At 57.9% G+C, this 57,671-nt stretch carries 27 protein-coding genes and 8 pseudogenes (1 of these 35 running past the window's edge); 20 read left to right on the top strand and 15 right to left on the bottom strand.

What is annotated here, in order from left to right:
• The 5 genes from BCCGELA001_RS30015 to BCCGELA001_RS29995 form a co-directional block, all read left to right on the top strand.
• Window positions 1-1,410, top strand: partial view of a hypothetical protein gene (locus BCCGELA001_RS30015; protein WP_008545100.1) — the 3' portion only. 54 nt of this gene lie to the left of the window's left edge; the window shows 1,410 of its 1,464 coding nt (coding positions 55-1,464); the start codon falls outside the window, past its left edge; its stop codon occupies window positions 1,408-1,410.
• A gap of 15 nt (window positions 1,411-1,425) precedes the next feature.
• The gene (locus BCCGELA001_RS30010; RefSeq protein ID WP_008545099.1) at window positions 1,426-3,186 is read left to right on the top strand and encodes a metallophosphoesterase; all 1,761 of its coding nucleotides are present in this window, start codon (window positions 1,426-1,428) and stop codon (window positions 3,184-3,186) included.
• A 2,356-nt stretch (window positions 3,187-5,542) separates the two neighbouring features.
• Window positions 5,543-7,111, top strand: a complete 1,569-nt coding sequence (locus BCCGELA001_RS30005) for a S10 family peptidase (RefSeq protein WP_083543448.1) — start codon at window positions 5,543-5,545, stop codon at window positions 7,109-7,111.
• A gap of 1,966 nt (window positions 7,112-9,077) precedes the next feature.
• Window positions 9,078-9,902 carry a Crp/Fnr family transcriptional regulator gene (locus BCCGELA001_RS30000; RefSeq protein WP_008545098.1) on the top strand — a complete coding sequence of 275 codons (825 nt, stop codon included), beginning with the start codon at window positions 9,078-9,080 and terminating at the stop codon, window positions 9,900-9,902.
• 897 nt (window positions 9,903-10,799) lie between these two features.
• Window positions 10,800-12,338, top strand: coding sequence for a porin (locus tag BCCGELA001_RS29995; RefSeq protein WP_008545097.1), 1,539 nt, complete (start codon window positions 10,800-10,802; stop codon window positions 12,336-12,338).
• 619 nt (window positions 12,339-12,957) lie between these two features.
• Here the strand turns inward: BCCGELA001_RS29995 and BCCGELA001_RS38195 are convergent.
• Both BCCGELA001_RS38195 and BCCGELA001_RS39550 read right to left on the bottom strand, forming a co-directional pair.
• Window positions 12,958-13,126 (bottom strand): annotated as a pseudogene (locus tag BCCGELA001_RS38195) (IS630 family transposase); the annotation flags it as partial.
• A 50-nt stretch (window positions 13,127-13,176) separates the two neighbouring features.
• A pseudogene (locus BCCGELA001_RS39550) lies at window positions 13,177-14,097 on the bottom strand (ATP-binding protein); the annotation flags it as partial.
• 271 nt (window positions 14,098-14,368) lie between these two features.
• On the opposite strand from BCCGELA001_RS39550, the gene BCCGELA001_RS39045 reads away from it, so the two are divergent.
• Window positions 14,369-14,824: a hypothetical protein gene (locus tag BCCGELA001_RS39045; RefSeq protein ID WP_236840777.1), complete on the top strand. Its 456-nt coding sequence runs from the start codon at window positions 14,369-14,371 to the stop codon at window positions 14,822-14,824.
• A gap of 223 nt (window positions 14,825-15,047) precedes the next feature.
• Here BCCGELA001_RS39045 and BCCGELA001_RS38625 read toward each other — a convergent pair whose 3' ends face one another.
• Window positions 15,048-15,575 carry a DDE-type integrase/transposase/recombinase gene (locus BCCGELA001_RS38625; protein WP_202815395.1) on the bottom strand — a complete coding sequence of 176 codons (528 nt, stop codon included), beginning with the start codon at window positions 15,573-15,575 and terminating at the stop codon, window positions 15,048-15,050.
• Window positions 15,576-17,365: 1,790 nt separating this feature from the next.
• Between BCCGELA001_RS38625 and BCCGELA001_RS29970 the strand changes: the two genes are divergently transcribed.
• Window positions 17,366-19,279: a UbiA family prenyltransferase gene (locus BCCGELA001_RS29970; protein WP_236840776.1), complete on the top strand. Its 1,914-nt coding sequence runs from the start codon at window positions 17,366-17,368 to the stop codon at window positions 19,277-19,279.
• Window positions 19,280-19,950: 671 nt separating this feature from the next.
• The gene (locus BCCGELA001_RS39545) at window positions 19,951-20,121 is read left to right on the top strand and encodes a hypothetical protein (RefSeq protein ID WP_008545091.1); all 171 of its coding nucleotides are present in this window, start codon (window positions 19,951-19,953) and stop codon (window positions 20,119-20,121) included.
• Here the strand turns inward: BCCGELA001_RS39545 and tnpC are convergent.
• The 3 genes and pseudogenes from tnpC to tnpA all read right to left on the bottom strand — a co-directional run.
• Window positions 20,092-21,459: pseudogene (tnpC, locus tag BCCGELA001_RS39540) on the bottom strand (IS66 family transposase); the annotation flags it as partial. The gene BCCGELA001_RS39545 and the pseudogene tnpC sit on opposite strands and share 30 nt — an antisense overlap.
• A 73-nt stretch (window positions 21,460-21,532) precedes the next feature.
• A complete protein-coding gene (gene tnpB / locus BCCGELA001_RS29960) occupies window positions 21,533-21,880 on the bottom strand; it encodes an IS66 family insertion sequence element accessory protein TnpB (protein ID WP_008545089.1) in 348 nt (115 codons plus the stop codon).
• Entirely contained in the window at window positions 21,877-22,287 is a 411-nt protein-coding gene (gene tnpA, locus BCCGELA001_RS29955) for an IS66-like element accessory protein TnpA (RefSeq protein ID WP_060736953.1), read from the bottom strand. The genes tnpB and tnpA overlap by 4 nt, the downstream gene beginning before the upstream one ends.
• 3,201 nt (window positions 22,288-25,488) lie before the next feature.
• On the opposite strand from tnpA, the gene BCCGELA001_RS36415 reads away from it, so the two are divergent.
• The 3 genes from BCCGELA001_RS36415 (at window position 25,489) to BCCGELA001_RS29940 (ending at window position 29,738) form a co-directional block, all read left to right on the top strand.
• Entirely contained in the window at window positions 25,489-26,490 is a 1,002-nt protein-coding gene (locus BCCGELA001_RS36415; RefSeq protein ID WP_008545087.1) for an NAD-dependent epimerase/dehydratase family protein, read from the top strand.
• A 640-nt stretch (window positions 26,491-27,130) separates the two neighbouring features.
• Entirely contained in the window at window positions 27,131-28,663 is a 1,533-nt protein-coding gene (locus BCCGELA001_RS29945) for an FAD-dependent oxidoreductase (RefSeq protein ID WP_008545086.1), read from the top strand.
• Window positions 28,664-28,667: 4 nt separating this feature from the next.
• Window positions 28,668-29,738, top strand: a complete 1,071-nt coding sequence (locus BCCGELA001_RS29940; RefSeq protein WP_083543444.1) for an NAD-dependent epimerase/dehydratase family protein — start codon at window positions 28,668-28,670, stop codon at window positions 29,736-29,738.
• A gap of 500 nt (window positions 29,739-30,238) precedes the next feature.
• Here the strand turns inward: BCCGELA001_RS29940 and BCCGELA001_RS29935 are convergent, their stop codons facing one another.
• Window positions 30,239-31,000 (bottom strand): class I SAM-dependent methyltransferase, encoded by a 762-nt coding sequence (locus tag BCCGELA001_RS29935; protein ID WP_008545084.1) that lies wholly within the window; start codon window positions 30,998-31,000, stop codon window positions 30,239-30,241.
• 906 nt (window positions 31,001-31,906) lie between these two features.
• On the opposite strand from BCCGELA001_RS29935, the gene BCCGELA001_RS39535 reads away from it, so the two are divergent.
• Window positions 31,907-32,368: an EamA family transporter gene (locus tag BCCGELA001_RS39535; protein WP_008545083.1), complete on the top strand. Its 462-nt coding sequence runs from the start codon at window positions 31,907-31,909 to the stop codon at window positions 32,366-32,368.
• Between the two features lie 287 nt (window positions 32,369-32,655).
• Here BCCGELA001_RS39535 and BCCGELA001_RS29925 read toward each other — a convergent pair whose 3' ends face one another.
• Window positions 32,656-32,925: a hypothetical protein gene (locus BCCGELA001_RS29925; protein WP_008545082.1), complete on the bottom strand. Its 270-nt coding sequence runs from the start codon at window positions 32,923-32,925 to the stop codon at window positions 32,656-32,658.
• Window positions 32,926-33,062: 137 nt separating this feature from the next.
• Here BCCGELA001_RS29925 and BCCGELA001_RS38530 point away from each other — a divergent pair.
• A pseudogene (locus BCCGELA001_RS38530) lies at window positions 33,063-33,971 on the top strand (transposase).
• A gap of 306 nt (window positions 33,972-34,277) precedes the next feature.
• Here BCCGELA001_RS38530 and BCCGELA001_RS29920 read toward each other — a convergent pair.
• The 3 genes and pseudogenes from BCCGELA001_RS29920 to BCCGELA001_RS36400 form a co-directional block, all read right to left on the bottom strand.
• Window positions 34,278-36,080, bottom strand: a complete 1,803-nt coding sequence (locus BCCGELA001_RS29920) for a hypothetical protein (RefSeq protein ID WP_060736952.1) — start codon at window positions 36,078-36,080, stop codon at window positions 34,278-34,280.
• 745 nt (window positions 36,081-36,825) lie between these two features.
• Window positions 36,826-37,111, bottom strand: a pseudogene (locus BCCGELA001_RS29915) (transposase); the annotation flags it as partial.
• A 1,184-nt stretch (window positions 37,112-38,295) separates the two neighbouring features.
• Window positions 38,296-38,576, bottom strand: a pseudogene (locus BCCGELA001_RS36400) (transposase); the annotation flags it as partial.
• Window positions 38,577-39,152: 576 nt separating this feature from the next.
• On the opposite strand from BCCGELA001_RS36400, the gene BCCGELA001_RS29905 reads away from it, so the two are divergent.
• A complete protein-coding gene (locus BCCGELA001_RS29905; RefSeq protein WP_060736950.1) occupies window positions 39,153-40,127 on the top strand; it encodes a D-2-hydroxyacid dehydrogenase in 975 nt (324 codons plus the stop codon).
• Window positions 40,128-40,473: 346 nt separating this feature from the next.
• Here BCCGELA001_RS29905 and BCCGELA001_RS36395 read toward each other — a convergent pair.
• Together BCCGELA001_RS36395 and BCCGELA001_RS37540 are read right to left on the bottom strand one after the other, a co-directional pair.
• Window positions 40,474-41,385, bottom strand: a pseudogene (locus BCCGELA001_RS36395) (IS630 family transposase).
• A 134-nt stretch (window positions 41,386-41,519) separates the two neighbouring features.
• Window positions 41,520-41,939 carry a hypothetical protein gene (locus BCCGELA001_RS37540; RefSeq protein ID WP_144441559.1) on the bottom strand — a complete coding sequence of 140 codons (420 nt, stop codon included), beginning with the start codon at window positions 41,937-41,939 and terminating at the stop codon, window positions 41,520-41,522.
• Window positions 41,940-43,719: 1,780 nt separating this feature from the next.
• Between BCCGELA001_RS37540 and BCCGELA001_RS29890 the strand changes: the two genes are divergently transcribed.
• Together BCCGELA001_RS29890 and BCCGELA001_RS37535 are read left to right on the top strand one after the other, a co-directional pair.
• Entirely contained in the window at window positions 43,720-44,106 is a 387-nt protein-coding gene (locus BCCGELA001_RS29890) for a hypothetical protein (RefSeq protein WP_060736949.1), read from the top strand.
• A 535-nt stretch (window positions 44,107-44,641) separates the two neighbouring features.
• Window positions 44,642-44,902 carry a hypothetical protein gene (locus BCCGELA001_RS37535; protein WP_144441558.1) on the top strand — a complete coding sequence of 87 codons (261 nt, stop codon included), beginning with the start codon at window positions 44,642-44,644 and terminating at the stop codon, window positions 44,900-44,902.
• A gap of 2,403 nt (window positions 44,903-47,305) precedes the next feature.
• Here the strand turns inward: BCCGELA001_RS37535 and BCCGELA001_RS29875 are convergent.
• Both BCCGELA001_RS29875 and BCCGELA001_RS29870 read right to left on the bottom strand, forming a co-directional pair.
• Window positions 47,306-48,996: pseudogene (locus tag BCCGELA001_RS29875) on the bottom strand (MFS transporter).
• A gap of 639 nt (window positions 48,997-49,635) precedes the next feature.
• Complete coding sequence (locus BCCGELA001_RS29870; RefSeq protein WP_008545071.1) at window positions 49,636-50,112, bottom strand: Lrp/AsnC family transcriptional regulator; 477 nt, start codon at window positions 50,110-50,112, stop codon at window positions 49,636-49,638.
• A 155-nt stretch (window positions 50,113-50,267) separates the two neighbouring features.
• Between BCCGELA001_RS29870 and BCCGELA001_RS29865 the strand changes: the two genes are divergently transcribed.
• The 4 genes from BCCGELA001_RS29865 (at window position 50,268) to BCCGELA001_RS29850 (ending at window position 56,918) form a co-directional block, all read left to right on the top strand.
• Complete coding sequence (locus BCCGELA001_RS29865) at window positions 50,268-51,782, top strand: NAD-dependent succinate-semialdehyde dehydrogenase (protein ID WP_008545070.1); 1,515 nt, start codon at window positions 50,268-50,270, stop codon at window positions 51,780-51,782.
• 11 nt (window positions 51,783-51,793) lie between these two features.
• Window positions 51,794-53,194, top strand: a complete 1,401-nt coding sequence (locus tag BCCGELA001_RS29860) for an aminotransferase (protein WP_060736946.1) — start codon at window positions 51,794-51,796, stop codon at window positions 53,192-53,194.
• Window positions 53,195-53,906: 712 nt separating this feature from the next.
• The gene (locus BCCGELA001_RS29855) at window positions 53,907-55,076 is read left to right on the top strand and encodes a M24 family metallopeptidase (protein WP_008545068.1); all 1,170 of its coding nucleotides are present in this window, start codon (window positions 53,907-53,909) and stop codon (window positions 55,074-55,076) included.
• 639 nt (window positions 55,077-55,715) lie between these two features.
• Window positions 55,716-56,918 (top strand): M20 family metallopeptidase, encoded by a 1,203-nt coding sequence (locus tag BCCGELA001_RS29850; protein WP_144441557.1) that lies wholly within the window; start codon window positions 55,716-55,718, stop codon window positions 56,916-56,918.
• Window positions 56,919-57,671: the final 753 nt, after the last annotated feature.

The following is a 57,671-nucleotide window of genomic DNA, read 5'->3' as shown; positions in this document are numbered from 1 at the left end:
TCGGCCATGCCGTCCAAGGCTCAGCAATCGAACACTCCCAGCAAGGATCCGGCTCCTCAAGCTCCGGGGGCGACGGCGGGACGAGGCGGGGAGGTGCCGCAAAAGCCCGAAGCACCCTCCGCCAGACCAGACGTGGAGGCCATCGCCCCCAGCGATCCGCAGAAGCAGTGCGTGCAGCTAGGGGAGTTTGCGGTGGAGCTGCGATCTGGCCGAAATCCGGTAGGTGCCCCCATCGTACTTGCCACGAACTTTCTACCGACCAACCAACGTGTCGACATTGGTGTGCGCGCGCCATTCGTAGATGGAGTGCGATACTTCGCCGGGATCGACTACGGCGATGAGACTTACCTCTTCAAGCGCCAGGACGCCGTCACTCATCGCGCGACGGAGTCAGATCCGCTGGTGCAGAAACACCTGCTCGAGCCCAATCAGACGATTGTCACGCTGAACATGAGCGACGACTTGGCTTGGTTTTGGAGCAGGGTCAATCTGTATCTCTACACGTGCAACAATCCAGCCGGGCAATCCCCTTGGCGTGTCTCATCAGTGAGTGTCCGTCTTAGCCCTTATTGGCTTAGCATAATCGCTGTGGCGGCTGAGATCCTGGTCTTATACCTTTGGATCGCATTTGCCCTTCGCAAGCAAGACCACACGCTCGCGTCTTTTCTCCGCGCTCTGAACCCCGCCCAAGTCTCCGCTGGACCAGACGGAAAGGGCAGCCTGTCAACCTTCCAGACCTTGGCCTTCTCACTTGCAGTCGCAGCGCTGATTACTCTTCTGCTGTTGCAGACAGGGACCCTGGTGGACCTCTCGGGCTCAATTTTGACTCTGCTCGGCATCAGCGGCATTGGGGCGACTATCGCGAGAGGCACGGATAGTCAGCGCAATTCGTTGTCGGCCGAAAATCGAGCATGGCTTCTCCGGCACGGATGGATTCCGGTGGCGAAGACCGTGGTCGACCCGTCAACTGCGACCTGGCGGGATTTCTTCAGTACGGACGGAGTATTCGACGTCTATCGGTACCAGAGCTTTATCTTTGGTCTGGTGGTGATCGGCGGATTGATCGCGGCCGGTGTCAATCAACTTTCGACCTTTGTTGTCCCAAACACGATTCTAGGCATCGTGGGGCTCAGCCAGGTCGTCTACATCGGCGGAAAGCTTGTGACGCCGACCAACATCTCCGATCTCAACGCCGCGATCGCGGGCCTTCGCACAGACGAACAAAAGCTCAAGGCTGCCGCCGTGGCGAAAAAGCAAGGGCAAGTGGCGAGTTTGGGGGAGGCCATTCCACTGGTAGGTCAGGACATTTACGAGGCATACCGGCAGAAGGCCCGAGATGTCGCGGCGATTTTCACGGACGCGACCGGCATTGTCGTTGCCGACGCATCGCTTGAACCTATCGTTATCTAGGAAGAGTGGGGTAAAATGGCCGAAAAGCCGTTAGACGATACGAAGACCTATCCGCATATGGCGCACTGGTTCGATCCGGTGCTGCTGCTCAAGCTCTTGAATAATGTCGTCGTATCGTCATTGTTCGGTCAATATGCGGACCGGCGGTTGATCATCGCTGCTCTCGATACTGTTTCGCCGGAAGAGCACACCAAAAGAGCGAAGGACTTCCGATCCCGTCTGACTACAGACAAGGACGGCGCCGTCTGGATCGACTGGGTCGCCGATCTCGGCGATGGCTTCGACAGCACGTATGCCGTGGCGAGCCTGCTCGCGCGCAAAGAGCTGAAGATAGGCGAGGTTGCGCTGCCCCGAGGCGAGGCGCTGATCATGGGCGGTGATGAGGTCTATCCGAAGGCGAGCCGAGAGGCCTACATGAACCAGCTTCGCCAGCCCTACGCCTGGGCTGCGCCCGACCACGACAGGAAAGACGACAATGGCCGGCCAGTGCTCGCGATCCCCGGCAACCATGACTGGTACGACGGACTGGTTCTTTTCCTTGCTTATTTCTGCAAGGAAAAGCCGTGGCATCTCGGGGCGTGGCGTTCCTATCAGCGCCGAAGCTACTTCGCGGTCCAGATTACCGAGACCTGGTGGCTGTGGGCGACTGACATCCAACTCGCCGACGATATGGATCAGCCACAGGCCGACTACTTCAAGCAAATCGCCAGAAGTATGCCGGAGAACTCGAAGATTATCCTGTGCAGCGCCGAGCCCGGCTGGCTGTACACCGACAGCAACCGTAAATCATGGGAAATCATGGAGTACGCGGCGGGCATTGCGCTGAACGCCGGGCGCGGTCACACGATTCCGGTGCTGCTGTCCGGCGACACCCACCATTACAGCCGCTACGTCGGCAAGGACGACCGGCAGTACGTCACGTCGGGTGGAGGAGGGGCCTTCCTGCATCCGACGCACCAGCTCGAACAGGACGTTGCGGTGGGCTTCGTTGATCACCGTGAGGCGCTGAAGCTTGGGGCGATATCAGATCATACGGATGCCAAGAAGAGCACCGCGGCGGCATACCCTTCGTTCTCGACAAGTAAATGGCTGACGCTGAAAAACGTCTTGTTCGCTTTTACGAATTGGGACTTCTCGCTCCTGATGGGCGCGATCTACTTCCTGCTCTCCGTCCTAGTCTCGCTGCGTGACCGCCCCGACGTCTACGCGTTGATAGCTGCGGTTTTTGGAGCGTCCCTGATCGGGTACACGATCAAGCAGGAGGTCTCGACCAGGTTCAAGATCTGGTTCTCAAGTGCCATCCATGCGGCTGCGCATGTCGTCGTCCTCATCGGCGCTGCGCGATATGCGATCGCATTCAACAACGAGAATTTTGCTTGGAGTGGAGAGTGGTGGGAGGTGTGGAAGTGGTTCGGCCTTCTCGCCACCGAGATGGTACCGGTCGGTTTTCTGATCGGGAGCACGCTGTTCGGTTTGAATATGCTCATCACCTGCCTATTGTTTAGGATGAACAGGAATGATGCATTCAGTTCGCTTCGTATCGGCGCGTACAATAACTTCCTGCGCTTCCGGCTGACGGAAGACGGTTTTGACATGTTTGTTGTTGGGCTTGAGAGCGTCCCGCGTCGGGACGACTGGGTCGCCAATCCCAAACACGACAAAAGCAAGCCGAATCCAGAGGTCCCGGTGTTTATTCCGAAGGTTGAACTCAAACCGCACCTCATCGAAAAGGTTCAGGTCAGATTTCCGCCAAGGCAGCCTGCCTCGGCCGTCTAGCACAGGCTGTTGAAGAACTCAGCCGCGTTCACGAACAGAGGCTGAATCGCCCCCATTGTGACTGTAGAACTGGCCAACGGGCCCGCCCGCAGTGCCGATCATAGCCGTGACGCCCCTCGTATTCGGGATGACGGATCATGCAGTCGCAAAAAAGACTGGCATATGCCGGCTCTCTTAACTCATGATCGTGGTCGATGATGCCGTAGATAAGTTAGAGCCGTCTCAATCCGCTCGATTCAGATCTTAGGCTACTTTTTCATACCGGAGGAACATTCACTGTTTGTGCGACAAGATCGTGTTTGAGAGGAATTCGATACGCACGAAGACCTGTCAATAATCGAAGGTGCGGCCTCTTAAAAAGCCCTTCGAACGGTGGCGAAGTCGACGACGTACGTCCATTGCGTCGGAGGAGTAAACTTAATCCTGAAGCGCAATCGTATCAGCTGATTGCTTCCGGCGACGGAAGCGGCGGAAAAAAGTACAAAGTGGGCGATTGGCCTCACTGACTGCGGGATGCGTCGGCGCCCACTCTGGCTGCGCCGGAACGGTGATTGCGGCGAGTGGCACCCACGCTCGCTCGAGCGTCACGGGGTCGCGCAACTGGGCGACTGTGTCGGTGCGGACATCCAGCCACTCGAACGATCGACCATGGACGGCGACAAGCTGAGCGGGCCGGAGTATGGCAAAATGATCTTGACAGGAAACCCTTATCACTCGACAGCCTCACTCCCGTGTTCTTGAGCGAGTTCAAGATGATGTTGCCAAACCGTTCAACTATGGGAAGTAGTGGCTTGACGGTCCTGGTCCGGAAGATAGAAGGGTATCCCCATGCAAGCCGTTCCGTCGCTTGAACAGAAACGCCGGAAATGGAGCGCTTCTTCGCTCAGATGGCTTGGTCGGCGTTAGCTGCAACGGCGCTCCTGGGCTCGGGGCAGCATTGGTTGCAGCTCCGACTATCCTTTCGGGTACTTCTAACATCGGACAAGCTTGATGCGTGCCATCTCATCTTCAGAGGGGCGATTAGTGCGCGTCGAAAGTCATTGCGGCACTTCGCGCCAACCCCGAGATGATCAACCCACTCACTCGAGAGTGCGCCGCAGTTCGTGAAGCGGCATTCCGCGTCAAAGCGGCTACCACCTACCTGAATCAAAGAGAAGATGACTATGCCTGCCGGCTTCCTACGCCGGCAGAAAGCCTGGATCAGAACTCGTCTTTTTCTCCAGAATTTGGGGGCGAAGCTCTCCTGCGTGCGATTGTGCGTCAGTTTCTCGCCAGGCGCTGCGGTGCGAGTCTGGCGGAGCAATGTCGGAGGATGAGAGAGGATAGGCAAGACACGGCAAATCAGCGTGACCTCGCACCTGATCGCGCTGCGACGAACCCAATGAACGGCAAACGAATGTCAACGGCGGCGGAAAAGACTTGTGTGTGCAGTGCGGTCGTGTATTGTTGCAGTGCGGTAGCGCCTCGCGCTGCCGCCGTCCTCCTTGGGCGTTTCCTCCCTAGACTTGGGCCGCTAGTCATTCAAGCGGCCCCTTTTTTTTATCGCCGAGAATATGTCGGATTGGCCTTCGCATTTGAGGCGGCTCTAACGATATAGGCCGGGATCAAGGACTGAAGGCCGAGTTGCCTGAGTTTGGGCATTCCTAACGAACGCCTCCTCTGTGCTTTGCTGGGCGCATTATCCTTTTGCGCTGGGAGCTTTTGGATCGGAGCGACTTGTGTTCATTGCGATTGGAACGCCAATCGTCTGGGACACAGCGTGCCGCGTCAGACCACCGTAGCAGGCGACCGAACTCCTCGCGCATCTCACATTGAAGATCATCCCGCGGGAGAGATCCAGGCAGGTTTCCAATCTGCCCTCAAGCGGGCGTCAAGTTGGGTAGCAGAATGCGCGCTCAGGAATGCGTCGCCCGCTTGGATCCCGCCTTCGAGAGCCCGCCTCGCATTTACCGCAAGGGCCAAAAAGGATTTTCGTCATGAGGATAGTAGCGTTGGGTTTGTCTGCTTGCCGGGCGCGCCGGTGACTCGCTCCAGGTTTGCCCGAACCCAGCGCCCGACAGGCGAGGAGAGCATGCGCAACGCGCATTTATGCGGCGAGCATTTGGGTTCTTCAATGACGCCTGCGCCCCCAGGCGCTCATAAGTCATTCATTTTACTCGACGAAAACCTGGCTGCCTTCTGGAAGCACCACCACCTGAACCGGCGTGCCGACGATAGCAGCGAGATGGTTGCTACCAGACTTGATAGGTTTGGTGCTCCTCGGCTGTCAGCTAAGTGCGTTACACCTTTGGGAGACACGCCTCATGCGCACTAAGTGTGGCCGGGACGAAAGTGCGACCGGCGCGGAAGAGACTCAATGCACTTCGTTAGGACCACGCCGCGCCGCACTGCTTTTGCACTGGCCCCGTTTGCCTCTGGCGTGATGGCGAGCGCTTGGGCCGACAATCCGCCGTCGCACCCCGGGGCCGCGACGCTGGCCCACGAGAAGGGCGGTCCCGCCGCGCGCGCAAGTCAAACACTTAGCACGCCGTCAGCGGCCGAGCAGCATCAACTTCCGCCGGACTCTACCACCACGCAAACGCTCGGTTTGCCCGGTCGGACGCTCGCATTTGCGGCGACCGCAGGCTCCATCCGCCTGTTCAGCGACACGGGCGAGCCGCAGGCCGACATCGCATACACCGCCTATCAACTCGGCGGCAGCGACCGCGTCAGGCGCCCGGTGACGTTCTTCTTCAACGGCGGCCCCGGTGCATCGTCAGCCTGGTTACAGCTCGGCAATGCCGGTCCCTGGCGGCTGCGGATCAATGCTGACGAGGTCACACCATCGACCTCTCCGGAGGTGAGGCCGAATGCGGAGACCTGGCTCGATTTCACCGACCTCGTCTTTATCGATCCGCTCGGAACCGGCTATAGCCGCTTCGTCGCGACCGGCGAGGATGTCCGCAAACGGTTCTTTTCGGTGGACGGTGATGTCAGCGCGCTCGCCGTCGTAATCCGCCGCTGGCTCGAAAAGCACGAACGCCTGTTGTCGCCAAAATATGTCGCGGGCGAAAGCTATGGCGGCATTCGGGGACCAAAGATGGTGCGCCAGTTACAGATGCAGCAAGGCGTCGGCGTCAAGGGTCTGATCATGATCTCACCGGTGTTCGACTATCGTGAGACCGGCGACACGAGCCTTCTTCAATACGTCGCAACCTTGCCGAGCTATGTCGCAACCGCACGCGAAGCCAAGCGACCGGTGAATAGGGAAGATCTCGCTGAAGTCGAAGCTTACGCGCGCGGCGAGTTCTTGACAGACCTCATCAAAGGCAGGGCGGACGAGGAAGCGACCACGCGGCTAGCCGACAAGGTCGCCACGCTAACCGGCATCGACCAGGCGATAAGCCGCAGGCTCGCGGGCCGCTTCGATGTCGACGACTTCCGCCGCGAGCTCGACCGCAATAACGGCAGGGTGGCCGGTCGCTTCGACGCTTCCGTCCGTGGGCTCCATCCATATCCGGATTTCGGCAGCCTCGGATTCGGCGATCCCTCCCGTGACACGCTTCTGGCGCCCCTGACCAGCGCCGCCGTCGATCTCCTCACGCGCCAGCTGAATTGGCGGCCTGATGGCTCCTATGAGCTGAGCAACGCCGGGGTTGGGCGAGCCTGGGATTTCGGCGTCAGCCCGCCGCACTCTTTGTTTGAGTTGCGCCAGATCCTTGCGACGGACGCGAAGATGACAGTGTTGGTGGGACACGGCCTGTTCGACCTCGCAACGCCTTATTTCGCCTCGCAGCTTGTGCTCGATCAGTTGCCCGCCTTTGCTGCGGCGCCGCGCATCAAGCTCGCTGTCTATCCGGGCGGCCACATGTTCTACTCGCGCAATGCGTCGCGCCAGGCATTTCGCGCAGAAGTCGAAGCGATGATGAAGGAGGGGGTGAATTGAGTCACGAGCAAGCGCTCCGGGTAGAATGTCGACGTTTTCTTAGCGCGAAACCTCCACTGAAATGCCAGCGCCAGCTTGCGATTGTTTTGGAGATCCCGCATCACCGATCTGCTCGAGGACCAGCGGCCTTTTTAATCTGCGTTACCGGCAAAAATAGCCTGCTGGCAGGTGTCCATTGCGCTGCGCTCTTGGTCGGAGGGAGTTATCGGCTAACCTGAGCGCCTCCTGATAGAAGCGCTGATAGCGAGTTCGATCGGAACACGAGCATGTTGACCTGGCACGAGCGTCTCTTCGAGCTCTCGAGCAAGAGAAAGAATCGTCTGCCTGCGTCGCAGTCGAAGTGCCGGGACATAACACAAAATCACAACGACGATCGTTGTTTTACGACCTCGGACAGAAAGTTATTTGGTGGCTGCCATTCTACGCCGAAAGAGGTTGACTGGCCATACCATTAATCGGGGTGCAGAACCTTGTCGTATTCGTTACGCGAAACTCGCAGTTTGAGCTGATGCTCGCTTGCGTTCTCGACGAGAAGGGCCGCGAATGCTGCACACTGGTTGAGAGTCCTGGATATAGCGATGATCTATTCAGGAGGCTGCACGCGTGAGCGGCCCAGCGTGAACAAGGAGCCCTAAGCCGCGCCGTCGCGGCTGATATCGTTTTGCGGCCGTCTCAATGTCGCTGCAGACCTTGTCGACGCGGGTCAGACCATGGTTGAACAAACTACGTACTGCTTCATGGAGCGTAGCGCGCGAATATTTTGCGATGCCGTGCGACGTGTATGTAGAAGAGATTGGTGTCGGCCCGCCAGCGATAGTGACCCTGGCTCCGGTCAAAATAGATTCGATACTGATCAACTTTGCATCCTTCATGGTGAGCTGACCTCACTCAAGCGCTAGGTGATGTTCCAACCTCCGAGTCATCCAGTGCCGCAGCACGTCCTACCAGGGCGCGCGTGCTGGAGAAAGTGGTGTTTCGAGGCCCGGGGAGACTCATGCTGCAGCCGCTGGGCATCGGCCCGAACTGCGCCAGCCGGCACCTTGAGTCGCATTCCGGTCTATACGGTCGCCAATCCTCCGTAGCAGGTTGCTACGCTGGCGCCGACAGGAACGTCCTTTTCATTATTCCGCAAAGCATCGATGTGGCGGTTGTACTTTCTGAGCACGTCCGCGCCCGTGACATCGTGGCGATCGGCGCGCGGAGGCGGCTACCCAGCAACCACAAGCGAGCGGAAAGCTTAACTTCACACTGGCGCCTTGTTGATATTGACACGAGGCTCGGTCGATCGAGGTGAATACTGCGCGGCAACTCGCAATGCGCTAGCTATGGATGCGTCGTGGCGTGAAACAATAGGCATCGAAACACATTGATGCACCTACATTACGTGAGCTCGGCCATCAGGCGAACTAGTCTGCTTGGCAGCGCGCGCCTATTGAGGCACGTACGTTGAGTGGGCGGTCCCCTGTATGATATCCAAACCACATTCGACGTCGGGTCGCTGCTGGATCAGCGTGACGCGTAGATCGCTCGCTAGCCGATCCAGCATAGCGCTCGGTAGGTCAGCGGGACGCTGGTGGCACGGCCGCAGCCGCTCTCGCTTGTGCTTGATCGTCTCCCTTCGACTCGTCGCAGTCCTGCATCGCAACGGATGCTGCGGCCGGATGTGAAGTCATGAATGGGAGTTCCTGGTTAAGCGCGATTGGAGTTGCGGGCCTGCGTGTACCGCACATTGCGGCACTTCGCCGTCCCTTTTGTCCGGCTCCCAATCGCTGCGCGACACTCCGGTATGCACAAATGTCCGACATCGAAATCCGTCGAACATTACCAGCGCGGCGCTGGATTTATTCCCTGAGGGGCCCCGCCTTGCATAAATCAAGCGCGTGCGTGACTCTATATTTGGAACTCAATATTTTGTGAACTTCACCGGAGTTGACTCGCTGGAGTCCGTTAGCAGGAGGCGAACCGCATGACGACCGAGCACGGAGCTGCCGAAGTACATAGCCCGGGAGATGCAGCTCCTAGGCGGACCGGCGCACATTTCGGCCTTCATCGGTCTGGTTCAATTCGGTCCAATGGGCGGGCGTTCGTCAAGAATGCGATCCTGACGAAGGTTTCTCTGCAGGATCTTGCTGCCATCGGGGAATTTCTTGAGCCCGTTATTCTGAGAGAGCGCATGAGTCTGCAGGAGCCTAAGCGGGCTCCTGACTACGTCTACTTCATTGAGTCCGGCCTCGTCTCTCTAAGAATCGTTGCCGGGGGAGCGATCCTGGAAACGGCGGTGATAGGCCATCGGGGTGCAGTCGGGGCTTCGTTCCTGGTGGGAGGACATCTTCCGACACATCAGTCTGTCGTGATCTTTCCCGGAAGCGCGCACAGGATACGTGTTGAGGACCTGCGCTGCGTGATGCACGACCACCCGGAAATTCGAGACCAGTTGGCTGGCTATGCTGAAGCGTTGAACATGCATTGCGCCCACACAGGCTTGTGTGGCGTCCGGCACGACCGCGAAAAGCGGCTCGCGTGCTGGATCTGCCTCGCAGGAGATGCTGTGGACTCCCAGGTGCTTCCAGTTACTCATGACTATCTTGCCTCCGTTCTGGGACTACGCCGAGCCGGCGTGACTGAAGCGTTGATGCGTTTCGAAGAGCAGAGTTTGATTCGTAAGATGCGCGGCCTTCTGCAGATCGACCGACGCAAATGCCTCGAGCAAAGAGCATGCAGCTGCTACAAGCTTATTTCAGAAAGTTATGCAGCAGCTGAGGCCGTCACGTCACTTCGCGGGCTGCTCTGACTGGCGTTCTAACCATCTGCCGCATCATGCTCAGTTCGTTGCTGCGCCCAAGATTGGGCAGCGAGACAGCAGAGTGTTCGCAGAGCTCGCTGCAGATGTGTTCCCGTCTGCCAGGCTAGTTCGGGTAACACTTTTCGGGACGTTGCGCCCGCGTGAGAATTGGACGACTCGAGTCACGTGTCTCGAGCTGTAAACCTCCAAATTATTAGGCCTATCGCGAGCGTGGGGCTTACATCGAGTTCGACCGCTCGACATGCCATTAGCGGCTGCGTGGTGAGGGATGTTCGCTTGGTCCAATGTCGTTGACCTTGCAAATGTAGCCGGCGACCTGTTCAGCCACCAGTTCACGTCGTGAGTCCTGATTGCATCGCGTTCGTCGCTGGGCGGCTGAGACCACTCCACTACCATGGGAACGCGATGGCAACCGTCATGGCCGCTGAGACGGACTTGGTCGTATTTCAGCTTTTCGCTTATCTTAGACCTGGTGAGTGACTGCAGTTGCGCCTGCATGGGTCACGTCGCGCATAATCAAACATTCCCAATAGTCAGACAGTGTTGTTAGGACATGCTGTTACGACATCGTCAGGCAAATGAAAGAAGGTACGAAGCGTACTGAAGAAGTCCGAAGTGTACGGTTCTGACACGAGAAGAACACGCTTGCCGAGCCGCAACGATCGAACGTCCGTTTCGTACAAAGTTTGCGCGCCTTCAACGAATGCAATCTGTCATCGTCGTCTTGCGGGGCGCGGAATGGTCCGCACCGCGACGTCGCTGGTCCTCTCGATCAGTTGGCGTTCGAGGAAGGCCCCGGGTCGAGAATGATTGGGGCGAGGGTGGCTGTTGCCTGTAGGGCTGTAGCAGTCACCTTGAGGTTAAAACTTAATTGGAGGACTCTTAATGAAGATGGCAAAGAGCCTTTTGCTAGCTTCGGCGGCGGGCCTGATGGGGTTGGCTGAAGCGCAGGCAGCCGATCTTCCCGTAAAGGCTAAGGCGGTCGAATATGTGAAAATCTGCTCACTGTATGGTGCTGGCTTCTATTACATCCCGGGCTCCGATACTTGCATCAAGTTCGGTGGCTACCTGCGAGCCTCAGTCCAGCTGGGCACGAACAGTGTTTGGGGCGCCGCCGCCAGCGGCCTTGGTGGTGCGCACAACCGCCTCAGCAACTACTACACGGCTCAATCCCGTCTCGACCAGAGCATCGATACCCGTACCGCTACCGAGTATGGTATCCTTCGCACGTACGCTGAACTGGCCTTCACCTGGACCGCGGGCGGCTATGCCGGTATCGGCACAACTGCCATCAACGGTGGGACGGCCTATACTGGGAGCAACCCGGCAGGCAGCGGTAGTGGATCGATCTCTGGCGGTTCGCTCTCTGTCTACTACGCGTTCATTCAGTTCGCTGGTTTCACATTCGGTCGAGCGCAGTCACAATTCTCTTCACCTTGGACCAACTATCCTGGGAACTCGTTCGATGGCCTACCTGGTGGCGGCGGATGGGAGGCCGTTAATCAGTTTGCCTATACGGCTGATTTCGGACAGGGCATAACGGCTAGCTTCTCGGCCGAAGATCAGGTTGCACGCGGCACTACAAACATTTGGAACGTGAGCGGTGCGACCGCGGCGGGGCTTGCCACCGGTACTTACGGCGCTGCTAACATCGGCGGTTCGCGGTCTCCCGATCTCGTCGCTCAGCTGCGTGTCGATCAGGCCTGGGGCCTTGTCCAGGCGTCTTTCGTCGCGCACGACAACCACGCTGGATACTATGGTGCAGATGAAACGACAGGGCATCCAGGCGACAAATGGGGTTGGGCTGGCCAGCTTGCATTGTCGATCAAGAATATCCCGACCGGCGCCGGTGACACGATCAATGTGCAGGGTGTGTATACGAACGGCGCTAGCGTCTATAACTTCCAGCAGTATATGCCGTTTACTTACGCTATGTATGGCGGTAGCGGGTTGGCAGGGGCTTACCAAAGCGTCGGCCTCGCAGGCGTCTCTGACTCTGTCTTCGTTGCGGGCGCCGGGCAGCAGCTAACCACGACATACGGTTTCAACGGCGCCTACACCCACAACTGGAGTCCGTACTGGAACACTGCCATCTGGGGCGGCTTCGGCGCTGTGCGTTATAATAGCACGGCTAAGGGATATATTTGCGGCGCGTTCGTCGCAACCCTTGCATTGTCGAGTGGCTTGGCTGGTTGCAACCCCGACTTCAACTATTCGGTCGTCGGCTTGATCACGCGCTGGACCCCCGTGAAGAATCTGACCTTCTCTTCCGAAATCGCCTACGCAATCCTCAACCAAAAGTACGCGAGCGGAAGCACGGTGACCCTTCCGCTACAGTCAGGCATTGCCAAGCCCGGCGGAGTGTACGAACTAAGGGATCAGGGCGCTCTGCAGATGATGTTCCGTGCTCAGCGCAACTGGTAAGTTTTCACCAAGTTAATGGAAGGAGACAAGACGCGGCTCTAGGGATCTAGCCTAACCTCCAAGAAGGCCTCTGGCATGCCCGCCGGAGGCCTTTTAAGTTAAGATATATGCGCGCCATCCAGTGCACCTGCGCACAGCCTGACTATTTCTCGGCCAAGCTAGCACTCAGCCATATGGCGTCCGTCAGGGTTTACCTGAACAGAGGAGGCGCAATTCAGGACGCGTGGTGCACCCGGACGCGGGCTTAGATGTAAGGCGTCGTGCGATGGCGAGGAGAGAACACAGCCAAATCTGAGGCAGCGGCATCGACTTGCACACGCTTAGGTGCTTAAGTTGGCAGAGCGACAGGTTGAATTTGCAGAGAGCGTCGGTCACGCTGATAAAATAGTGCCATCCCTGCGAATTCCGTCGAAGTCGTCCGCCTGTACCTTATGAAGTCGGCCGAGGATTGAGAGACGGTGTCGCCCATCTTTCCAATTTGGTCTCGCGCGGCGAGGCGTTAAGGTCAGTAGGTTCTGTGGCAGTTCGCTAGACGCGTCATCATCCTTGACGGCGTCCACCCCATCACACCCTAATTGCGCGCGGCAGGCTGGCGCTTCGGCAAGTTGCTTCTTGCGCCGAATCGGAGACGCCATTCGCCAACTGTGTGTTCATGGAGCCGAGTTCAACAATCACGGACTTGCTTGGCAAGCAACACTGCAGGATTGCCCGGCACCGCTCAGATAGCGACTGGGCAACCCGATGATGGCGAACTCGCCTTCGAAGTAGGTCCGGTCCTCCCCGTCCATCGCCAACGTCCCGATCGGCCAGCCTCCCAAAAGGCATTTCGCCACAATTGATAGCAGCGGCCGAAGTGACGTTCAGTCTTGATGTACCCGATGATGCGCTCGATTGCGGAGCGGCGGCGCATCTCGCGCCTAACGGCACCGAAGACGCCGCACCTCTGGCCGGAAATGAAGATGTCGCGGGAGTTTTTCACGTCGTGACCGCGGTATCCTTTGTCGACATAGGCCCGCTGAAGCGCACAGCCCGTGAGCGGCTCGGGGTCGTCAATACAGCTTGCAAGGTATGATTGTCGTGAGGATGGGCAGCGACCTGGCATACGGCACGAACAGGCCGCCGGGAGTCCGGCGGTTGTTCATCACGATATCCGCCTTCACGTCGAACTCGTAGGGTGCGGCGGCCTTGCCCTTTCTCTCCAGCTCGGGGGGCGTTGAAGGAAGAGAGCTCCCATCCGCCGTGCCGCTGGTGCTGCGAGCGGATCTGACTGGCCCGACCAAGGGGAAGTGCGAACGCCTTCTCCAAAGCCGGCTGACCCTCGATCTTGGGGCGGAGCCGCGGATGATCTGGGCGAGCCGGCTGCGCAGGATGCGCAACTGCCGCTGAACTGCTTGGCATGGAGTGCAACCGCCTGCCACATCGCCGCATAATTGCCGCAGCGTTGGCGACGGTTCCTGCTTGAGGTCCTGAATGCGTACGCACAGGCCTCACAACCGCAGACTCTCGGCCAGCACGAGTTTCATCTCGTCGCCGAGCAGCTTGTCCATTGGCTCAGTAGCGAACGCTCGTGCGGGAACTCGTGCTGGAAGAACTTGCACCGTGCCCCATTCGGCAACGCTGTGGTTCGAGTGATCAGCATGGCACCAGTTTCGTAGTGGCGGCTGCCCAGTTGGAAGAACAGATGAGCCGCGTCGGGTTCCAGCGGCAGATAGCCAAGCTCGTCGACGATCAGTAGCTTTGGCTTCGACAGCGCGAGCATTTTCTCGTCCAGACGCCGCTCGCCGCCTTGGCAAGGCCAGCGACCGGCGTCGTCGCCTTGGTGAACTGCACCGGGTCCCCGGCCAGGATCGCTCTCGCCCGAGCGCTATCGACAAGTGCGTCTTACCGACGCCGGGCGGCTCAAGCAGCAGCATGTTCTCGCCGTTCGCCGACCAAGTGTGACGCGGCCAGCTCGCGGATCTGCTTCGGATCGATCGACGGCTCCTTCCCGAAGTCGAAGCCCGCAAGCTCCTTCACGGTGGGAAGTGTGCGTGCTTCAGCGCCATGTCGATGCGGCGATGATCCTTACGCGCGATCTCACGTTCGCACAGCAGGGGCAGCGTCTCACGGACAGGTTTGCGCCCACCGCCTCGTCGAGCAGGTTGTCGAGCTGGTCGCGGATACCGGCGAGCTGCAATCGCGCCAGCATTGCATCGAGCGGATCGTTCGGTACTTCGGTGGCTTTCTTTGGGCGCCTCATCAGAAGCTTCCGCCGATCACGGCTTCGTATTCGGCAGGAGGACGCAACAACGAGGGCGGTGGAGACGACCCGGCACCCCCGCCGCCGCAATCTCCGGCCGAAGGACTGCGCCGTTGTGCCCAGCAACACCATCCAGATGGACGAGGTCGACGATCCGCAGCCGGCGCCCCACCGATTGCTTGTGGACGGCTACCCGGTGCAATCCATGGCGGATCCGCACCTCGCGGGCCGCGACCGTTACCGCTAGGTGCTCCAATTAGGCGCCACGGCACTGAGTAAGTGTTCGTGTCGATCTCCATGGCGCAATCGTTGCCGACGACCCTGGTTAGTTCGCGCAATGATCCGAACGAGGGCTGGACACTGAGCGGCTTAACCGGTGTGTCTTGTCACGCGCGAAGTGGATGATCGGCGCCTCACTGCTGTGGATACGCACGTTCGCCACCACACGCTCACACTTGGCGAGATGCGCCTCAAATGCCGCCCAGCTCGCGAAGGAATGTCCCGCGACTACGCGCCCGACACGGCGCGCAGGCGCGAGGGCGGAAGCCCCAATGCTTCGCGAACGCGATGAGCTTGTCATTAAACTGAACCGACCGGCTCACCCTCACCATGTCGTAACGTACGACCAGCGCGCGTGGATTTCCATCAGCACTTTCCGGCCCGCCGCCGTAGGTCGTAAATGCGCTCTCGAGCCCAGCGAACCAGTGCTCTTGCTTCTCGGCCCGGAACGCACGCACATGCGGCCGCCGCGAATGCCAGAGCGTCGCCACGAACACAAAGGCTTTGACCTTCACCCCGCCGATCTTGACCAGACGCTCGCCGAAGTCGATCTGTAGCTGCCGGCCCGGGGCCGTCTCGAACCGCGTGGTCGCCAGCGCTTCGGCCTTCAGCGCCTGGCGGTAGGGCTGCACGGCTCGCTGCACCGTTCGCCCGCTGACCGCCACGCCTTGCTCGGTCATGCCGAATGAACCTATCGCGCAGCCAACCTTCAAGGCCATCGAGCTGTTTCGGGCGCTCAGGCGGCTTGTATGGCTTCATCCCGCCCGCCGCCACGTAGTCATTCTCCGTGTGATGGCTGCGGGCCAGCTGCCGCGCAATCCGCTTCAGTCCCTCAGGCGCAACATCTCCCGTCACGTCATCCGGCGTCTTCATCACCTGCTCCCGTGGATCACTCCACGACGAGCTTTCCGTGATTCGTTCCTCGTTCATTCGCTTCTCTCCTCGGCTAGCCTAGGAGGAGGCAATTCCTCGTGACGCCGAGGGGGCAATTTTCCATGGCGCGCGACAACAACCCGGGTGGCTGGACGATCGGCAGACATAGTTTGGGGCGAAGCAGTCCACGAGCGCAGCGAGGGGTATTGCGCTACACTTTGCACGTGCGGCGCCAAGCTGCGCACCTCTAATATAGGACGATCGAAACGGAAGGGTCCACCCCTGAGGAATGAGGGGGTACCAAGTCACTGCCACATCGGCTCTTGATCGCTCCATTTGCAGACCTGATCGTCTCCACCGGCACATAGCATTCGGGTCGGTGTATTTGCCTGTTAGTCCGTGGATACGCGCCGTGCCCTGCTAGTGGGCAAGGAATCATTTTGACCTCGCTGACTGCGACAATAGAACCAAGAGATCAGCCAGCCGACAACTTTTGGGACTCTGCCGCAGATGAGCGTCGTCTCTGGCAAGCTCAACAATGTGTAAGCGCAGCCGATCATCGTCAGAGTGCGCCTGCAAAGAAGGGCTTGCGGCATCGGAATAGGCGCGACAATTCTGGCAAGTGAGAGAGCAGGCTGCAATGAACGCAATCAGCCTGCCGGCATTGGCAGCACGCCGACCCGCGTAACCTGGTGACCCTGCTGACCACACCCTTCTCTCAGGTATTATCCGTCTCGGGAGATCGCTGAACTCATATGCGCGACAACCGTCCGTTTGCCGGCCTCGATCCGCCGGAGCCATGTTCTTCTACCCGCCCGATGGTGGCGGCGCGCATTGAGCGGCAAATACAGGCCGCATTTGGCAAGCAGAACAAGGGCCAGCAGCTCGGGCCCCGCACCGAGCAATTGGATGCGAGGAGGCCGGCGGCTGGGTGACGGCTTCGCAAGCCCGGCAGACGAGCTTCTCGATCACTTTCACTGGCGCTGAACGAGTTTCGGCGTCTCGGTCACGTCGTCTCTGGTTTTGCGCAATATCTCGCTACAGCATCGGAAGATCGCAGGTGTCAACTAGACGATGCGCTGCCGTGGCAGATGCTCCGGCAGCGGCCGGGGTTTCCGCTAGCAAAGGGGAAAGCTGGTCAATTTGTAGCGCATCCAGAACGCGGAGCATGTCCTTGGGGTTATAACCGACATTGAGACTAGTCGCTTAGAGGTGCTGGATCTTGTTGTCAGACGCAACTGTGAAGATGTCGTGATCGGCGACGCCCACGTACGTTCGCACGCCAAGGGCCGTCAATTGGCGCGCCGTCGGTGGGGAGTGGAACCGAGGTCTTCTGGGGACGCAGAGCACGCGACTCGTGTCCCGTTTCTCACAGAGGCATAAAAGTCGGTCAGATTCTAGACACAACCGTCTTGGCGCTGTTGAGAGTCGAAGCACAAACAGCTCCTTAATACACGCTAATGCCGTGGCACGGCCGTTGCAATTGAAATGCACCAACATTGAAACGAGTTTGCGCACACGAAGACACGTTAGACGAGGGATACTCTCGTTCCACTGAAGACGTTTGCGCCGTTCCTGAGCAATAGGGAGCTCGTTCAAAACTTGTCCAGTCTTTCCAGTAGCGGTGGAGAGTAACATGGTGCTGCTCACTGCGTCCCCGGCTCCTCAGATCAAGGTGGAAAGCTGGCTGCGAGGACAGCCCCTGACGAGCTTTCAATCAGGGACGGTGTACATCGTCCAGTTTTGGACAACTTGCGCAGGCTGTGTGGCAGCAATACCCCATCTGATCCAGCTGCAAGAAAAATATCGAAACAGAGGACTTGAGGCCATTGGAATCGCAGCCTGCGAACCAACTTCAACGCCGAAGGAGACGAGAAGTAGCCGGGCCGCTTGGTTGAACGAAACGTTTCCGAAGCTGAATTATCGGATCGCGTGTGACGACACAGGTGAAATGAAAAAGCTTTGGATGAAGCCCAGCGCTTCTAGCTTGAATGCCACATCCTTCGTCGTCGACCGTGACGGCCACATCGCCTTTATTGGTACTTCGACGCAACTCGATGATGTTTTGCCGAAAGTTCTCGGCGAGGGCTCGTGGGCCGGCGCTGTTGCTGAAATTAGCGACGATACCGCCGTTCCGCGCGACAAGCCTTTAGTAGTAGATCTAGATGGATCTTTGCTGATGGCGGATGTGCTATATGAGTCCTTCTTCAACGTACTATCTCTGGGATTTCATGCAAACCTTGCCGCGGTGGGGGCTCTGGGAAATGGCAAAGCGGCCATAAAGCATTACCTTGCTCAGTCGTCCGACCTAAATTATACGACTCTCCCGTACAACGCCTGCGTTTTGGATCTAATCCGGGCAGCCAAGGCAGGCGGCAGAAAAGTTTACCTTGCTACGGCAGCCAATGCAAAGCACGCAAATGCCATTGCAGATCACCTGGGGATCTTCGATGGTTGGTTTGCGTCTGACGCAATAACGAATCTGTCGGGATCTTTAAAGGCCGAAATACTCACGGCGGCGTTCGGCAAGTACGGATTTGATTACATTGGCAACGGCTCCGCAGATTTGGCCGTGTGGAAGGCTGCCGATAAAGCGTATGGAGTCGGTCTTTCCAATGCGGTGAGCAATAAGCTAATCGCGCTCAAGGGCGACTACGTCGCGATAGACTGCGGAAATCCGGACATGCGGGTGTGGTTGAAGGCCCTTCGCGTGCACCAATACGTCAAGAATCTTCTCGTTTTTGTGCCAGCGCTAACTGCGCATCAACTCACGTTGCCTAACATCTTCACGGGTGCGATCGCATTCGTAGCCTTTTGTGCCTGCGCGTCGGCCGTGTACTTCCTCAACGATCTACTCGATCTAAAATCTGATCGCGCACACCCTAGCAAGTGTGCACGACCTTTTGCGAGTGGACTTCTACAAATTCGGACCGGCTTGTTGATGATTCCGGCGCTCCTCCTAATTTCTCTGGTGTTGGCAACTATAATCTCACTTGAGTTTGTCGGCGTATTGGTTAGCTATTTTTTGCTAACGATCGCCTACTCTGTCTATTTCAAGCGCCGGATGCTGGTGGACGTCATTGTGCTAGCAATGCTTTACACGATGCGTATTGTTGCAGGGGGGGTGGCAGTTGAAATTCCAATTTCGCAATGGCTCTTCATCTTTTCCATCTTCATTTTCACCTCTCTCGCACTAATCAAACGCTACGTTGAGCTAGCCGCCAGGGTCGACCGCAACATTCGCGAGTGTTCAGATCGAGACTACAGGATCGGAGACCTTAATGTCATTGCCGCTCTAACTGCCGCGGCTGGCTTGAACGCCGTTACGATCGTTGCGCTCTATGTCACATCGCCCGATGTGCAGACACTCTATCGACATCCGAAAACATTGTGGCTTATCTGTCCAATTCTTCTTTATTGGACAGCGAGGAATCTCATGATGGCACAACGGCGTCTAATGGACGATGATCCAATTGTCTTCGCATTGAGGGATCGTATCAGCGCATTTGCAATCGCCTCGATCGTCGCTGTAGTTTTCATCGCCATCTGACGAATTTTCGAGGTTCCAAAAGGGGATGGCGTCCAGCGTTGATAATCGGAGTTGATGCGCCCGCGATTCTGCCCAGGGTAAGGTATTTCCGCGACGCGCGAGGCAGTATATGGTAGTCGGCTCTCCAACAGGGCGATGTTGCAGCGGATGTCCTCGAGATCGAAGAGGGAGTTCCGTTGAGCAGTTCATCTCACATCCCACGCTCTCGATTATGCCGTTCTGCATCGGCTTTCCTGTCTGAAACACCAGTGGATCGCGGCGTCGTTGCTTGGCGAGCATGCTATTGCAGGTTAACTCGGTGGCATGTTCGGACACGGTCATTCTGGCCTACGGCGTTCGCTCGACGACCGCCGTCTTTTCGCGGCGGCGCGGAGGCCTGAGATCGACATATCCGGAATTATCTCTCGGTATTCCAGGGTGACGTCATCCAGATGCGAAAGCGCTGACCGTGGGCGAACTGGTCATGAAGAAAGTCCAGCATCAGCGGCTGGCCTCCACCGCGGGCGGCGCCCGGCTACACACAGCCTTGTGTCGGGTCCTTCGCTTGCGGACGGCGAGTCCTTCCTCGATAGAACGATAGATCTCACTTTGGCACTGTTTTTGATTTAGATCAGTTCACTCGGCCCATGTGAGGGTCGCATGAATCGCTGCGGCTTACGGAAAAGCGGATCATGAAGAAGCGCGAGGCCGGCGTTTCGGCTGCCGATCTGTGCCGGAAGCACGGCGTCAGGGATGAAAGCATCTACAAAATGGAAAGACAAGTAGATGGCAGCCGCACGCCGGCCGCCCTCATCGGACCCGGCGAAGGTTCAATTTTTTCGCCCTACGGCGACCGGCCGTAGCTCACGCTCAGCAGCATTGTTCGACATGCAAAGCCGTCCGTCATCAAGGAAGCGGCTAAATGCATCCCAGCGGCTGAGGCAGTAATTGATCGCTTTGGTCGTGTGTTGTTCCTGGACAGCTTGGCGCGCTGCTCGCGCAACCACTCCTTCAGCTCGACGATCAGGGGGCGACTACGCTCCTGGCGCACCCGCAAGTGCTCCTGCGCAGCAAAACCGTTGATCTCGCGCTAAATGGCAAACAGAACATCGGTGCGCTTGACCGCCTCGGCCGCGATCGGCGCCTTGCTGAGCCGCGCGAGATCAAAGAACTTGCGTCTGCCGTGCGCCCAGCACGCGGCCTCGATAATCCGGCCGCCCTTGCGATGGGCCTCGTAGAGCCTGCCAAAGCCTGCGTAGGTGTCGGCCTGCATCAGCCCGGCATAGCCCGCCAGATGCTGCTCCGGATGCGCACCGCCACGATCGGTCGAGTAGAAGAACACGGCCGCCGGCGGATCTGGGGAGGCAAACGGACGGTCGTCGCGCACGTAGGTCCAGAGCCGGCCGGTTCGGGTCTTGCCCTTGGCCAGGACCGGCACTGTGGTGTCATCCGCATGGATGCGCTCGGCCGCGAACACGTCGCTCCGGATCGCATTGACCAGCGGCATCAAGGTTGCCGCGCAGACACCTACCTAGTCCGCGAGCGTCGATACGTCGAGCTCGATGCCCTTCACGTGGTAGACGTCGCTCTGACGATGAAGCGGCAGGTGCAGGCCGTACTTGGCGAACAGGACATGGGCCAGCAGCTTGGGCCCTGCACGCCCGCGCGCAATCGGGTGCGAGGGAGCTGGCGGCTGGGTGATCGCTTTGCAGCCCGGCAGACGAGCTTCTCGCGCACGTGCTGGATCACCTTCCACTGGAGCGGAACAAGCTCCAGCGTCTCGGACACGTCCTCGCCAAGCTTGCGCAATCGACTTCGCAGCAGCATGGGCAGGTGGCCGGCACCGGATAGACAATGCGCTCCCGCAGCAAGTGCTCCGGCAGGGGCCGGCGGGCTGGCTTGCGGCGCTCGAACGATGGCACCGCAATCTTCTCGGCTGCCATCTGCGCCGCCGTCTCAGCTTGAGCCGCGTTCTCCTCCAAGTCGGCGAGCTGCAGCTCGAGCTGGTCCAGCAATGCGCCTCGCTCGGAGGGCTGTCCGAACTGTTCGTGCCGGAGCTTCTTGATCGTGAGCTTGAGCTTCTCAATCAGCAATGTCCCCGCCTGGGCTTCCGCCTCCGCGGCCAACCGGGCCGCTCGCTCGGCGCGCAGCATCGCCTGCAGCGTGGTCACATCGTCGGGAAGAGAATCAGCGGTACTCATCGCCGACCAGAGAATCACAAGACGCGATCTCTGTCCGAACCGCTGATCCTGTCACCGATTCAAATCCCAGCGATCAGCCAGCCGCCTGTGGTCGCCAGGTCTGTTGCGGCATCCGCCAGTCGATGCCCTCCAGCAGGTAGCCAAGCTGGGCTGGGGTGATTGTCACCACGCCGTCAGCCGACGACGGCCACAGGAAGCGGCCGCGCTCCAGCCGCTTGGCGTAGAGCGACATGCCCAGTCCATCGTGCCAAAGGATCTTGATCAGCTTGCCGCTCCTGCCACGGAACACATAGAGGTCGCCGCCGTGCGGGTCTCGCTTGAAGGCTTCCTGCACCAGCAAGCCCAGCGAGTTCATACCGCGACGCATATCAGTGTGGCCGGTCGCAATCCACACCCGCACGCCCGACGCAATGGGGATCACCGTAGGCGTCCATCTGCCAGCGCCGCCACGGCGGCCTTCAGCGTCGCCGCGTCGACCGCGCCCGTGATCCGCATCCTAGCCCCGGCCGCAAACTCGATCTCGATCGATCCGCCGCTGCTGGCCGGCACGACTGGACAGGGCGTCGGTCCTGCTTCCGCGACCACCATCGCGGGTACGAAGCCAGGTGGATCGGCGGCATCCTTCGGCTCAGGCCGAAACGAGCGTCGCCATCGCAGCAGCAATGAGCGCGAAACGCCATACCGCCGCGCCGTTGCCGCGACCTGACGCGGCGACTGCAAGCTCTCCAGGACGATCTTGAGCTTCTCATCCTCGGACCAGCGCCGTCGCCGGCCTGTGTCCACCACCTCAAGCCGTTCGGCTTGGGCACTGCGCCTATCACTGTCCATAAGGACAGTACTCAACAAGACGCCTCATTCGGCAAGGCGGCCTTCACCGGACGGATACGGACATGCGTCGGTTGATTACCATTCATCGCGCTCGGCGCCATTGCGGCAGCGACCATCAAGACGCTTGTGCCGGATCCTGGTTGCGCATGGCGGCATGTTCATATCCGGCGCAATCATTCAGATGCTAAAAATGGTGGATGTTGCAACGGGTGGACCGAATGCCATCCGCTTCGAGGCCCTTGAACGCGCGCAGACCTATCCTCTGGCCGTTCGCGGCCCAATTGTGACAACGATAGCGCCCTCATGGATGACACTGTCGTGTCATGGTGCAGATCTCGTAATAATGTAACTCGTTCCAGGGCGCTACAAGGAGAACGATCAGGCATTCGTGGAGCAAAAGAACGGAGCTGTTGTTCTCCGCCTGGTGGATTATGGGCGGTTGAAGGCGTTGATGTCGCTCGCTTATTAGCTCACCTTTGCGGCGGCACGGCTGCTCGTCAATTTTTTCCAGCCTTCATTAAGCTGAAAGAGAAGCACTGCGAAGTTGCCAAAGTGTGAAGCGTTATGTTCCTCCGGAAACGCCATACGACCGAGCGTTGCTCCACCCGAGCCTCGACGAGGCATTCAAACACCGGCTGCGAGAGATCCACCGCTCGCTTGATCCGCTCGCATTGCTGGCCCAAATGTGCGAAAAAATGGTCCTTGACTGGGCAATAGCGTCTGCTGCGCGACAGGGGAGGCAATCAACGCGCTGCCCGATCAGCGGCTAAAGCTAAGCTGAACGAGACGCGCGAAAATCAGGAACGCGCGCAGCAGGCGCAACAGCAAAGGGGCTGCCATTTACCTTTCAAACCCGTTAGCGGTATATGAGCGGCAGGCTGTCGGTCACACGTTCTCTAGCACGACCCTGATGGTAGGCGCGACGTTCCGAATGATCATGGCGAAGTCGCCGTCGCTTCAGGATCGCCGACGCCGTCGGTCACCTCGCTTACTCAAACAACTGGGGGAGGGTTGGCCACCGCTCTTGTCTGAAACTTGAACGGAGATGCTTCGCGATGATTTTGAGTACACATGCGATCGTCGGCGGTGCGATCGCTAGCTTACTCCCTTCCGATCCGTTACTTGCGGCCGTGCTAGGATTTGCGAGCCATTTTGCGATTGACGCCATACCGCACTGGGACTATCAACTCCGGTCGATATCGATCGGGAAGCGCGCGGACAATCGATGCCTCAAATTCAACCGAACCGTAATATTCGATGTTATGAGAGTTGGTGTCGACACCTTCGCAGGCCTCGCACTCGCGAATTGGTTGTTTGCTACGACTACTTCGTTCTGGCTTATTGAACTCGGCGCCATAGCTGCAATGGTCCCCGATGCATTGCAGTTCGTGCATAGCATTTTTCCACGAGAGCCACTGGTCTCACTTCAACGCTTTCACGAAACGATTCACGCAAAGCAAAAGTTGGCTTGGAAACTGGGCGTCAGTTCTCAGATCGTATTCGCGGCCACAGTCGCGACTCTGACTGTGGCTATCCGTTGATGCAAATGTGGCGGCCAATCGCCAGGCTAGGCTAAGCGAGTTCTGAGCCGGCCCCGATGAATTAAACATATAATGCGTGCATACACTTCGTACAACCCGGAAGGAAGGTACGAAAGAAAAGGAGGTACATCTGAAGACAGGTGAGGATCCTCGCCGGGCTTTTGGCTATCCTCCGGAGGGCCTTTCCAGCCCTGGTGCCCTTATTGAAACAAGAGGCAATTACCCAATCGCGGTCGTGCCCGCGGGCATCGAGGCCGCAATAGCAGCTGTCGCTTATTTCCTCAATACAATCCCACTAAGGTAGGCAGCTTCCAAACGCCATGGGCGGCAATACCTTCAAACGGTTCGTCGCCTTTTGGTCAAAGTAGCAAGGCGTTTTTTGGGCCAAGCGTTGAGAGCAGACATCAGCATACAGTTCGTCGAATCGCTTTGTGACATGAGCAATTTATGCTGGCCAGTGTCCCGCCCTCGTTAACGCCCGCCGACCTAGCGAGCTGGTGTGGGCTTATCGCCATCGACCTCCAGAATACCGGAAAAGTTGTCCATATGCTCGAGGCACTCGCCGCCGCGGCCATTCTCGAAGCGACAAACCACCATTTGTGGGACTGCTGCTGCCGGTGGCGTGGCCGCACGGCGTATTCGGCTTGTCTTTGCCGACCTTCTTTTTGTTTCGGGTTCAACAGCCGCCACGCTGATAACGATCTGTCAAGCAAGCAGGTGATCTGCTCATCACTCGGCTTGTCGCTGCAAATACTCCACGCGCATGAACGAAACACGTACCGAGCCTCTGAACAGGTGGCCAAACCAACAGCGCTAGCGTCATCAAGCCACCGATCGCTTAAGGAAGTTGACAGCCGCGCGGACCAGGGATTGCAGAAGTGCCGGGTGACGGGCACGGCCAAAGTCTACACGGTAGCCACACAGATCGCGGGGTAGCAAACCACGATTTCACAGTGGCACTACGTTGCGGTCAAGCTCCCCGAGTTCGACGCTCGCCCTCCTATTCAGAAGCCGGTGCGACCGGTTCCCAAGCCATCGCTTACGCCGCCAAGCAACAATTCACGATCGATGGAGTCAGTGAGATTACGTCGTCCGACGTTTCTTGGATCCGTTCCTTGCCCGCGGCGTTCAGTGAGATCGTTCCAGCTCGACTGACCAAACATTTAAGAGCTACCGGGACAAACCCTCTCATAATCAAGCATCATCTGTAGGTGAGATGGACTTATGCGTTTACGTTTCGAATAGGCCTCTGGCTATACGCAGCGGCGTTCGGTTTTGTCTGCATACTGACGATGTCGGATTTCCGACACGGCACTCATGAAGGTATCGGGTGGTAATAAGCACTTGTCCGTCTGGCACAGAACGTGCTGGATTGAAGCAACGCACTGCAGTTGCCCTGATGCGTATGATTTGACTCTACCTGAGCCAGGTGCCGGTCGGCCCTTTGAGGAGAGAAAAATGAGAATTCTAGTTATCGATGAGTGTTGGTGGGCTGGCATCAGCTCCAAGTTGGCTTCATTAGCACGTCGCGCGGACTAGATTTGAAACTTAGACTTCTAGTGTCAACTCAAGCGAGGACGGCGCGCAGTCCCCAACAGCTTTTAGGCCACAGACAGTGAGTACAGCTTTAGTCACCGGCGGCTCCGGATATTTTGGGCAAGTGTTGAGCAAACAGCTGCTTGCGGAAGGAACCCACGTTCGCGTGTTTGATCTCAATTTCCCCGATTTCACTCATCCGAATCTTGAGTTTCATAAGGGCACGATTCTAGATCGCAACGCTGTCAAGCAGGCGCTCTTCGGGGTGAACAAGGTATTCCACAATGTTGCCCAAGTCCCATTAGCCAAAGATGTAGACTTATTCTGGGCTGTCAACAAAGATGGCACTCAGATCATTGTGGACGAGTCGGCTGCGGCAGGAGTCGAGAAGCTGATATATACTTCTTCCAGTGCCGTTTTCGGCGCTCCGAAATCTAATCCCATCACAGAGAGGACGGAACCCAATCCTGCCGAAGATTACGGACGCGCAAAACTTGCAGGAGAAGTTATCTGCAAGCTAGCACTACCACGCCATAATTTGGATGTGGCGATCGTGCGTCCGAGAACTATCCTTGGGCATGGCCGTCTTGGCATCGTACAGATCCTGTTTGACTGGATTGAACGGGGCCTCGATGTGCCTGTTCTAGCTGACGGAAATAACACATATCAGTTCGTTCACTCAGATGACTTGGCCTCGGCATGTATTGCGGCGTCAAATGTGCGGGGCTCTGCAGAATACAATATCGGCGCGGCCGAATTTGGTACAATGCGTGAACTTCTACAGGCAGTCATAGACCATGCCGGAACCGGAAGCCGGATCAAATCTATTCCGATGAGACCGGCTGCGCTTGCAGCAAATTTGGCAAGTGCGCTCGGCCTCTCGCCATTGGGGCCCTACCATTCTCTGATGTATGGGCGGTCAATGTATTTCGATATTTCCAAAGCTCAAAGAGAGCTCGAGTATGCACCGAAATACTCTAATTCCCAAATGATCATCCATAGCTATGACTGGTATCGGGCCAACAAGTTAACTCTGCGTAAGAGCGGAGCGTCACACCATAAGTCGCCTGTCAAACAGAAGATACTGTCACTGCTTCCCTATGCATTGCGGATGATCCCGGAATGAACCGACACCGTTGATCCAGGTCGTAGCCGCGGGCTCGACTTCGAGTAAGGGCAACCTATTAGTGAAGATGCAGCCAGATTTCACTACCACCCGAGGCCGAAAACGATTCGCCGCCCGGCTTTATAGACGGGCTGGTAAGCTCAACCACCTTTGGCAGAGGCACCCATGGTGGTGTCTGTCGCTTATCCGGATTAATGGCTTCCAGCTTCGTAATCGCGGGGCGTCTTGGCCGGTGTTGATTTTCCGGGTTGAGGAGACTTAGATGGTATTTGATCGAGTGCTCGTGCCAACACTGATACCCGCGTGGCCTTTGCTCGACGGAGAAAATAAATCAGCAATAGTAATTGAAGTTACGGCAAGCGTCACACGAGCCATTGCAGGCGCGCCCTTTCATATTCGCTTGGCAATTCGAAGCGCTTCGATTTTCCTTAGCCTTTGCATCGTTTTTATTTCAGCAGGCGCGGGGGGGCCATTGGTAAGCGCGTTACGGGCAGAGATGTTTTATACTCTCATGCAGAGATCCCCCGGTCCCATCAGCTCCGTCGTGCGCCTTTATCGCTCAATGGTTCTACTTGCGTTTTACGAACGGCCGCCCGTAGCAGCAAAGCTGTTGACCGTGCGGCCTGTGCGGAATTGAAGCATGAAAGGCAGTTTTCATCCGAGCAGCGCACTGCACTTGGAAGCAGATGCGGTCGTTATCGGCTCGGGTGCGGGCGGTGCCAGCGTCGCGCATGTGCTAACAGCTGCCGGCTTATCTGTGATCATGCTTGAAGAAGGTAAGCACGTCCCTTCATCATCTGCTTCTCCGCTCGCAGTCGATGCATTCTCTGCGGCCTGGCGCGGCGGAGGAATAACCGCCGCTGCTGGTCGCCCCCCCATTACGTACGTGGAAGGCTGCTGCGTCGGGGGAGGAACTGAAATCAACAGCGCTATCACGCAGCGTGTTGATAGCGATCTCATTGATCAATGGCGCAAGGCGAATAAAATCGAGAATTTTACGCCGGGCGAACTGGCGCCATACTACGAGCGTGCCGAGAAGGCGGTAAATGCAAGCCTGACGTCCGGTTCACTCGGACGTGCCACCGACATTCTGCGCGAGGGAGGCGAAGCGCTCGGCTGGAAGGTTTCGGAGCTGAAGCGTGCGCAACGTGATTGCAAAGGCGCCAACCGATGTTCCTATGTATGTCCGCACGGTGCCAAGCAGTCCATGGCAGTGACACTCCTGCCAAAGGCGGTGAGCTGCGGCATGCGGCTGCTGGCGCACACGCGTGTGAAGAAGATACGAATTGAAAAGAGCCGAGCTACAGAAGTTCTTGCTCAGTCACGCGATGCCGGCGGACAAGCTCTGTTAGTGCGCGTAAGAGCCAATATGGTCTTCGTCTGCGCGGGTGCAATTCACACGCCGGCGCTTTTGCGCTGCTCAGGACTGCGTGAACGAATCGGAAATACACTGCGCTTCCACCCGACAATCAAGGCAACGGCTCTGTTTGACGACCCTGTCGATGCGCATCAGTCGCGGCTTCCTCTGACGGCAATTACCGAGTTTATGCCAGAACAACGCATCGGTGGATCGGTGTTCACGCCCGCGGTATTTGGCCTCTCGCTTGCGGAAGACTGGACCAATCGCGGGGATCTGATGCAGGAGTGGCGTTTTTGCGGCTCATACTACGGCATGATACGGCCCCGCGGGGTGGGCTCAGTGAGATCCCTTCCAGGTCTCAACGAGCCGCTTGTCAGTTTCCACCTCGCCCCTGAGGACTGGATTGCTTTAGGTCAGGTTCTCTCGCGCGTTGGCCAAGCGATGTTTGCAGCCGGCGCACGGAAGGTGTTCCCAAGCATATCTGGCCATGGGGGCTGGACCAGCGCCGATCAGGTGGATGAATTTCGGGATAAGCATCTGCCAAAAGGGTCAACGAACCTGATGACGGTGCACTTGTTTTCCAGCTGTCCGCTTGGCGAGGATCAGAATGCATGCGCGGTCGACAGCTTCGGCCGGGTGCGCGGCGTCGAAAACCTCTTTGTTGCTGATGGCAGCCTCATTCCAGACGCGCCAGGCGTCAATCCTCAAATGACTATCATGGCCTTGGCATTCCGGGTTGCGGAGGCTGCACTCTGTCATTCGGCCCAAGAACACGCCCGGGCAGCCGCAAGGGACAGAAATTCCGGAGGTTAGCAAAGTGCACGAGATAAGACGGGTAACGCTGAATGCGCCCCTAGTGCTTCTGACGGGAGGCGCCGGATGGCTGGGCGGACGCATTGCGGCAGCGCTGACAACAGGATTGCCGGGAGCTCAACTTATCGCGACCGGGGGCTTCCGAGTAAGGGCGCTGGTGCTTGCGGGAGAAGACGTGTCGCAGCTGCGTGAAAAGGGCGCGGAAATCGTGACAGGCGACGTCCGGGATATGGAAGCGATTCGTGCATTCGTCACCGATGCCGAAAACGCCATATTGATCCACACGGCTGGGGTCGTTCATCCCAAGACGGTTGCTGAGTTCGAAGCGGTCAACACGCAAGGCACGATCAATCTGCTTACGGCAGCGCAAAAAGCAAGGGTGCGGCGCGCGATTGTCATCTCGTCGAATTCGCCGGTAGGCTGCAACCCACATCCGGACCACAGATTCACAGAGAAAAGCCCCTACAATCCATATATGGGATATGGCCGCTCCAAGATGCTGATGGAAAAGGCGCTGCGTGCTGAAATCGCAGTTGGTAGTTCAACGGAAACTGTCATCGTACGTGCGCCCTGGTTTTACGGACCTGACCAGCCGTCGAGGCAAACGCTCTTTCTTAAGATGATCAAGGAAGGCAAGTTTCCCATCGTTGGAACAGGACGGAACCGCCGCTCGATGGGCTATACGGACAATCTGGCGCAGGGCATCCTGCTTGCCGCAGCTACGAAAGATGCTGCGGGCGAGATTTTTTGGCTTGCTGACGAGACATCGTACACCATGAACGAGATCGTCGAAACCGTAGGCAAGGTCCTGCATGAAGATTTCGGCATGAGAGTCAAGCCCAACATGGTCCGTCTGCCGAGCTTTGTAGGCGAAGTCGCAACGATGCTCGATGCAGCCCTTCAATATGTTGGCATTTATCACCAGAAGATCCATGTCCTGTCCGAGATGAACAAGACAATTGTCTGCGATATCGCGAAGGCCAAAAAAGTGCTCGGCTATGCGCCCAAGATCGCCTTGCGAGAGGGCATGCGCCTTTCGGTCGCCTCGTGTCTGAAGAACAAGCAGAAGATTTAGGCGTCTCCTTCGCTACTACCTCACACGCCGACTGAAACCACATTATTCTTGGCATGTGGACTGTAAGTGCCGTCCACCGAAGCGTTAGAGCGAGCGCTCTCGGTTCTTCGCTGGGAAGAAAGGCATGGTTTTTCGCCAGCTCTGATCGCGACGCCGAGCCGGCCGCGAGATCGCGACGCTCAGTATAATGGCGCGCTTCAACAACACCGACCCGAAAGCCTGGCTCGCCCCGACGTCTTTGCGCGCATCGCCAACATGCCGCAAAGCTGGCTGCAGGAGTGTTGCGAGAGGAACTGGACGCCTGCACCGCCGGCATCCTCCGCTCAGGGAGCGTCGGCACCATAGTTCCCTTTCCGTCACTGCCATCGGTTGCGTCGCGATGGACCTTGGCGAAAAAGGCTTGGCTATGTGACGTTGCCAACGGAATGGATCAAGAGGACGGCTCATCTAGGTCGATGTCGGTGAGGACGTCACGCGAGCCGATAGACGCGCTGGATTTCTCAGATCGAAGAATCTTTGCTGCAGACGGAGATCAGTGACGTGCCGTAGACATTCTTCGGCAAAATGCGGCTTTCCACCCAAAACGCAATTCCTAACAGCTCATCTATCCAGGCCGCTTTGGGCGCGCGAAACGTGGTCATTCGCTTTATGCCCATTTTCTTCAGGAACAACGTAGGAACATACAAAGCGTGGAAGAAGTAACTGTAGGATCTAATTGAAAGTCGAGACCGAAGCGCCAGTTTGCGAAGTTCATTAACATCGTAGCGTAGGAAGTGACGGTAGTGTTCATCAAAATTCGACCAGATCTCTTGTCGCGCTGGCAATGTGATGATCAACAAACGCAGCGACGGAAGGGCACGAAACATTGCTTCGATGAATTTGACCGGCTGCTCGACGTGTTCAAGGACGTCCAGGAGCAGAACCGTGGTGACTCGGTTGCGCAGATCCTTATCGAGCTCTGCGAAATCAGTTTGCGGAAACACAAACGGTCTCGCCTCCTCGTGAACCCATGGATCACCAAGGTCGCAGCCGTATGCGTCGAAGCCGGCTTTCCGTAAGACCCTAACATAGTGACCTCGCGCAGTACCGATTTCTAGTAGCGTATCGCCGAGGCCACAAAATGTGTGAGCATAACTCTTCACAATGGCGCTACGTGCGCAGTGCCAGTAGTGTCGCTCATAACCTGGCGGAAAGAGCTCATCGAACTCGTCGTGCGAAAATTCACTGCCGATTTGGCGGCGATCGGGGGCGCTATCAATCATTGGAGACCTGCGCAGAGATTGCGCAATAGGTGATAAATGCAGATCGGCAATTAGTAAAGGCGGTGAGCCCTACCACACGTGAGGGGTAGACAGTGCTACGTGTTAAGCACTGGCAAGTCCGCAAAGCGTTGGGTTCTCGATGAATACCGATAACCTGAGGGAGCGAAGTCGTCATCTTGATTGCCACCCGGCGGAAGCGCTTTGGGCCGTCCTAGCGACTACTTGCGTTCCAGCTAAAGCAACGCTGCACTTCCGGCACAGCGAAACAACAGTTAGCGCCGTCAGGCCTAACGTAGATCATCTTCGCGAGACAAATTGGCAAGTTCGACAATTGTTTGAGCGAGGTATCGGCGAGCGCGTGATGAGCTGGCTTGCTCGCGGTTGATCTAGGCGAACCGGACGCATCGAGATTATTCCGAAGCCCCGCGGTGAGGAAAGGGTGGGCATGGAAGCTCTGGAATCGACAGTATTATGGCTACGAGTTGAACGGGCAATTTGGAGATCGTCCACAGTCTGACGGGGACTTGTAGCGCCAGTTTTGCTTTGCCATGTAGGAGGCGCGACCGGCAATCAACGGCCGGTTTTGTTGCAAACCATGTCCGCGCAACCAGCCGGCTAACGTGACAGAGGCGCAAAACTCAAGCTCTGGGTGATCCAAAGTTCGGTCTCCTGGACCGAGTGATAGCACCTACCACTTCTTGGAGGAGATTGCGCGGCTCCGGGCAGTTAAAAGATCCTCAAGCTTATATCCTGCGGCATGAGACGCCTCTACGCGGACGGCAGAAAGGGTTGAGGTAGCTGCGGTTCTGGTCTTCGTATGCCGACGTATCTCCTTTGCTGCCCCTAGCCGCTGGCACCTATTTCTTGCGCCAGGTCGCCCGAGGGGGTGATTATCAATGAGTACGGATGTTTGTTGTCGGTTGGCTTGCCGTATTTCTTGCGCAAGGACTGGGAGCCATATTTAGCTTGAAAACCATCCGCGACCAAGAGCGCACCTTGACCTCTTCATCGTTCACACTGATTGTTTTTAGCGTAAGCCTGAATGCATTGGCTCAAGTTGCTTTGCGTAAGGCTATGCTGACGCTTGGTCCCATACTGTCCATCGGGGAGCCGCTAGCATGCCTTCGGATGATCGTGAGCAACGTCTATCTTTGGAGCGGCTTGGCGTGTTATTTCGTCGGGATTATATTCTGGTTAGCTGTGCTCTCAAGCCATCAGGTTAGTGTTGCGTATCCAATGCTATCGATGGGCTACGTAATCGCAGCCGTATTCGGTGTTCTTCTACTTGGCGAAGAAATACCCCTGGCGAGGCTAGTTGGCATCGCGTTCATTTGCGTAGGCGTGTCCATAATTAGTCGGACGATATAGCCACAGTACCAAATGCTTATGCCTGCCACGTCGGTCGCCTCCCTTAGACCTATTTCTCGTTGAACTTAATCAATGGAAAGCCCGGCGAGATCGTCGGCCGCCGCAGCGATCTTGAGAAGTTGATCTGGCGTGATGGCCAGGGAGCATGCATTATTAGAAGGCTCAAGAAGGGGTTCATCTGGCCATCGGTTGCCGCTGAATCGGTGCGCGGAAGACAGACATGACCGCCGAGCGGGTCTTTGCGCAGCACCCGCACCTGGAGTGCCAACGACGGGAAGCCTCTGCGCTTAGCCGTGTAGCCTGTCGCGAACCACACTCGCGCGCCTGCCGGAACCGGGATCATCGACGCGCCAGAGCATCGAGAGCTCGACGCAGGCGCCACCATCAACGTCGCCCTCGACACGGATGCGATCTCCGCTACCAAGAACAATCTCGATGATGCCCTGGCTGCTTCGTCGCCCCGCCGGCGCCCTCACCAATGAGGCTTCGGCCGCATCCCGCGGCGGTACAGTCGGCGCAATCTCGACCGGCAGCCGCCGCTCGACCGATGTGATCACCTGTGCCCGCGAAATCGTCTTAGCGCTGCTCCTAAGATTACCCCCTAGAGCATGATCGTCTGAGGCTGAGTCGATTGGGGATTCCGAATCAGTAGGTACTGATTCAAGATGCTTACTGGGCTGGAGGCCAGCATCCGATGGGACGAGCCTATTCGCTTGATTTGCTCGAGCGGGTCGTTGCCGCGGTGGCGGCTGGCGAAAGCCGCCGCTCAATTTTCAGAAGTGAAGTGGTCACAGCGATATCGCGCGATTGGAAGCGCCGCGGCCCGGCCAATGGACGGCCGTCGTCCGTACGTCCTGTGTTCTGAACGGAATTGACGGCTCTAGCGGCTTACTGAGCAACCGGACATCACCTTGCGCGCGCTGCTTGCAGAGCTGGGAGAATGCGGGATCAAAGGTCAGCTACTACGCGGTTAAACTTCTTCGAGCACGAAGGCACAGTCTTCAATAAAAAGCCTGCACGCCAGCGAGCAGGGTCGCCCCGATGTCGCCGGGCGGCGAGCACAGTGGAAAAACTATTAAGTGGGACTTGAGCCCTCCCGTCTGGTCTTCATCATTGACGACCAGCCGCTCGCCGCGGCGCGCGCGGCCGTGGGTGCGCGTCATGTTGGTCTTGGCCCAAGTCTCAAAGGCGCCTCACGGCCGCTGACGGACCTTGACCTTCCTCGCGGCGCTGCGCCACGACCGTGTCAGCGCTCCCTGTGTGACCGATGGGCCGATCAACGGCGAAGCTTCGTGGCTTGTCGAGCAGGTGCTGGTTCCCTCGTTTAAGCCAGGCGATGTTGCCATCATCGACAATCTCGGCAGTCACAAGGGAAATGCCGTGCGACGCTCTATCCGCCCGTCGGCGCAAAGCTGTTCTTCCTGCCGCCCTACCGCCCCGACCTGAATCCGATCGAGCAAGTCTTTGCGAAGCAAAATCCCTACTCCGAAAAGCAGCCGAGCGAAGCATAGAGGTTACCCGGAAACGCATCGGCTTGCTGGACTGCTTCACGCCAGAGGAATACGCCAACTACCTCGCCAACGCGGGTTACGCTTCAACATGACGCAATCTCGTTCCCTCAACGGAGGAATACGGAGATTAAGAATGGCTTTCAATTCAATGCCAAGCGACGACCATCGCGAGCTCGATATTCTGGCCTTTACACGTTGTGCAGGTGGAATGATCAACGTCGACAATGAGGCACTACGGCGAATCTAGACCTGTAGCCGCATTGATCTTCGGGATGATACATTGAGTTGGACTGCGGTGGATTTCTTCATGGCCTCAGGCAGAAGGTAGTCTTCGTCGGAAACACGGGTTTCAAGGCTACCTGCGAGGATCGCACATTTCAGCTCCGATTATCCGGGTGCTATCGCCTAACTTCGAGGCAGGATTGCTCCGCCGTGACAGCGGAGCGTATGGGCTTCATCAGAAACTGCCGGTGAGCATTCGGATAATACCCTTCAATGACGGGGACTTCGAAGCTAGCGGTGGCCACGTAGTCCGCCTTTCCGGCTCCAAACGAGGCCAACACGCCGGCATAGTCAAGATGACGTGGGCCCTCCGGCGCGATCAGTACCCACGCTTTGGCCATATCGGCACAGTTCTCAACTCCTAGGGCTTTTACCGCGAGTGCATTGCTGCCAGGATATCCTCCGAATAGCCACGGTAAACCAAGCGGCCGTGTCTCGAGCACATACAGCAGGGTCGGCGCGTTGGCGAGATCTATCACGGGGGTACCGACTTCAAGGCCGGCCGCACGAGCCTGGGTTCTGGCCCCGACCAGATAGTCGTGGAAGGCTTGCGAAAGCATCAATCTTCCGCGCCCCGGCAGGGTCGTAACAGCGGAGTAAGCGCGCAAGTCTTTCACCTGACGCCAAGGCTTGAGCATGAAACCGTTGACCAAAGATGCAATGAGCAACTGCGCCAATACCGTCAGTGGCATTAGGGCCGCGACGCTGCGTCCCTCTTGCGCAAGAGGGCTCAAAAAGACGACGGCGGCGAGCATCCAGAACAAGCAAGCGTCGTATCCGACAACCCAGTAATTGACTCTGGAGCTAAGTGCGAGCAGATGCGGAAGGACCAAAAAGGTTAGTGCGAGAACGATGCTGGCGAGACCCTGGCCGCGGAGAATGATTCCTCGACGGTAGAACATTGCGCCGACGCATGTAAAGGCCGGCACCAGAAACAGCATCGAGAGCTTGATCCTGATCGGATTGGTCCCCAGCAGCACAATAGTTATTGTCACGATCAACACCGCGGCGAGAACCCCTGATGTGAGGAGCTTGTGCTTAGATGCCATGAAAATACTGAGCAGAAGGGCTGTTGCCAGGAAGGCCGCGAAAGCGATTTGCGAATGACTTGTTTCGAGCCAGTCGATCCTGAGGATGTGAGACACCTTGTGCCCGCCATCAAGTAGGGTTATCCCCTCAGTGCCCTTGACCATAGAGGTCGCCAGCCCGGTGATACCACCGCCGATCGAGTAGCAGATAGCAATAACTAGAGTGAGAGCGATCAGCGCCGCGCTAAGCATGAGTAGTAGCGACTTTCGCTGCAAAGCAACGACATAGAACATCACAATGACCGCGAGGGCCGCAGCGGTTGCCGGCCTCGCCATGAAGGAGCACCAGCCCCCAACGCCGACCAGTATCCACCCCAAGACTTCGCATACACGCCCTGGCCGATCTGCTAGTAGCAAGCCGATCATGACCATCATGGCAGCTTGATAGTTCAGCGTATAATAATTCGGCGTGAGAGCCCACCAATAAAAGGCGACTAATGAAAGGCTGGCGATCCCTCCCGATAGCGCGACCGCCTGAGGCCAGCCGACCGTCCACAGACGCCGGACCGTTAGGAAGCTGAGAATCCAGCCTAGCGCAAGTGTGAGCGTGACGTTCGCGATGCGGAGCACTGCGATGTCACCTCCCGCCCACCGATATGGCCAGTGGAAGACAAAGTCGAAAAAGTTAGGCGGAATCTTGATTGGGTAGGCGAATGGGTTTGCCATGGCGTTCAGCCAGAAACCTTCGTCGCCCGGGTTGAGACCATAACTGCTGTAATATAGCAGCCAAGCGAAAATGATTGCTGTAGTTGTTATAGATAGAGCAAGCAAAGTACGATCGAGCAAGGTCAATAACCTCCTGCGGTTGGCAAAGTGCTTTTCTCGGAGCATTGGCCCATTTCCTATCAGCCTCATAGAGGAGGCTCATCCCGGTTGCCTTCAACTATCTGACCCGATCCTCGCAATCTCCTCCAAGAATTGGTAGAGCCAGTCCGCGCAATCGGAATTGGTCAGGCTCTTCGAAGAGCAAGTGATCGCGATCTTGCTGGGCCAGGAAGTGGGAAGTAGCACGGTTTCTGAAACGCAGTACGAGAGCCTGCCCGATCCACTCGGCTCGGGAGCAGCGGATGACGTAAAACGCCTCAAGTTTTCGGGCGCCCAGAAAGCGTCCATCCGGCAATGACGAGGTCGCGGTCGCGGAGATCTGCCGGTCGGCCGGGATCAGCCAGGGGCGGCAGCGACTTCGTGGGATATCCGTCGAAGGTTCGCGTGAATCTAGGCAGAAAGATCATATCCCGCGATCTTGACATTTGGGCTCCCAGCCCGGCATCACGCTAGACTTCTCACGGACAGGCAAGCCAACCGACAAGTGCGGCCATCGAGGCCCTCACTGCTCGCTCCCGAGCCGAATACATCAACACGCACCGGGTCCCTCCGGATTGCGAAGACTCAGTGATAGGTGGAGACTTGGGGCAGATACTATGATGCATCAGAACACCGATCTGTCTTTGCGTTGAGGAGAAAAGACTTGCTGATTGGGATTCGGTCCTGCCGGGCATTTCGAGTTCTGCCGCGCTCGTTTGGTGATGGATTTGGGCGGCATCCCTCGTCAAGGGAGCGTGCGCTTCGGTCCGCCCTTGATCTCACCGATGAGGCGCTAATCGGAATGGTCGAGTGCCGCTTGGCGCCGTGCTGAGCCGGGAAGCTCGTTTAGGCGAGCACGTTGGGCCCGGCTTCATCCATAAAGGCGGCCAGCTCGGACAGTTTGCGACGGAACTGATCAGCTACCTTGTGCCACTGCGACTGTGCGGCGTCGGCATCGTCTTGCACGAACGTGGTGGCAACGAAGGCGGAGACGACGTGCGGCCGCTCTTGCTGGCATGCGCCAGCGCAGTGCGCATGAAGTGACGCCGGGGCCGTGCACAAGTGGTTGATGGAGTTGCCGGATGCAGCAACAGGCCCATTCACTCGCATCGCTGACTGCGACTCTTTGTGGCGCAGGCCGTCGAGCCCAAAAAAAGCGCAACTAGAGCGGCTGCCAGCCGCTTGATCTTGATGGCGGCGGCCGCCAGATAGGCCTGAATCTTCATGTTCGGCAGACCACGCCGTATGGTGCGCGCAATCTATGTAAGGCCTTGGCATCGCCATGGAAGCCTTCTCAACACCAGCGATGGCGCTGAAGAGCCTCGATTCTGTCAGCTCCGTCGGTCGCGACGGCGGCGGACGGAGCAGTGCACGTTACCCCAACAACTGGTTTATTTGCTCGCCCCATCGACAGGCAATCACCCTCGAGCGGACACCGGGCACGATCCTTCGCATCGATTGAAAGAAATGGCCGTGATTGGTCGCGCGGGCAAGATAAGTCCTCGCGGGCACTTCAGGATGTCGTGCTTGGCGTCGTACCGGAAGCGTCCGGAGGGGTACGCGACTCTCGATTGATACGGATTTAGCTCGGACATCTATGCCGGGGCAATTCGAGGTCGATAGACTTGGCGTAAGCATAGCCGGCATCGGCGGTGACCGTTTTGATGTCGATTGCTGTAATCGCTTCAACCTCATAACTTAATCATCTCACCTTCGTCCTTTATCCGGTTGTGACCAAAATAATGCCGACCTTGTCATCGACGGCCATGTGTCTGCTTGTAGGACGGCTCGAGCCCGCGGGTTTCGGGCGTTCGTGGCCATCCTTGCACCGGAATCGGTCGTGCAGACCGTCTTGTACTTACCGCTCTGCGTCCCTTGTTCTCAACCTTGCTTTCATCCTCGCCTTGATGTTCGTTCAGTACAACCAACCCATGCCAACTCACGTTGACACGGATCAGCGACGCATCGATGTGGACCACCTTAGCTGTCGCAATGTTGGCCTGCAGGCAGGCATCGACTGTTCGCTTGAAAATCTCACGGAACAGCTGTTCGCCCCAGCGCTGGCAGATACGCGTCAGGCTTGAATGGCGCGGTAGCTGCTCACGCAGGCGATAACCGGAAAATCAGCGAATGCGATGTTGACCAGCGGGCGACCCGCTAAGATCGTGCTCCCGTTGCGTGGTATGGCTGGGCAGGTCACGCCGATGCTCCGGCAGGTCGGAAGGCATCAGCCTGCCACCGCTTAGGCCGAGAGGGGATCATCGTTCAAGGAGCGATGGTTTCTAGTGTCATGTAGCGGGCGCGCTGGACGACCCATTCCATCGTTCTGCTTGAGCAGGATTGCACCGAGGATACGAGCGATGGCATCTTCATTGGGGGAAGATGCCGACGACTTCGGTTCGCCTCCTTGGTCTCGCTGTTGAGGCGCTCGATCGGAATGGTCGAGTGCAGACGCCCGGCGAGCACGTTGGGCTCGGCTTTATCCATAAAGGCGTTGAACTTGGACAGTTTGGACTGGAGCTGAATCGTGTGCTCGACCTGTTTTGGCTATTGAAGAGGTTACGGATTGCTGCTGGGCGAATGACGGCCGGCCTGGGATCCACCCCGAAGCGGCGGTACGGCTGATCTCGTCGGCATCGTGCACGATCGTAAATTGATGCGCGAGGCGGAGACGCACGTTACGGCGCGCAAGCTTCTATGGCTCTCCTTCCTAGTTGGCGCAAAGCGTTCCGATCCAACGCTGACATGTAGAGTTCGTGCTGCTATGTCCTCTTGAAGACCTCTGATGTTGCAAAGCCGACCACCGGCCATCGTTTCATAGGGCCGCGGCGGGGGCGCGTGCTTCTTTTGTGAATCAGGCCGCCGTACGATCCTGGTATGCTGTTTGCTAGGCATGAGGAGCCACCGCGAGCGCGGATTGTTGTTCTAGGAGTTGCCAATGAGGCCTGCCCGAGCCAAATGAATGTGCTGCAAAGTGTGATCCTTCCAGCGCCGAAGCGGCGAACATCATCGCTGTTGCCCCGCCTGGGCTGCCGAAGGGCTAAACCGCCATATCACCAGCCGATTCGCTCAAGTACCAAGGGTTAGGATAAGCTGCTTATGACATCCTCCACATCGGCGGCTGACGATACCATCACCGTGCTCGTCAACCATCCCTCGCCCGATGAGTACGTGGCGCTGATCGGTAAGCGCTTCCCGGGTTTGCGCGTGTTGAGCGCCAAGGACGCGGCTACCCTCAATCACCATGTGGCAATGGCCGATGTTCTTCTCGCCCCTCGTTTTCCCGTCGAAGTTTTCGACAAGGCGCGTCGACTGCGTTGGTTTCAGTGCAGCAACGCGGGCATCGATTCGATCCTGCCGATCCGCGACTGTATCGGAGACCTCATCGTTACCAATGCTCGGGGTATGCATGGCGAACTAATCGCCGATTTCGTAATGGCAGGCATGACTATGATGCATTGGGACTTCCCGCGGCTCATGCGGGAACAATCTCGCAAGGAATGGCATCCACGAGAGGTCTCACCACTCGCGGAGCGGACGCTCGGCGTGGTTGGGCTCGGCTCGATTGGTAGTGCCATCGTCCGTCGCGGGAAAAGCGCCGGAATGACGGTCCTCGGATCGAAACGCGATGTGGGCGCGCCAATCGTAGATGTCGACAGGCTCTTTCCGCCAGATCGCCTCGCCGAACTCCTGGAGCTCTCCGATTTCGTTGTCCTTGCCGTTCCCAACATTCCGGAAACAAGGAAGCTCATCGGCTGCAAGCAGCTTCGGCTGATGCGGCGCACCGCTTTCTTGATCAACATCGCTCGCGGCTCAGTGGTTGCCGAAAGCGAGCTCATTGACGCACTCCGGGCGGGCACCATCGCCGGAGCCCTCCTCGACGTATTTGAACGAGAACCACTTCCAGCCGACAGCGCACTCTGGGCGATGCCTAACGTCATCCTTACTCCCCATATTGCCGGTAACCCGACCGGCTACACCTTGCGCTTATTCGAGATGTTCGGCGATAACTTGCAGCGATTTCTCGAGAAGAAGCCGCTGCGCAACGTTGTCGATGTGAGGCGAGGATACTGATTGAACCAGCAGAAAGAGATGAGGTATCAGTCCGCTTGACATTAAGATGAGTCGCCTCCCGCTGCTCTCGTAGCCGGGCAACCTGCCTTTCTCGGTCCGGTACAAGACCGGCCCCGGCGCATGGCGTGCAGCTAGCGCCAGATAAATACGGCGGAACCAAAATGGCGATCAAAGCGTCAGCAAAGTGTCGTACTCCGCGCCACCCCAACCACACATCGCGTGAAAACCGAGCCCTTTGTCTTCACGTGGCTTCGGGAAGCGCGCCAGGCCTGGCCGATCGATCTCCTCAAACAGCTGCGGGCATGTCACGCCGAGCCGCCGGACCGGCCGCTCCTCCTAAAGCGTTTCACATTTTGACTGAAGCATAACCGACGTTGGCGAAGTAGTTGGCGCATTCGCGAGGCTGGATGTCGTGGACGAGGTGACCGATGTGGCGCCAAGTGTCCTCGATGGTGCGCTTCTGAGCTTGCCGCATCCAGTGTTTGATCTTGGAGAAGGCCTGTTCGATCAGGTTGAGGTCGGGCGAGTATGGCGGCAGGTACCAGAGCCTGGCGCCAGCAGCCTGGATCATCTGCCCGACAGCTCTCGACTTGTGGCCTCCGAGATTGTCGAGAATGACGATATCGCCTTCGCGCAGGGTTGGCAGGAGAAGATGCTTCACGTAAGCGCGGAAGCATTCGCCGTTGATCGGGCCGTCGAAGACGCAAGGTGCCGTGAGTTGGTCATGGCGGAGTGCGCCGAGGAATGTGAGGGTACGCCAGTGACCGTGCGGGGCGAGCCGCGCAGGCATGCCCCTTTGGGTCCGCAGCCCCGTAAAGGGATCATGTTGGTCTTGATCCAGGTCTCATCGATGAAGACGAGCCGGCCCGGATCAAGTCCGGCCTGCCAGGATCGCCAACGCCGGCGCTTACGAGAGACGTCGGCGCGAACCTGTTCGAGGGCGAACGCTGTTTTTTTTGAACCGCAGCCCTTCCCGGCGCAGGAACAGCCAGACCGCGTTGTGTGAGACCTTGACCCCATGGGCTGCCAGTTCCGCCTTCAGGCCATGGAACGTCAGATGCGGCGTCTGAGTGATCCGCTCGACGATGAAGGCGCGGTGCGGATCAAGCATAGGCTTGCGGTGACCGCCCATTTTGCCAGGCACAACCGAGCCGGTCGCCCGCTGCCGCTGTGACCACTTCACAACCGACGAGACCACAACACCAAACCGTCCTGCCACAGACCGGCAGCTCTCGCCCGCCAAAACCGACGCCGCCACACGCTATCGAAGATCCAGGGAAAGAGGTCGGGTCATGCGATGCTGGCCTCCAATCCAGTCAGCATCTTGAATCACAATCCGCCAAAAACCGGAATCCCCTCCGATTCAATTAAGTAAAGGCTCTAAGCTACTGATCAAATCGCCGATTGCAGCGCTGACATCAGTGAGACTGTGGAAGACGTGGTCGCGCAGCCGACCGAGCACTGGATCCGGCGCATCCTGACCGAGAAGCGACCTTCCGGGCAAGGTAGACCTAGCAATACCTTACCGGCAACCGTCAGGTTCGGCCGCGATATATTCCTGCCTCGGGTCGACAGTGTCACAACTTCTCGCATGAACTCGCGGTGTACTGCCGCCCAGTCGGGCTCGGCGGGACGCCGATCGCCCCTTGTGGTACCTGCGCCGGGGCAAACTGCCGATGCCGAGACGATCGCGCGCACCGTTCCCATCTGGTCGCGCGTGGTATATGTGATGGCGCGCGGCATTCCGACAAATTGTTTACGCAGGATTCCGAAGCGATCGCCCGCACTGTGGACTTGGTAGAGCCTGATCATGGAGCATTTTCCAGTCGGATATCGACCGCAGGAAGGGAGGCCGAGGAGGGGGACGATGCGCCGCGTGCGCGAAATATTGCGCCTGAGTCTGTAAGCAGGGCGATCGACGCGCGGGACCGGCGAGCCTGCCGGGCCGGGGCGACTACGGGGCCGGGACATGATGAAGGTTTGCATGCTCCGGGGCTAGTCCCTGTGGAGATCAGCGACGTCGACCTGGAAGCGTGCTTGTACCGCTTACCTAGGGTGAAGCCTGGCTCGCGAGCTGAAGCGCAAACATATAACGCTGCTGGTTGTGTGGGAGAGCATATCAGCGCGAACCCGGATGGCTATCCCTCAGTCGTTGGTGTGACCTGTTTCGGCGCTGGGAAGGCCGTCTGCTTCTGATGATGCGGCAGAACCACCCCGGCATTGAGAGAATGTTTTATCGATTACGCCGGCGACAGGGTGCCCGTGTAGTTGACCGCCGGACCGGTGAGGCGCATGCATCTATTCGCGCCCGGGCTCGGCGGATCGAGCTGGTCATTCGCCTGCGCGACGTGGACCGAGCAGTTCGCCGACAATTGACATTGCGACCTTCGCGTTGTTAGAAACCAGAAGATTGGCCACACCGCCGACAATCGCGAAGGCGCCGTTGTGCGCGTCGATCCGGTCAACCGCAGCTGTACCGACAGGCGCTATTAGCACTGCGGTGCTCCCGGCCGGGCCGGGAATCCGCGGGATAAAGCGAAGTGTCGGCGATATCGAGCTGGGTTCTAGGCCGCCTGCGTAATCGTATCTTCTATAGCTTGGCCGAGGTGAACGCTGCGGTCCCCGAGTGCGAACGACACACGGGTGCTTCGCCAGTACAGCAGAATGTGAAGGCAGCATTCGAAAAGATCGACACCGGATCTCAAGCCGCTGCCTGTCGACGGTGGATCCATGCTGAGTGGAAGCGTGGCCGAGTCGGGCTCCATTATCACATTGCGATCGAGTATGACCAGTACTCGATGCCGGGCCGCTTCGTCCGCCGCGAGGCGGAGGCTGCACTACCGCACGCACTTTCGACGTTTTCCTTGATGGCGAACGCGTCGCCACCCACATGCGCGGAAGCGGCAACGGCGGCATACGACGATCCCTGAACATATGCCGTCGAGCCACCGGAGCTGCAGTGAATAGACGCCGTTGAAAATCCGGGAAGAAGTTGCGCGAATCCGGCCGATGCTGTCGCTGCTGGTCGAGAAGATCATCGAGGATCGACCGCATCCCGAGCAGGGCTGCCGTTCCTCCTCGACATCATCGGATTGGAGAAGCGCTCGGGCGCCGAGCGCCTGGGCGGCGCGCGCTGGAGATCCAGGCGGGCAACTATCCCTCGGTCAAATCGATCTTCGAGAAGAGGCTCGACAAGATCCCGGTGCGCAAAGCCCCGGAGAAAATGCCGATCTTCCACACGAACACCCGGGATCCCAGATATTACCATTGGAGGGACTGAAATGCTCAAACACCCTACACTCGAACTGCTGGGGCAACTCGGTCGCGCAGGCATTGCGTTCACCGAACTGGAAAGCGCTCTATGCGCGTGCGCGCAAGACGCTCGTAAGTCATCCATTTGCTCGTCGGCAAGTGATTGTCTTCTGCAAGCAGCACCGCCCCCTGAATGGCGCTGCTCGATAGCCGTGAGCCGGACTTGGTAGGTTTGGTGTTCCTCGTCAGCTAAGTGCGTCGGACCGTTTTGGGAGACACACCTCATGCGCGCCAAGTGTGGCAGGGATGAAAATGCCGGCACGGACTCGAGGCACTTCGATTGGACCGCGTTGCGCCGCACATCTCTCGCGTGGCCCTGTTTGCCTGTGGCGTGATGGGGAGCGCTTGTGCCGACAATCCTCCATCGCGGCCGGAGGCCACGACGCTGGCCGACCAGAAGGACGGTCTCGGCACGCCCTCAGCGGCCGATCAGCATCGCCTTCCGCCCGGACTCCACCACCAGGCAAACGCTCGACCTGCCCGGGCGGCACTCGCTTTCGCGACGACCGCAGGCTCCATCCGCCTGTTCGACGACAAGGGCGAGCCGCAGGCCGACATCGCATACACCTCCGATCAGCTCAACGGCAGCGCCCACGCGCCGGCGGCTGCCGATCAATGCCGACGAAGTCACAGACTCGACCTCTCCGGAGGTGAAGCCCAATGCTGAGACCTGGCTCCGATTTTACCGACCTCGTCTTTATCGAGCCGGTCGGGACTCGCTATAGACGCTTCGTCGCCCGGCGAGGATGTGCCCAAGCAGTTTTTTTCCGTGCGCGGCGATGTCAGTACACTCGCCGTGGTGATCCGCCGCTAGCTCGAGAAGCACGACAGGCTGTTGTCGCCAAAGTATGTCGCCGGTGGAAGCTATGGTGGTATTCGGCGGCTAAAGGTGGTCGCCAATGCAACTGCAAGAGGCGTCGGCGTCAAGGCCTGATCATGATTGCACAGGTGTTTGACTACCGCAAACTCGGCGGCACGAGCCTTTGTGAATACGTCGCAACGCTGCCGAGCTAAGTCGCAACCGCAAGCGAAGCCAAGTGACCTGTGAAACGGGCCGATCTCGCCGACGTCGAAGCTTACGCGCGCGGCGAGTTCTTGACCGACGGCAGTGCGGACAAGGAGGTGGCCACGCGGGTGGCCGACAAGGTCGCCACGCTGACGGGCATCGACCAGGCGGTGAGCCGTAGGCCCGCGGGCCGTCCGTGTCGGCGAATCCACCGCAAGAATGGCAAGCTGACCGCCGCTTCGATGCTTCCGTGCGTGGCTTTGATCCTTATCCGGATTCGGCAGCCTCGGATTCGGCGATCCCTCGAGCAACACGCTCTGGCGCCCTGACCAGTGCCGCCGTCGATCTCATTACGCGCAAGCTGAACTGGCGGCCGGGCGGCTCCTATGAGGTGATCAACGGTGCGGTCGGGCAGGCCAGGGATTTCGGCCGCTGTGCCAATTCCGAGTCGGTGTAGGAACTGCGCCAGATCCTTGCGACCGATCCGAAAATGAAGGTGGGGTCGGACACGCTCGTTCGACCTCGCAACGCCCTTTTTCGACTACAGTCGTGCTGACCAGTTGCCCGCGTTCGCTGCGGCGCCGCGCGTCAAGCGGGCAGTCAGTAGTTTGTCAGCGTTTTCCTAGCGCCAGTTTTTGGCTTCGACTGGTCTTGCTCGATGGCCGGCCGGCATCTAAGGCGCCGTCACCTAGGGCAAATGGCCTAGCCGCGCGGCCGCCTACCCGAGCGCCTCCTCATAGAAGAGCTGATAGTGGGAATCCGATCGGAACGCACGAACGATTTCATCGTTCCTGGGCGAGCTAGATTCGATGCGTGTGACCCTTCGATTTGTCGAGCAAAGGGGGCGTCCGCCTCCTTCGCAGTCGCACCAACTGGGAAGGTGCTGCGGTCACCAAACAAGATCATAGGTAGCAATGATTTTGCTTTACCCTATGGACCTCAAGCAGAAGGCATTTTTAGGCTGTCCTCGTAAGCCGAATGAGTTTTGAGTAGCCGCAGTATGGTCGATCGGTGGAGAAGCTTGCCCGTATTTCATTCTGGGGAACGTAAGAAGTAAGACGCATCCATGATGCAATTTGGGCCGATACTCGCCTGCAATGTCGTCGAGGAGGGCCGCGAGTGCCGCAGATTGCTCGCGAATTCAGGGTGTCGATGATCTCCCAGCCCGCCCCGAACAGGAAGCGCGAAGCCGCGCCGTGGCGGCTGCTGATCGCATAGTGTGATCGCTCAAAGAGCGGATCGACGCGGGCCAGCCCACCGCCGAGCAGACTACACATTGGATTGGGAAGCGATCTTTTGTGATGCCGGTGCGACTTGTATGTCGCAAGATTGGCGTAGCCCAGCCGACCGGCGATCGGTGACTCTGGCTCGGTCTTGTTAGATTCGATAATGATCAACTTTGCCCATCATGGTGAGCTGACCCAGCGCCCGGGTGATGCGCGCTTGGACTTCCGGGAGCCGTCCGGTGACCATGCACGTCCCAGTAGGCGCGCGTGCTCAGAAAGCGGTGTTTCGATGCCCGGGCGGAGCTCATGCCAGGGCGTTGGGGTTTTGCGAGAAGGCTGCGCCGCGACATCGGGACGATCGGCCCCGCGATGGCCGTCCGAAAGAACGACAGGACGCAGCCAACCAATGGTAAACCCCTGCTCAGGATCAGTGTTCGATGGAAGCGGTCGACCGCGGAGTCCAAGGATCCGCACGAGGTCGGGAGATTGGCTCCCCGTATTATGTCTTGCGAGAACGACGATCTGGCCACGAGCGATCGGCCATCATCCAGCTTGGCCGACATGCAGGCTGAGGGCCCGCTCATATCGACGCAAGTAGCTTACATGATCGAGTTATGACGTGCGTCGGTCGGGCGGATAATTGTTTCGAGCAAACTTGCAATGTAGTCGTCATAGATGCGTCGTGGCACGAACGATAGAGATCGAGACATATTGACGCGCCTGCATTATATGATTTCAGCCAGCGCCCGAAATGGTCTGGTTGGGTCCGGCAGCGTGCTTATAATCTAGGCGGGTACGTTGAGCAAGTGATCGGGGTTACCTGTATGATTCGCGATACCGCGTTCGATGTCGGGACTCTGCTCGATCAGAGTGAGCGCGTAGATCATTCGTCAGCCGGTGCAGCGCGACGTGGCGCAGCCCGTTGCGCGCTGCTCAGAATCGGGCATTGATGTCGAACATGCTTGCTCACCATAGTGCAATGCCGTCGTAGGCCGAGGACGCCGCAAATCAATCGGTCCGTCCTGTTGAAAGGGAAGGCATTTTCATCCACCCTTCTAGCTTGCGGGCGTTCCTCCCACTTGAGGTGGCTGCCGAGCCTGCAACGGATTGCGGCCTTTGAATGATGAACTACCATGTTGCTAAATGGACGGCGTTTTCCTGGGCAGCACGTGAATTGGTGAAATCGAGATTTTGGAACAGCCATCGGATGTATCATCGAGATGGAGCTAAAAGCCGCCTTAAACCGGTCTTGCTTTTCAGGGGAAGATCACTGGCCGCTGCCTGATCACCGAGGCTTCCCAGGGTGCGTTTGCTTCCTGACTTGAGAGGTCACTCTTCGGGGGCCCGCCTATCGTAACCCGGCAGAAGCCGGATTCACCAATAAGAATATTTGCTCGTCCCGTTTTGCTTACAGGATAGCCCGCACGCTCGGACATTCTCAGAGACGCCGATCTGGGGACTATCGCTCCTGCTGTGCTCGTCGACCTGCTCAGGCCAGCCGGCAAGCTTCACTATGCGAGGCGGTGGTGCGGCAGCCGGCTCCAAAGTCTCAATGTTGCTGCTTTTAGGCTGAGCCTTTGACAAGGGCGGATACGCCGATCAGAGCGACCCTTGCGTATGCTCAAGCTTGTCGGTCAAGCTTGTCGATCAACTCCGATCAGCTCTTGACCTTGCACCACTTCCTTTGCAGCGCGATCTGACTCGTCTTCCTTCCGGTGCACTGACCCAAACGGGCGCTCCAGCATGCGGCGGACGCGTATGGGCTCCGGGCCGACGTGGAAAGTCGACGCCTGTCGATCAAGGGCGCGCTCTGACTGCGTGGAGCGGTTGCGCTGTCGCAGATAATCCAGCCAGGTCGGACAGTGGTAGCGTTCAGTCCAAAGTTCGGGCTCGGCGACATCCCGCGCAATAGACCAGCCATATGCGCCGCTACGCTGGCGGTACAGCTGCACGTCCTGCATGACGTTGTGAAAGGCCCGCGCATTCTCCTGCGCCACGCGATATTCAATTTCTATCACAAGCGGCCCACAGCGCTCAGAAAGCTCAAGCCGGACTTCCGGGTCGGCCAGCATCTCGGCGTCTTGGTCACGAATACTTATGCGGGGCATTCGGAGCCAGATTCCGAAGATCGGTGACGCCAGCATCAGAACGGCCGAGATCAGGAGGGCTGTTTGCACACCGCTGATATCCGCCAGATAGCCCCACGCCCAGCTGCCAATGGCAATCCCTCCCGATCCAGCCGCCTGGTAGGCCGCAAGCGATCGGCCGGCAACCCAGCGCGGCGCCGACAACTGCACGCCGATGTTAAACAGCGCCCACGCTAACATCCACACGGCGCCCGCAAGGAACAGAGCGACCGCCGTCATTATCGACTCGCCGCTCAGAGCTACGGCAGTAATCGCTCCGCCAAACGAGAGCGCGCAAGCGCGGATTGCCGCCTCGCCGCTCATGCGTTTCCGAACTTCGCTTATATTGAGCGCGCCGATCACCGCGCCCAGACCAAAGGCGCTAAGCATAGTGCCGTATGTCTGTGCGTCACCATGCAGTAGGTCGCGAGCTACAAGGGGCATAAGAGCGATGATCCCGCCACCAATCACTCCCGTTATCATGGAGCGAACAAGAACGATCTTGATCGATGGAGAATTGACGATATAGCGCACGCCTGAAACGATGGCGCGACTAAGGCTCTCAGGGGGCAGACGACTTGGTTCAGACGTTCGCTTCCATAGCAAGACAGCCGCGAATAGCGGGAGATAAAGCAACGCGTTGAGCGCGAAGGAAGCAACCGCGCCCGCTGTTGCGACCACAATTCCCCGACGGCTGGGCCCACGCTTCGCGCAATATTGTAACTGATGCTGTTCAGAGCCACCGCCGCCGGAAGCGTCTCAAATGGCACTTGCTCACTGACCGAAGATTGCCAAGCTGGGTCCATCAACGCCATGCCGGTGCCCACCACGAAGCACGACGCGAGCAACAGGTTCGGGGTGAGCAGGCTGAGCCAAGCGAATGCTGTCAGCGCGGCCGCGCCGGCAAACGCGATACCGACCGAGATCAGCGCCACGATACGCCTGTCGTGCATGTCGGCGATCGCGCCGGCTGGCATCGAGATCAGCATGACCGGCAACATCAAAGCGGTCTGCACCAGAGCGACCTTGTCGGCCGATGGCGTCATCTGCGTCATCGCCCAAGCCGCGCCAACGCCCCGAATTAGGGCACCAACGTTGGCAAATATGCTTGCCAGCCAGATGCGCCGAAAGGCGCAGTGGCGCAGTGGCGCGGTGATGCCATCGGCGTTGAACGTCTCGGGCTTAAACGGATTGGTCATCGCGGCTCCTGCGTCACCCCCGAGATTTGAGTTGACCCGGCGATTATTGTGGAAAAAGCTTAGTCGCTGGCAACGGGCTAAGCGGGACGCCTGACTCCCGCAGCCGGAGCGCCAAGGCCTTGCGCACCAGTCCGCACCTTGAGACAGCCCTGGAACGTGAATTTGCCCACGCGACGGGCAAGACCGCCTGTGTCCTAGTACTAGACCAGGAGTCAACAACGAGCGGGCCCACTGGCTCGTTAATTTCTGTGGCGTAGCAGCGCGGTCGTTGGGGGTTGAAACGCCGTCGTGAAAAGTGGCCTGTCTCAACCGTTCGCTGAAATCTCGGCTTCGAAGTCAATGCCGATTGGGCTAAGAACTGAACGTCGGCCTTGCTGTCACGGTCCGCCAGAGCAACATGAGCTATTTCGTCGGCCGAACGGCAGGTGGATGTCCGCCGAGTCCTCGTTCTTTGCATTCGTCTCGTCAGAGTAGATGAGTAGCTCGCGTGATTGAGCTGCAAACGGCACCTCATCTGTTGAGAAACCCTCAAAAGAGCGTTGTGCAGAGTAGAGTGTCGAGCTGACGGTTTCTGGCTTTTTACGCGAATTAACGATGAAAAACCGCATGATGGTGCAATGAAAAGAGGGAATTCTTGCGTTACTCCTCGGACGGAGACTCAATTGGAATGGCAAACCCTGCCTTTACGCGATCCATGATGACCATGGTTTTGAATCCCTTGATGTCGGAGTTCTCATAAAAGAAACGTCGTGTGAACTGCTCATAATCCTCCATGGTTCGCGCCGTAATGTAGAGAACGAAATCAGCATCACCGGTCACGTAGAATCCATTGACGACCTCAGCTGACGATCTGATGGCCTTCTTGAATTTGTCGATGATGTCTGAGCGCTCTCGCTCGAGACTCACCAGCACAAGCATCTGAATAGGCCTTCCGACCGCCTTAGCCGAAACAATTGATACATCGGCTTCGATTATCCCATCGGAGCGCAGTCTCTTTAGCCGCCGTTGACACGCCGTAGCAGAAAGCCCGGCCATTTCGCCGATAACTTCTGACGTCAGGCGGTTATTCTTCTGCACGATCTCGAGGATGCGGGCGTCTATCCGGTCGTATTGCATGATGTGCTCCAGTCTTTAGGTGCATTCCGTCGCAAAGCGCGTGGGTGCCGCAGGAAATCCACCGAGTCGCGGGGAAATGCGACGTAAATCTCTCTGCGCTATCAGTATCCTGATTGCATAGACTATTTCAACAATTGACCCTGCGGGGCCTACAAATGACGTTTCAAACGAGTCGGCACAAAAGCCTGCAGCCGGTCGGACTTGCTACTCGGTATCTGCAAAATCTGCGGCGGCGCGATTTTCTGGCGGGGCAGGCGTTTGTCGACGGCCAATGGATGTCGGACGGACAGCGAGATCCTGTGATCGACCCCGCGACGGGGGAGGAGATCGCGCATGTTGCTCGTTGTGGCGCCGCAGAGATGCAGGTGGCAATCGCCGCGGCTGAGCGGTCCTTTCCGGCTTGGCGAGAATTGTTGCCGGCGAGGCGAGGAGCGATTCTCAGGTCTTGGGCTTCATTGATGCTGGAGCACGCGGACGAACTCGCGATTCTGGTGACGAGTGAGCAGGGCAAGCCGCTTGCTGAGGCGCGCCATGAAATAGTGTATGGCGCTGGCTTTCTGGAGTGGTTCGCGGCGGAGGGGGAGCGCGCCTACGGGGAGACGATCCCCAGCCACAAGCTCGGAAGTCTGCTTCAGGTGCGAATGCAGCCGGTGGGTGTCGCGGCGGCGATCACGCCATGGAATTTTCCTATCGCCATGATCACGCGAAAGGCGGGGGCCGCTCTTGCTGCCGGTTGCCCAATGATTGTGAAGCCTGCTCCCGAAACGCCGCTGTCTGCGCTCGCCCTTGCCAGGTTGGCCGAACAGGCTGGGTTCCCGCCCGGCGTACTTCAAGTGCTAGTTGGGGATCCGATCGAGCTCTCGACGCCGCTGTTGGGCGACACGCGGATACGGGCTCTTTCGTTTACGGGCTCTACGGAGGTTGGCCGTCTGCTTCTCAAGGGAGCCGCCGAGAGCGTCAAAAAGGTGTCACTAGAATTAGGCGGCCATGCCCCCTTTCTGGTATTTGACGACGTCGATGTAGAGAAAGCTGTCAAGGGCGCGATGGCCGCAAAGTTTGCCACGTCAGGCCAGGATTGTTTGGCTGCTAACCGCATCTACGTGCAAAGAAGCATCTACAGCGCCTTTGTTGGCGCATTTGCTGCGGCGATGGCTGAGCTCAAGGTGGGGCATGGTTTGGAGCCAACAACAGACATTGGGCCAATGACTAAGTTGTCGGTCGCCAGAAAATGCAGGTCCCAAATCGATGATGCGACGAAGAAAGGAGCCCGAGTTGTCTCAGCGAGACATGATGAAAGCTTAGGGCCTAACTTCATTTCTCCAACACTGCTTAGTGAAGTTACTGAGGACATGCTCATAGCTCACGAAGAAACGTTTGGGCCTGTCGCCGCCGTACTGCCTTTCGATTCCGAAGAAGAGGTCATCGCCCGAGCCAACGAAAATGAAATGGGGCTCGCTGGGTACGTTTATACGGACAGCTTGCGTCGAGCGCTACGACTCTCCGAGCGAATTGAGTGCGGCATGGTTGGTATAAATACAGCCTCGTTCACTGGTCCGCCGATTCCGTTCGGTGGCTGGAAGCAATCAGGGCTCGGCCGCGAAGGGTCTCGTCACGGTTTAGCGGAATACATGGAACTTAAATATGTCTGCTTCGGCGATCTGGCGGCTTAGGAGAAAACGAGATGATTGATATCAAAACCATTTCTGAGTGGGATCGCTTGAGTGTGCTGCATCCTTTCACTCAGCTCAAGGACTTCGCCACGGGCAAAATCGGTGATCCGACGATCGTTACCGGTGGGAAGGGCATTCGGATCAAGGACGCCGAAGGCCGCACTTATATTGACGGCTTTGCCGGCCTTTATTGCGTAAACATCGGCTACGGACGTACCGAGGTAGCTGAGGCCATCGCGCGTCAAGCTTACAATTTGGCATATTACCACACATATGCGGCGCATACGACCGAAGAACTGGCGACACTTTCGGATCGCCTGGTGCGAATGGCCCCCGGTAAGCCCAGCAAGGTGTTCTTCGGTCTGTCCGGATCGGACGCCAACGAAACTCAAGCAAAGCTCGTCTGGTACTACAATAACTTACGCGGTCAGCCTAAGAAGAAGAAGATTGTCTCGCGTGAGCGCGGCTACCATGGTTGCTCGGTAGTTTCCGGCTCGATGACCGGCATGTCGTTCTACCACGACCACATGGACCTTCCCTTTCCGGGCATTCTGCACACAGGCGCCCCGCATCACTATTGGGGCGCTGAGCCGGGCGAGACGGAAGAGGACTTTTCGCGGCGGCGTGCCACCGAGCTCGAAGAGCTGATCGTACGGGAAGGGCCAGAAACCGTCGGCGCCTTCATTGCCGAGCCGGTGCTAGGCACAGGTGGTATTACGCCCCCGCCGGCGGGCTATTGGCGTGAGATTCAGACCGTTCTGAATCGATACGACGTTCTGTTGATCGCTGATGAGGTAATTTCTGGGTTCGGGCGTACCGGCGCTGATTTCGGTAGCACGCTCTACGGGATCGAGCCAGATCTTGTGACAGTTGCCAAAGGCCTGACGTCTGGCTACATGCCGCTGTCCGGAGCCATTGTTGGTGAAAAAGTTTACAAGGTGGTGGAGGAGGCGGCCGATCGCGTCGGGGCATTCTCGCATGGGTATACCTATTCCGGCCATCCGATCGCGGCGGCGGCCGCTAATGCCGTTCTCGATATCGTCGAGCAGGAACGACTCAGCGACCGCGCCAGGGACGTCGGCGCTCACTTTCAGAAGCGACTTAAAGAGCGTTTTGCGCAACTAGAAATCGTTGGGGAAGTTCGCGGCGTGGGCTTGCTGGGCGCAATCGAGTATGTTTCCGATCGCCAGACTAAAAGGCGGTTTGACCCCGAACTGAGGGTCGGCGCGCGCATCTCGAAAGCTGCTCGTGATCGGGGGCTTATTGCACGAGCGATGCCGCATGGAGACATTCTTGGATTTGCTCCGCCTCTCGTCGTGTCCGAAGCAGAGATTGATGAGATTGTTGAGCTCGCATATCAGGCAACCAAAGAAGTAATGGACGAACTCGCAAGGGCATCGGCGATCTCATAAGCGCGGATTACTTGCGGTCCGGGTTCCACACCAGAGTCAGCAAGTGCCCGCCGTAAGACCGAATCGTCATTAGAGGAAAGCATTCTTTATCCTGGCAACTGACATTCTTCGCCCTGGACACGCAGCAGCGCTTTATCGGAGGACGCCGCGAGTGAATGAAGGTCGAAGTCCATGCGAAATATTGCGGCAACGATGGATTCTACGAAAAAGCGCTAGCGGGTCATACGAATGCGTGCGTATCGCCAATCGGGGGGCAGGATTTATCAGAGGCTTGCTCTGAGCTTAGCCTGTTGATGGGAAGCGATGGACCACCAAGATTCTTAGAATTCTGCCACGGCCGGCTCTTCCCTCTAGAGCCGGTATTCAGCTTATAGCTCGGATGGGAGACGACCCGTGTACATGTATTGTGGTGACTGGCGCGCTATTGGATTACGCAACAGGAGCCGTCTATAAGGCGGAGAGATGCTAACATGCATTTGCCCACTGGACACTTTGACCATTTGTATTTCAGTTGCCTGTTTGGCTCGGTAGCATCGAGCACAGCCGGGTTGCCGCAAAAAAGGTGCGAAGGCACTTCATGCCTCAAGTTCGCGTCTGCTGCTCTCCCAATCGACAGATCGAAGAAGGGGCAGAAGTGCGAACAAGATGCGATTCATCGTCCTGCTGTTCCGCTAGGAATGTGAAAGATAATATCCATCAAGGAGCTGTAGTCATGGCAATGGTTAAGGCGCCCCAGGCGTTTCCGCGTACCGAATATCTGCAAAGGCTCGCCGCGGTTAAAAGAGAAATGGAGCGGCGCGACATTGATGCGCTGATGATCACAAGTCCGGCCAACATCACCTATCTTTCGGGCTACACCAGCAAATCCGGATATGTGCCGCAAGGCCTGGTCATTTCCTTGAACGAGGAAGAGCCGACCTTCTTCACACGACGCATGGATGCTCCAGCGGCGATGCATCAAATGTTCATCGATAACAGTCGGGTCATCGGCTACGCGGAAGATCTCATCGCAAATCCAGACGTTGACGGCTTTGATACCATCATCGACTTCTTGCATGACAAAGGCCTCAGTAGCGGGGGCGTCGGACTTGAGGCAAAGGTCGTCTCGGCTCAAACAGTCGAGAAATTCAAGGCCAGGATGCCCACAGCCCAGGTGGTCGATTTTGCAAATGCAGTACACTGGATTCGGGGGGTTAAATCCGATCTCGAAATTGCGCTCATGCGGGAAGCTGCAGCGAACGCTGATGCAGGCATGACGCGAGCCAAAGAGGTCATCCGTCCGGGAGTGAGAGAGGCCGACGCGGCCGCAGAGATCATCGCGGCGCTGGTGCGCGGCGTCGACGGCAACCCCAGTACCGACCTGTCAGGCTTTTTCCTGTGCGCCTCACCGCGCTCGTCCACGGCACATATCAGGTGGAGCGAGGACGTCTTCCGGCAGGGTTCCCAAATCAATCTCGAGTTTGGCGGTGTACGTCACGGCTATACCTCGGCGCTGATGCGGACATTCTCAATCGGCAAGCCGTCAGACCGGTTAAGGCGGATCCATGAAGGTGAGGTGGCCGGTTTGGAGGCCGCACTCGCAGCTGTCAAGCCCGGTGCCGTCTGTGGCGATGTCGCTACGGCTTTTAATACCACGATGAAAAGGCATGGATTGGTAAAAGAGTCGCGGTGCGGCTACGCTATCGGAATCGATTGGACAGAGCCGACGGCTAGCCTCAAGGAAGGCGATCGGACGGTCTTGAAGCCGAACATGACGTTCCACCTGATGCTCGGAAACTGGATCGACGAAGATTTCGGCTATGTCATTAGCGAAACATTCCGGGTCACTGAAACTAGTGCAGAAGTCTTTTCCAAGTTGCCGAGAATCATAAATGAGATCTGACTCCGGAACTCGATGTCTGTGATAAACGAAAGCACTGCAGGTTATCCTGCGGGCTTTTCGCTGCGCGGTTGCCCACCTATCTTGCACTCATAGTAAGAGCGACAGCTTCGCCAAACGCGAGTTTGCCTCACGATGAAACAGACCCTCGACCCCAAGCGCTTGGCGCGCCCATATAATCGTGCAGCTTCAAAAACGATCTGCTTTCAATAGGGTGATCGTACAGCCGCGCGTCAGGTGGCTTAGGATGGCTGCTCTTTATCTAGTCTTACAAGCTCTAACTTGCATATGTGCGGCGGTAAGCGGGTTGAGACGCGGCGATAGAGAGGGATGGTAGCATCGAAGGACTAGCCAAAAATCTGGAGTAGGCGATCGTGCTCGAGAGTGATGATCGTCTCATTCTCTTGAATCAGCGGCGATTGGGGGCACGCAAAAAAGAGGCCAACTGGTTCGGCCCTCGGCCTCCGATTTGCGCATGGACCCCAGCGGGCTGCCGTGGGAATGCGACCTCTTCCGCGAGGAACTCCTGCGTCAAGCCAAGGAGCTCGGCCGGATGTATGCGCAGCATGGCCAGAAGTTGCCGATTTTCGTTTCGACGACAATGTTACTCTTACGTATAGATTGCGCCGGCGAAGCAGCGAGATGAAGGGGCTATCAGTGAGCATATGCAGCGACAGCTTTCTGTCGGACGCCGAATGCGACGCTGTAATCGAGTTGCGTCACGAGATGCATCGCGAGCCCGAGCTCTCGAATGCCGAATGGAAGACGCAGCAGCGGATCCTTGCCGTCCTGCAGCAATTCGGCGTCAAGGGTGCCAAGTCTTTCCATAATACTGGCCTCTATCTGGATATCGAAGGTCGCGCCTCAGGTCCGAAGCGAGCAATTGCGTTGCGCGGTGACATTGATGCGCTGCCCATCCAGGAGACGCGTGACGATCTGCTCTATTGCTCTCAAGTCGCCGGCGTCATGCATGCTTGCGGTCACGATGTGCACAGCTCGATCGCGCTTGGCGCTGCGCTCGCCCTGCATCGTCTACGCGACAACTTCGCAGGCAAAGTCCGCGTATTCTTTCAGCCCGCAGAGGAGGCAGAACCTCTTGGCGGGCGTACTGTTCAAGATGAAAAGCTGCTTGATGGTTTCGACGGAGCGGTCGGATTTCATGTCAGTCCTGGAATTCCCGCTGGCATGTTCGGCGCGCAGGAGGGAGCGGTAACGAAGTCCGCCGACCAATTCAAGCTCACCATCACCGGCAAAATGGCACATGGCGCCTCGCCTCATAATGGCATTGACGCGATCACCATCACCGCAGCGTTCGTCAATGAGGTGCAGAAGGTGGTCTCGCGCGAAATGCCCCCCGACGACGGCGCCGTCGTCACGATCGGCACCATCCATGGCGGCGAGGCAACGAACATTATCTGCCCATCTGTCGTCATAGAGGGAACAATCAGGACAGCTAGCTCGGAGCGCAGGGCCTTGCTGTCCCAGCGGGTGCGCGAAGTAGCAGAAGGGGTCGCCGCAATGCACCGTGGTCGCGCCGTATGCGATATTCGTATGGGCGAGCCGGCCGTTGTCAACGATCCAGAAATGGTGAAGCGGTTCCAGCAACTCGTTCACGATACGGCCGGCCGCGATGCTTTCTTCAGGGGCAAGAGACCGCTAGCAGGGAGCGACGACTTCGGCTTCTATGCTGCATGCGTGCCCTCGATTTATTTCTGGCTCGGTACCGGCGAACCCGGCAATGAATCGTTTGTGCACACGCCCACATTCGGAGTCTCCGACGAGCTTATTGTACCAACGGCTGTTCTCACCGTCAGATACATTCTGGATCTAATGAAATCTCGATAGCGGATCGAGCCTACGCATGCGCGACGGCGTTGTTGCGGTGCTTGGCACCGCACCTACTTCGGATCGGTTGTGATAGCCGCAAGACGCTCGACATTCCGCAATTACTTACAGGCAGGCGAGCCTTGGCGTCGGTCGAGAAGGGCAGTTCGAGTGGACAAATCGCCCCCAAATCGGCTGGACGAGCTCGAGGATCACGCCGCCATCCGCGAAGGCGTTCGCCGATCGTCACGCGGTTCGAGGACGGATACAGGCTGGCGCGTGATGAGGACGGTGAATTCCCGCGCGAACACGACGGAGGCGGGTTGGCTCGGGTATCACCGCCGCGCTGGCCACGACGCGCCCGGCAGGCGATCATGACCCATGGCGGGTTCGGCTATGCGAAGGAGTATCATGTCAAGCGGCTATTCGCGAAGTCTCGATTACCCGGTTAGCGAGCCGATCACCGAGCAGCTTAGCCTAAGCTTCATTGCCCGAAGGGAACCTGATTTGCCGAGAGCTGCGAGCGCGTTGTTACGTGCAGAGCAAGCCCGCATGATCTCTGACGAGATGCCATAGGTGGCGGTACCCCTCGCATCCGCGAGCAGATCGGTTGATCTTGTTCTAGGCATACACCATGAGCGTCGAAGAACTGCAGACACTTTAGTGAGAATCAGTGTCGTCGCCGTTGCATAAGTTACCGCGAACGTGCTGACTCCGACACCGATCGACCTAAAGTCCAGCTACGGACGGTTGGACTCAAGATTAGCCAGCTTG

Origin of the sequence: Bradyrhizobium sp. CCGE-LA001 (genome assembly GCF_000296215.2) — a bacterium.
Lineage (GTDB): Bacteria > Pseudomonadota > Alphaproteobacteria > Rhizobiales > Xanthobacteraceae > Bradyrhizobium.
This window is presented reverse-complemented; position numbering and strand designations above follow the sequence as displayed.

Bases quoted from the DNA above. Each gene is read 5' to 3' on its own strand.
- BCCGELA001_RS29905 (WP_060736950.1), top strand. From the start codon at position 39,153: ATGACATCCTCCACATCGGCGGCTGACGATACCATCACCGTGCTCGTC.
- BCCGELA001_RS29870 (WP_008545071.1), bottom strand. From the start codon at position 50,112: ATGCAATACGACCGGATAGACGCCCGCATCCTCGAGATCGTGCAGAAG.
- BCCGELA001_RS39545 (WP_008545091.1), top strand. From the start codon at position 19,951: ATGAAGAAGCGCGAGGCCGGCGTTTCGGCTGCCGATCTGTGCCGGAAG.
- BCCGELA001_RS29920 (WP_060736952.1), bottom strand. From the start codon at position 36,080: ATGCTCCGAGAAAAGCACTTTGCCAACCGCAGGAGGTTATTGACCTTG.
- BCCGELA001_RS29855 (WP_008545068.1), top strand. From the start codon at position 53,907: ATGGCAATGGTTAAGGCGCCCCAGGCGTTTCCGCGTACCGAATATCTG.
- BCCGELA001_RS38625 (WP_202815395.1), bottom strand. From the start codon at position 15,575: ATGGCCTTGAAGGTTGGCTGCGCGATAGGTTCATTCGGCATGACCGAG.
- BCCGELA001_RS29970 (WP_236840776.1), top strand. From the start codon at position 17,366: ATGGTGCTGCTCACTGCGTCCCCGGCTCCTCAGATCAAGGTGGAAAGC.
- BCCGELA001_RS39535 (WP_008545083.1), top strand. From the start codon at position 31,907: ATGTTTGTTGTCGGTTGGCTTGCCGTATTTCTTGCGCAAGGACTGGGA.
- BCCGELA001_RS30010 (WP_008545099.1), top strand. From the start codon at position 1,426: ATGGCCGAAAAGCCGTTAGACGATACGAAGACCTATCCGCATATGGCG.
- BCCGELA001_RS29860 (WP_060736946.1), top strand. From the start codon at position 51,794: ATGATTGATATCAAAACCATTTCTGAGTGGGATCGCTTGAGTGTGCTG.
- BCCGELA001_RS29935 (WP_008545084.1), bottom strand. From the start codon at position 31,000: ATGATTGATAGCGCCCCCGATCGCCGCCAAATCGGCAGTGAATTTTCG.
- BCCGELA001_RS30000 (WP_008545098.1), top strand. From the start codon at position 9,078: ATGACGACCGAGCACGGAGCTGCCGAAGTACATAGCCCGGGAGATGCA.
- BCCGELA001_RS29995 (WP_008545097.1), top strand. From the start codon at position 10,800: ATGAAGATGGCAAAGAGCCTTTTGCTAGCTTCGGCGGCGGGCCTGATG.
- BCCGELA001_RS29865 (WP_008545070.1), top strand. From the start codon at position 50,268: ATGACGTTTCAAACGAGTCGGCACAAAAGCCTGCAGCCGGTCGGACTT.
- BCCGELA001_RS30005 (WP_083543448.1), top strand. From the start codon at position 5,543: ATGCACTTCGTTAGGACCACGCCGCGCCGCACTGCTTTTGCACTGGCC.
- BCCGELA001_RS29850 (WP_144441557.1), top strand. From the start codon at position 55,716: ATGAAGGGGCTATCAGTGAGCATATGCAGCGACAGCTTTCTGTCGGAC.
- BCCGELA001_RS29945 (WP_008545086.1), top strand. From the start codon at position 27,131: ATGAAAGGCAGTTTTCATCCGAGCAGCGCACTGCACTTGGAAGCAGAT.
- tnpA (WP_060736953.1), bottom strand. From the start codon at position 22,287: ATGGACAGTGATAGGCGCAGTGCCCAAGCCGAACGGCTTGAGGTGGTG.
- BCCGELA001_RS37540 (WP_144441559.1), bottom strand. From the start codon at position 41,939: ATGATCAGGCTCTACCAAGTCCACAGTGCGGGCGATCGCTTCGGAATC.